Below are 56999 nucleotides of genomic sequence, written 5' to 3'. Positions count from 1 at the left end.
GGATGCCTACTCCTTCCATCTGAACGCGGAATCCCTGGATGAAACCTACAAGGTCATGCACCAGACCTACTGCAACATTTTCGACCGTCTGGGGCTCGACTATCGTCCGGTACAGGCGGACTCCGGTTCCATCGGTGGCAGTTCATCCCATGAATTCCACGTCCTGGCCTCGTCTGGTGAAGACGCCATCGTGTTCAGCACCAGCGGTGACTACGCCGCCAACATCGAAAAAGCCGAAGCAGTGGCACCGGCCGGTGAGCGCCCTGCCCCCGGCGAAAAACTGAAAGAAGTTCATACCCCGGGACAACGCACCATCGACGCCGTTTCCCAGTTCCTCGGCATGCCGGCTGAGCGCAGCGTAAAAACGCTGCTGGTGAAAGCAGAGGCGGATGAGAATGGTGAATCCGGCCTGGTGGCCCTGATTCTGCGTGGCGATCACACCTTGAACGAGATCAAGGCCGAGAACCTTCCCGGCATTGCCGAGCCGCTGACCATGGCAACCGACGAGGAAATCGAAAAAGCCATCGGCTGCAAGCCAGGCTCCATCGGCCCGGTCAAGCTGCCGGTGCCGGTTATCGTGGATCGCAGCGCAGCACACCTGGCAGATTTTGTCTGCGGCGCCAACAAGGATGATTATCACCTGACTGGCGTAAACTGGGAACGCGATGCCGAAATCAGCCGTGTGGAAGATCTTCGCAATGTGGTCGAGGGCGATGCCAGCCCGGATGGGAACGGCACACTGGAGATCCGTCGCGGTATTGAAGTTGGCCACATTTTCAAGCTGGGCAATAAGTACAGCAAGGCCATGAACGCCTCGGTTCTGGATGAACACGGCAAGACTTCGATTATGGAAATGGGCTGTTATGGTATTGGCGTTTCCCGCATCGTCGCGGCATCCATCGAGCAGAACCACGACGAGAAGGGCATCATCTGGCCGGATGCCATCGCACCGTTCGAGGTGGCCATTGTTACCCTGAATGGTCACAAATCTCCGGTGGTGGCCGAGGCTGGCGACAAGCTTTACGAACAGCTTCGCCTAGCTGGCTACGATGTTCTGCTGGATGACCGCAACGAACGCCCGGGTGTGAAATTCGCAGATATGGAGCTGATTGGCATCCCCCACCGCTTCGTGGTCTCAGAACGCGGCCTGAGCGCCGGAACCCTGGAATACAAGGGTCGGCGGGACGAGGAAAAACAGGACATTCCTGTGGATGAGGCTCTGTCGTTCCTGGTGAAGGCATCGCCCAAAGGCGGCTTGTAACCCTGAACCATACACACCGGAAGGCTGCCCCCAGCCTTCCGATGTGTTAACGACGTCTCCGCAGATCAGGCGTTGCCCACAATCCCCGGCTCCATCTCCAGCTCAACGCCGAATTTCTCAAGCACAGACTGGCGCACGTCATCAGCCAGGGACAGTACATCCTGGCCAGTTCCACCGGAATGATTGATCAGCACCAGCGCCTGGCGGTTGTGAACCCCTACCCGGCTGTTACGAAACCCCTTCCATCCCGCCTGGTCAATAAGCCATGCAGCCGCCAGTTTGACCTGACTATCCGCGGGATAGGACACAACATCCGGAAACCGGCCCTGAAGCTCCCGAAACTGAGCCAATCCTATAACCGGGTTTTTGAAGAAACTGCCTACATTCGGCAATACCGCAGGGTCCGGCAGTTTGCGATGGCGGACAGCCATCACGCCCTCGGCCACCGCCAGGGGGGTTAACTCCGCCTGATCAATATCGCCAAAGTAGTCCTGAAGATCCCGATAGCCGATATTCAAAGGCGCGTTCCGGGACAACCGAAGCCGGATTTCAACAATGATGTAACAGCCCGGCCGGTGCTTGAACAGGCTGTCGCGATAGCCGAATTCGCAGGCACTTGCAGGCAGGGTTTCAACCTCCAGAGTCTGGCGGTTCAGTACCGTGACACTCTCCAGACAGTCACACAACTCGGTGCCATAGGCCCCGATGTTCTGTACCGGGGCGGCACCGGCCGTGCCCGGGATCAACGCCAGATTCTCGATCCCGCGATAACCCGAACGGGCGGCATAAAGTACAGCTTCGTGCCAGTTCTCGCCGGCTTTCAACACCAGTACTGCGCCGTGGTCGTCTACCTGCTCCCAACTGCGACCGCGCAGTGTCATCCGGATAACAAGGCCGGGATAATCGCCGGCAAACACCAGATTACTGCCGCCGCCGAGCACCAGAACAGACTGCTCATGGTCATCTGCCCAGCAAAGCGCCTGTTTGAGCTGCGCCGCGCTTTCAACTTCCACCAGGTACCGGGCCGTTGCTGGCACAGCCAGGGTATTCAACCCCTGAAGGCTGGCCCGCTCCTGAATGTCCAGAGCCTGACTCAAGCCAGCCGCCCCCGGATTTCGTCCAGAAGGCCGGCACTGGCGTCATGAATCAGATCAAGCACGTGCTCAAATCCATCCTCTCCGCCGTAGTAAGGATCGGGCACCTCGGCCAACCGGGAGTCACCGTAATCCAGAAACAAGCGCGGCTCCGTGCCCCCATTCTGGTGCCAGACCTCTCGAACATCCGCGAGATTAGACCGATCCATCACCAGCACATAGTCAAATTGATCCAGATCTTCTGCACGGAACTGGCGGGCACGAAGGTCGCTGATGTCGATACCACGGCGCGCCGCGGCGGCAGTTGCCCGCTCGTCCGGAGATTTACCGATATGCCAGTTGCCGGTGCCGCAGGAATCAATATGCAGTCTGCCGAACAGGCCTTGTTCCCGGGCGAGGTGGCGAAAAACGCCCTCAGCACTGGGAGAACGACAGATATTGCCCAGGCAGACAAACAGCACGCTTACACGATCAGCCACGGGCACCCCCTTTTTCCATCAGCGCCCGCAGACGGGCCAGATCCTCTTCGGTATCTACCCCCGGAGCCGGCGGTCGGTCCGCCACATCCACATGAATAAGAGCGCCGTTATAGAGTGCCCGCAACTGTTCCAGGGATTCCACCCGTTCGGTGGGGGCCGGCAGCCAGGTAACAAACTCACTGAGCACACTGGCACGATAACCATAGATGCCAATGTGCCTGAAATAGCCGATGCCATCCGGAAGGTCCACGTCCTGGGTAGCAGCCCCCGCTGGCCAGAAGTCCCTGGCCCAGGGAATCGGTGCCCGACTGAAATAATGAGCCATGCCCCGGGCATCGAACACCACTTTCACAACATTGGGGTTGAACACCTGGCGGGCATCGTGAATCCGCTCGCACAGTGTTGCGATGGCGGCCTCCTGGTACTGTTCAAGGTTATCGGCAACCTGATTGATCAGTTCAGGCGGTATCAGAGGCTCGTCCCCCTGAACGTTGACCACGCGATGATCCGGATCCAGCTGCAGCTTCCTCGCCACTTCTTCAAGGCGGTCTGTGCCACTGGCATGATGGGGCGAGGTCATGATGACTTCGGCACCAAAACCGCGACACGCCTCCTCGATACGGGCATCGTCGGTCGCGACCACCACGCGGCTGGCGCGGCTCTCATTCGCCCGCTCGCAGACATGCTGGATCATCGGCTTGCCGGCAATCATGGCCAGAGGTTTGCCGGGCAAACGACTGGAAGCGTATCGAGCGGGAATGACAACGGTAAATGACATGGTTGCGTCCTGCGGGTGACTCAGTGTTTGTCGAGGCGCTCGTCCGTGCTGAGGGTGCGGGCTTCAACCGCCAGCATAACCGGAATCCCCTCACGAATGGGGAACGCCATGGCATCCTGGTAGCAAATCAACTCGGTGCGGGCGTCGTTGAGCTTGAGCTCGCCCTTGCACACCGGGCAGGCCAGCATGGCCAGCAGTTTCTTATCCATGGTTCGATTCCTCGCTGATATCAGTTTGCAACTGGCCAGAGCTGGCTCTGAGCCGTTCCAGAAAATGCTGTTCAAAAGGTTCCGACAACCGGGCCTGAACCGTCAAGACCCAGGCGTTGTCCGGCGCAAAGCCATGGCACTTCACCGCATCCTTGGCCGTCATCACCAACCATTCAAGAGCACCGGATGCCAGGTCTTCGGGGCGAAAATGATGATGGTCGGGAAAGGGAACTTCATTCACGTGGGCGCCAAGGTTCCGGAGGGTTTCGAAAAATCGACCGGGATTACCAATACCCGCTACTGCCCGTACCGGCTTGCCTTTGAGCTGCTCCGGAGACAGGGTCTCACCGGAATTCAGGTTCACCAGAGCCGAAGGCACCAGCGCCATGGCATGAATCTCCGGATGATCAACGCCGGCAAAACTCTCTATGGTCTCTCCGGCCTCCGGAAACTCAGCTCCGTTAAGAACGACAAAGTCGACACCGTTCAAGCGCTCAACCGGTTCCCTCAGCGGGCCTACCGGAATGATGGCACCATTTCCGGTACCGCGCCGGGCATCGAATACAGCCAGTTCGATATCCCGGGGCAGGCGGTAGTGTTGCAGGCCATCATCACAGATCAACACATCGCCCAGTCCATTCTCCAGCGCCCAACGGGCCCCTCGACAGCGATCCGGATCCACTACAACGGGGCATCCGGTGGCCCGGGCCAGCATCAGAGGTTCATCACCACAGACACCCGCCGGGGTCCCGTCAGCGACCAGCAAGGGATACTGAGAACTCTTACCACCGTAGCCACGGCTGAGAATCACCGGTTTCCAGCCGTGTTGATTCATGCACTGAACCAGACTGGCAGTAAGAGGCGACTTGCCGGTCCCGCCAGCGGTGATATTGCCCACCACCACAACCGGCACCGGCAGCGATTCATTGCGCGCATGCCAGGCCTTTCGGCGTCTGGACTCAGACACCGCCCGATACAGCCAGGCCAGTGGTGTGAGCAGGGCAAGAGGTCTGCCCTGCCCGTACCAAAGCCGGTCAACCAGGCTGGTGCTCATGCGTGCTCGCTGAACTGAATCTGATGCAGCTGGGCGTAGGCACCCCCCGCAGCCAGCAGCTCACCATGACTGCCGGATTCGACAATGCGGCCATTGTCCATGACCAGAATCCGGTCGGCCTTCTCGATGGTGGATAGCCTGTGTGCGATCACCAGCGTGGTACGGCCCTGCATAACCGTTTCCAGCGCTTCCTGAATATGGCGTTCGGATTCCGTATCCAGCGCCGATGTCGCCTCATCCAGAATGAGAATTGGGGCGTCCTTGAGGATGGCCCGCGCAATCGCAAGACGCTGGCGCTGGCCACCGGAAAGCATCACACCATTGTCGCCAATCATGGTGTCGAGCCCTTCCGGCATGCGGTTGATAAACTCGAGCGCGTGGGCCTTTTCAGCCGCTTCCATAATTTCTTCCCGGCTGCAGTCGCGCAGGGAACCGTAGGCAATGTTGGCGGCGATGGTGTCGTTGAACAGCACCACGTTCTGGTTCACCAGAGCAATCTGGGCACGCAGGGACTGAAGCGAAAACTCCTTCAGTTCATGGTCATCAATGCGGATAGCTCCCCCGGTGTACTCGTAGAAACGGGGTAACAGGCTGACCATGGTCGACTTACCACTGCCTGATCGACCAACAAGCGCAACACTCTGGCCTGCCGGAATATCGACGGTTATTCCCTCAAGCACATTGTCGAGCTGATCCCGGTAACGGAAAGACACCTGGTCAAAAGTGATGTCGCCTTTGACCCGCTGGGGCTTGTAGGAGCCCAAATCATCTTCCGGTTTTTCGTCCATGGTCTCGAACACGTCAAACGCAGCAGCAACACCCTTCTGTATCTTGGCGTGCACGGACGTAACCTGACGAATGGGCTTGGCCATGGTCGTCGCCGCGGTAATGAACGCAATCAGCTGACCAGTCGACATCTCACCCCGAATCTCCGGCGCAAGCATGGTCCACACCAGCGCGGCGATAGCAAAAGCCACCAGCACCTGAATGACCGGGACACTGATCGCCTGAGTAGAAGCCATTTTCAGGCTCTGTTTCAGGTTACGGGCACTGACCTCACGAAACCGCTCCCGTTCATAATCTTCGCCTCCGAAGGTGCGCACCACCCGGTATCCGGTGATCGACTCGGAGGCCACATGGGTGATATCGCCCATGGAACCCTGAATACGCTTGCTGATTCGACGAAACCGTTTGCTGGCATAATTCACGACCAGACCAATGACCGGACCGGCCGTAAGAAAAATCAGGGTCAACTTCCAGTTGGTGTAAAGCATGAAGCCGAGCAGACCCACTATGGTCAGCCCTTCGCGAAGGGTGATAGTCACCGCATTGGTCGCAGCATCCGCGACCTGCTCAACGTTAAAGGTGAGCTTCGAGACCAGACGCCCGGATGCGTTTTCATCGTAGTACCGGGACGGTAAAGACATCAGTCGATCAAACACATCGTTGCGTAAGGCGTTGATCACGTTACGCCCAACGTAGCTGATAAAATACTGGCTGAAAAACGTACCAACGCCTCTGAAGGCAAATACACCCACGATCAGCCCGGTCAGCAACATCCGGTTCTGGTCGGACGGATTCTCGATCGCCGTGATCACATATTCCATCGCCGCGGCCATCCCGGTGGATGCAGCGGCGTAAATGATGTTTCCGAACACGGCGAGGGAGAACGCAAACCAGAAGGGCTTGACGTACTTGAGCAGGCGTTTGTAGGTGGTCCAGCTACCGGCAGGTGGCGTCTTGAGCGGCTCCGGCCTTGTCTGCATCACTGGCTTTCAGCCTCCCGCTCTGTGGTTATGCTCAGCTTGGCAAACCCCAGGCGACCGGCAACATCCATGGCCCGCACCACAAATTCGTGGGGTGTTCGGGCATCTGCAGTGATAATGAACGGCAGGCTGTTGTCGCCTTCGGCCAACTCACTGACACCACGCTCCAGAGTTTCCCGGCGATTGTTGACCAGCGGTCGGTCATTCAGAAAGTACTGGCCTTCGGCATTGATCACCACATCAATCTGCCGTAACTCAGAAGGTGCTGCCGGCTCTGCACTGGCTTCCGGAAGCTCCACCTGCAGGTGACTCTCCCGGGTAAACGTGGTCGACACCATGAAGAAAATCAGCAGCAGGAACACCACATCAATCAGTGGTGTCAGATCGACCCCGACTTCCTGGCTTCGTTGGCGCTTGAACTTCACGGCGTTCAGGCTCCTTCAACGTCGATTTCGCGGTCTCCGTGGACCACTTCCACCAGTTTGATGGCTTCCTGTTCCATGTTGACGACCAACTCATCCACGCGACGGATGAAATAGCGGTGACAGATCAGAGCAGGAATGGCGACACTCAGGCCAGCCGCAGTAGTAATCAGCGCCTCGGAAATGCCTCCGGCCAGGTTACCGGCATTGCCGACGCCGGCCAGCTGGATCTCGGCAAACACTTTGATCATGCCGATAACGGTACCCAAAAGGCCCAACAGCGGCGTGATTGTGGCGATAGTACCCAGGGGGTTCAGAAAACGCTCCAGCTCATGGATAACCTGGCTGGCTTCGTGTTCGATGCTTTCTTTCATGATCTCGCGACCATGCTTGGCGTTGATCAGGCCACCAGCCAGTATCCGGCCAAGGGGCGACGATGCCTGCAGGGCTTTCAGCTTGCGACCGTTAAGCTCTTTTTTCTTGATCCAGCGCCAAAGTTCGTTAATAGACTGCGGGGGCGCGACCCGAGAGGCCCGCAAGGTCCAGATTCGTTCCAGAATGATGGCAAGTGCCAGGATGGAACAGGCAACAATGGGCACCATCAGGATGCCACCGGCTTTCAACAGCTCGAACACGCTTGATCTCCCTGATTAGTTACAAGCCGCGCTACTTTAGCATAGCTGTCGGTGCAGGCCACACCCGGATTGTCACGGTATTTTACATTCACTCCTGGCAAGCCCCGGAGACGCTATCCAGAAAGGCTGAGTCTCCCAGAGTTGCCTTGTAAGTAACCCTGAATCTGTAAACGTGAGCATGATCTGGCCAGAGCAGGCCGTATTCAATGCCATTGTGCCCGCCTCCCGGTATCGACCGGTTACCTCCGGATGCGGATGCCGAAAATGATGCCGGTAGCCCGCCGTATAGATCACCAGATCCGGCGCCACAGCCTGTATCCAGCGAATTGAAGATGAGGTTTTACTGCCGTGGTGTGGCGCCAGCACCACCCGGTGCACAACGCGATTCTCTATCCAGTCTGGTCCACCGGCACCCAGCATGAGCTCTTCAACCTTCCGGCTGATATCCCCGGTCAATACGAGATCACTGTTACCTGGCGGATGGTACAGGCGTATCACGCACGAAGCGTCATTCCCGTCCGCAGGCAACGGATTTTGCCACAGCGACATCACCAGACCCGGCCACCGGATATTCCCCTGGCGACAACCTTCCACCGTCACCGGCACCCGCCCGGTAATAAGAGCAGGCTCTCCGGAAACCACCCTTTTGATCGCGAAGTGCTCAGACAACGTCTCGAGACCGCCGGCGTGGTCATTATCCGCATGGCTCAAGACCAGCAGATCAATAACCTCGACGCCCATTGCCCGGAGATTCGGAACCAGCACCGAATCCACAGCAGAGTAGACGCCCGCAACTTCCGGCCCGGTGTCGTATACCATCACTTTGCCACCGGCGCGAACAACAACCGACAGCCCTTGCCCCACATCCAGCACACGCACTTCAGGCGACTGTACGACGGAATTGCCTCCTCCTGCACCTGGCCAGGGAACACTGAGCAGCAGAAAGGCACACCCCAGCAACGCCCGCCATCGCCAGTCGCTCCAGCGAATTGCCCAAAGCGCCAGCAACGCCAAAGCTACTGCCAATGGTGCGGGCAAGGGCTGCATCTGTCCTGCCGGGATCCGGGCCACCAATTCCAGCCACCACCAAAGCGTTCCCAGGACCAGGTCAAACCCGGCCGATACCCAGGGCAGGAGCCACCCTCCGGAAAGGAGCGCGATGATAGCCCCCAGGAACAGCACCGGCATGACGGCAAACGACACCCAGGGCACCGCCAACAGGTTGGCCGCGAAGCCTGCAAGGGGCTGGCCCTGATGCACCAGCATCAACATTGGCCACAACCCGACAAAGACCGCCAACTGGGCTATCAACAAAGCCGATAACCAACCCGACGAACCCAGACGCCCTGAAAATACCGCCAGCAGCACCCCGACAGCGCCAAAAGACAACCAGAAACCCTGGTCCAGAGGCGCAAACGGATCCATCAGAAGCACCACTGCCAGAGCCAGCACAAAGGGCCGCCAGCCGCTCTGTTGTCTTGCCTTCAGCAGATACCAGCCGCCGGCAACCACCATCACCAGGGCCCGCCGGGTTGGTACGGTAAAACCGGCCAACAGCGAATAGACAAGGCAGCTGAGCACAACCACCAGAAAAACCAGAGAACGCCGGCCCTGCTCACTCAGACAACCAACCGGCAGCAACAGCAAGCCCCAGCGCGCCAACAGACCAACTCCGACCGCCACCAGACCCAGATGCAAACCAGAAATAGCCACCAGATGAATGGTGCCGGTCGACTTGAGTACCTGCCAGTGATGATCTTCCAGAGAACCCCGGTTACCCATTAGCAGAGACGCAATCAGGGGGTAGTATTCCGCTTCACCAAACCAATGCTGCAACTTCTTTGATGCTCGCCAGTGCCAGGCGTGGTACTGACATTGCAGTGCGCATACCAGCTCCGGTGCAGCAGATACCCGTTTGACGGAACCGGTCGCCCGATAACCGTGGCGGAACAACCAGTCTTCGTAGCGAAACCCTACTGGATTGAGGTTACCGTGAGGTCGCTTGAGAGAGACCTCCAGTGTCAGGCGATGGTCGGGTAGCCTGCGCCCCTCCCTGCCGTACCAGGATAGTCGGAGGACGCGGGGCAAGTTGTCATCTACCGACACGCCAGGTGTCTGCCAGTTCAAGACACAGAATCCGAATCTCAGACTGTCAAAGCTTCCCGGCATCGGCAAATCACAGAGATAGCCGGAAACCACAATGCGCTTGGCTTCCCACTCCGAAGGCAGGCGTTCGGCCAGTCTCATATCGGCATTCCAGCCGGCCCAGACCAGCCCCAGCATCGCAGCAACCACCACGGGGCCGAGCCTCTGTATGCACTGGCATCGACAGGCCATAGCCAGCAACATTAACCCAACGAGCACAAACAGCCATGGATATGGTGGCAAGGTTGCGAGCCGATACAGTAAGATAACGCCGCAAGAGAAGGCGAGAATGCTGGCGAGTCCAACACCGAGCCTGCGGACCCGGTTGGAAACTGGGTTTTCGGACAATCCTTGTCCTCCGATTTTCGATAGCGCTGGCAGCCTCTGGGTGCCAGTGATTACTCAAAGCCAGGAAACAGGCCGAACTTCCTATGCCGAAGAAGTTCATGAAACGGTATTTGCCCACCCCTGAAAAGGTGCAGTCGATGCAATCGCTGCGTTTTCTGGGCGATATCCTCCATGAACCCAACCTGTGGCACATCAACCGGCACTGTGTTGCCAGGGCCTTCCTGGTGGGCGTCTGGTTCTGTTTTATTCCGATGCCTTTCCAGATGCTGGCAGCCGCATTCTGCGCCATCTGGTTTAACGCCAACCTGCCTTTATCCGTGGTTCTGGTCTGGATCAGCAATCCGCTGACCATGCCCCCGATGTTCTACTTCAATTACAAGGTGGGGGCCTGGATACTCAATCGGCCCGTTCTGGCGTTCGAATTCGAGCTTTCCTGGGACTGGATCAGCCACCGGTTGATCGATATCGGCGTGCCGTTGTACCTGGGTTCTCTGGTTCTGGCCACGGTGACCGCCTGCGTCGCTTACCTGATCATCCAGTATCTATGGCGCCGCAAGATCCGCACTGAATGGCAATTACGGCGTCGCCAGCGCAACAAGCGAACGCCCGCGAGCAATCAGGCCTCCTGAACCAATCGCCCCTGCTCCAGTCGCAGCACCCTTCCCAGGCTCCGGGCCATGGTCATGTCGTGGGTAACCATGATGAATGACGTCCCGGAATTATCACGCAGGTCGCCGATCAGGGCACGGATACCCTCCCCTGTGTGCTCATCCAGATTGCCGGTAGGCTCATCCATTAACACACACTCCGGGCTGTTAACCAGCGCTCTGGCTATCGCTACCCGCTGACGCTCACCACCGGACAACTCGCCGGGTTTGTGCCTGAGCCGCTCACCCAGCCCCACCCGTTGCAGCAGTTGCTCCGCCTTCGGGCGGGCCTGCCTGGGTGCCATGCCACCCAGCGCGCAGGGCAACATGACGTTCTCAAGTGCGGTAAATTCCGGCAGCAGATGATGGAACTGATACACAAACCCCAGGTGCTGATTCCGGAACCGCGCCCGGCCTGCTTCCGATAGCTGATGAATATCCTTGCCACAAATCCGGATATGCCCGGAGGAAGGGCGATCCAGGCCACCCAGCAGGTTCAGCAAGGTGGTTTTCCCTGCCCCGCTACTGCCCACAATGGCAACCGTCTCGCCGGCCTTAACCTGAAGTGAGATGTCCGAGAAAATCGTCAGTGTTTCCGGCCCTTCACTGTAGGTGCGGGTAACCTTCTGACAATCAATCACCAGAGATGTCGTCTGCCCGTCACTCATAACGCAATGCCTCCGCCGGTTCGACCCGCGACGCACGCCAGGCCGGATAAATAGTTGCCAGCAGGCTCATGGCAAGGCCCGCACCGCTGATAATCAGTACATCCTGCAACTGGAGCTGCGACGGCAGGTAGCTGATGAAATAAACATCAGCGCTGAGAAACTGATGTCCCAGTGCGGATTCGAGCCAGGAAATGAAGCCGCTGATGTTCAGGGCGCCAAAGATCCCCAATGCAGTACCTGTGAGCGTGCCAAACACACCAATCACGGCACCCTGGATAATAAAGATCCTCATAATGCGCCCGGGCGTGGCGCCCATGGTTCGCAGGATGGCGATATCCGCAGTCTTGTCGGTCACCACCATGACCAGCGTTGACACAATATTGAAGGCCGCCACAGCCACAATGAACATCAACAGCAACCCGATCATGGTTTTTTCCATGCGAATTGCCTGAAACAGGTTGCCGTGGGTGCGGGTCCAGTCCGATACGTAATAGCGGCCTCCCAGGGTCCGGGCAACCTCATTGACAACTTTGGGCGCCGCAAACAGGTCATCCATTAAAAGCCGGATACCCTCCGCGCGGCCACCGGTACGCATCAAACGCGCCGCATCATCCATATGAATCAGCGCGTAGTTCCCATCAAGCTCAGCACCAACGCTGAAAATACCCTTGACGGTAAAGCGCTTGAGCCTGGGTAACACGCCGGCCGGCGTTACCGAAGCTTCCGGCAATACCACCGTGAGTTTATCGCCTACCCCCAGTCGAAGGCTGTTAGCCATCAACCGGCCAATGATGATTCCGAATTCCCCGGACCGAAGTTCCTCAAGGCTGCCTTCGATGAAATGGTTCTCGATAATAGAAACGCTGGCCTCCTGCTCCGGCAGGACACCGTTGAGCATCACGCCCCGGACGTTACCACCACCGGTTACCATGCCCTGCCCCTGGATAAAGGGAGCGGCCGCCAGCACCCGCGGGTAGGCTTCGACCCTCTGGTCAATCTCCTGCCAGTTCTCCAAGGGACCGGAAGCCCCCTGAATCGTGGCATGAGGCACCATCCCAAGAATGCGCTGCTTGAGTTCGCGATCGAACCCGTTCATGACCGATAGCACGATGATCAGTACCGCAACGCCCAGCATCAGGCCAATCATTGAGGTCAGGGAGATAAAGGAGATGAAGTGATTGCGTCGTTTGGCGGCGGTATATCGCAGGCCAATATAAAACGATAAGGGTCTGAACATGTAGGGGTGCCTGTCGCTACCTTGCGGTCCGTCGATTATTGAATCCCCGCTGGCCTTTATCATTACCTGGCCCGGAGATTTGCCAGGCCTCTTACCAGCCGTCGGGAAACTGCTAAACTGTTCTATAATCAATAAAAACCCGTCCGGAGACAGGATGCCAAGCCAGAATAAAACGCCACCGAGCGGAGACTGCCAGCGGGAGCGCCGGGAGTTCTTCCGGATAGACGACCGTATCGGGCTTGAGGTACGCCGCCTGGACGACGCCCATCCCGGCGACGATCCGTTCAATAATTCTCCACTGGAAGCCCTGAAAGCCGAGTTCCGGAGGCTGGACCAGGACGTACGTGCACACCTGGCAAGCCTGGCTGAGCGCGACCGCCTGCTGGCCGGGCTGGTCAAATCCCTGAACAGCAAGGTCGATACGCTGGCGCGCATTATCGCCTTTGAGCAAAATCCGTTGCAACCGGAGGACTGGCAGGATGTAACCCTGAGTGAGGGCGGGCTCTCGTTCCGCTGGCCGACAGCAACCTTTGTCGCGGGTGACCGACTGGCCATTCGAATGACTCTACCACCAGAGCTATACCAGCCAAGAGCCATTGCTGAAGTACTGGATACCGAGCACGACAACCAAGGCGGCACACGGGTTCACACGCTGTTTGTTGAACTGGATGACAGCGACCGTCAGCAAATTGCCCGGCATGTGATGCGTTGGCAGATTCGGCAACGACAAAAAGAGTAAGATACTGAAAAAGTGCTGACTTTTGCTAAGCTTTTCGGGATATTACGTTTTATTCATCTGCCGCAGACAGTGCGCAGTAATCATGCATTATTGGAGACTCCTCTATGACAAACTACCGCAATGTGATGGCTGCCGCCGTTCTGGCTACGGCTGTATTCGCTGGTTCAGCGCCACTGGCCCTTGCCGAGGAACTGAGGGTGCCGGTCGGCAGCCAGGCAGATAGAAGCCAGATCAGCCTGCCCGCGAACGGCATGAGTGAAGACTCCGTCCGTAATCGCTGGGGCACCCCCCAGGACATCAAGGGCCCGGTCGGAGAACCCCCCATCAGTCAGTGGCATTATCAGGATTTTGTCGTCTATTTCGAAGGTAACCGCGTAATACATGCTGTGGTAAAGCAACACAAAGACTGATCGACACCCGCTTCATCAAACAGTAAGGGCATCCGGCCAGGGAATGACAATGCACGGGCTGCATTGCTCAGATAGAATGGCGGCTTTTGCAAATCAAGGTGACTTATACAGTGACTTCCAGACGCACGTTGCCTGCGGAGTGGGCTCCCCAAAGCGCAGTCATGTTGACCTGGCCTCATCCCGGAACCGACTGGGCAAAGCGCATGGCCGACGTAGAGCCCGTATTCGAGGCCATTGCCAAAGCGGTCCTCCGTTTTGAACACCTGGTGATCAGCTGCGAGTTCGTGGCACGTCTCCAGCAACTTGGCCAGCAGCTGAACGCTTATGCCGAAGGCAATGGGTTACCAGGCCGCGTGATCACTGTGCCAGCCCCGGCCAACGACACCTGGGCCAGGGACCACGGCCCCATCACCGTGGATACCACCGACGGCACGACACTGCTGGACTTCCGATTCAATGCCTGGGGAGACAAATTTCCCTGGGAAAAAGACGATGCCCTCAACCGGCACCTGGCGAACGCGGGCGTTTTCGGCAAACACCCACTGCAGCCAGTGGATTTTGTCCTGGAAGGTGGCTCGATAGAATCCGATGGCGCCGGCACCTTGCTCACTACCAGCGAGTGCCTTCTGACTCCGTCCAGAAACCCATCCATGGATCGGACCGCTATCGAGCAATTGCTGGAGGAGGTCCTTGGGGTCGATCGTATTCTCTGGCTCAACCACGGTTATCTGGCGGGCGACGATACCGACAGCCACATCGATACCCTGGCACGGTTCTGCGCGCCTGATCATATCTGCTATGTGACTTGCCCGGATGTTGCGGACGAGCACTACAGTGCACTGGCGGCCATGGAAGAAGAACTGCAGGAATTCCGTCAGGCGGACGGCAGCCCCTATCGCCTGACCACCCTGCCCTGGCCCGACCCGATTTACGATGAGGACGGCGAACGGTTGCCAGCGACCTACGCCAACTTCCTGATCATCAACGGCGCAGTTCTGCTGCCAGTCTACGATGTGCCGCAGGACGAAGAAGCAGTTCGCATCATGGCGGGCATCTTCCCAGACCGGGAGATTATTCCAATTGACTGCCGCCCGCTCATTTACCAGCACGGCAGTCTGCACTGCGTAACCATGCAAATTCCTGCGGGGGTGGTAACGGTATGACCAGCACGAACACCAGCTCCAACCTGAAGGTCGCCGCCATTCAGCAAACCTGCAGTCCCGACAAGAACCGGAGTCTCGCGACATCCGAACGCCTGATACGGCAGGCTGCGGTGGATGGCGCGCAGTTGATTGTCCTGCAGGAGCTGCACGCCACCCAGTATTTCTGCCAGACCGAAGACACCGCCATTTTTGAGCTTGCAGAGCCCATTCCCGGGCCCACCAGCAACTATCTGTCTGGTCTCGCAAAAGAATTAGGCGTTGTGCTTGTGGGTTCTATTTTTGAAAGGCGCATGAATGGCGTTTACCACAACACATCTGTGGTGTTCGACACCGATGGCAGCCTGGCCGGGCTGTACCGGAAAATGCACATCCCGGACGACCCGGGCTTTTATGAGAAATTCTACTTTACTCCCGGTGATGCCACCTTCAATGACGGCAGCAGCGGGTTTACCCCCATCCAGACTTCCGTTGGTAAGCTGGGGGTCCTTGTGTGCTGGGACCAGTGGTACCCGGAAGCGGCCCGACTGATGGCACTGGCCGGCGCGGAAATACTGATCTACCCGACCGCCATTGGCTGGGATGTGACCGACGATCCAGACGAACAGGCCCGGCAACTGGACGCCTGGGTGACCGTTCAGCGTGGCCATGCGGTAGCCAACAACCTTCCGGTTATCGCCCCGAATCGCGTTGGGACCGAGCCAGATCCTTCCGGCCAAAGCGATGGCATCCGGTTCTGGGGGAACAGTTTCATCTGTGGCCCTCAGGGCGAGTTTCTGGCCCGCGGCAACGAGACTGACGAGTGTATCCTGTCGGTAACCCTGAACCGCCAGCGCACCGAATCCATCCGGAGAATCTGGCCGTACCTCAGGGACAGGCGCATCGATGCCTACGGCGACATTCTGAAACGGGTGAGGGACTGAAACCGGCATGAAACAGAAAATGGACACTGTCGTCAGCGCCCTTAACAAGGTACTGCTGGGCAAGGAGAATCAGGTTCGTCTGGCGCTCTGCGGCCTGCTTGCCCGCGGCCACCTGTTGATTGAAGATATTCCGGGCATGGGCAAGACCACCCTCTCCCATGCGCTGGCAAAAATCATGGGGTTAAGCTATCAGCGAATCCAGTTCACCAATGACCTGCTGCCTGCAGACGTCCTCGGCTACTCCATGTATGACAAGCAGGCCGGCGGGCTCGTGTTTCACCCCGGCCCCATCTTCGCCCAGGTGGTTCTGGCAGACGAAATCAACCGCGCGTCACCGCGCACCCAAAGCGCCCTGCTGGAAGCCATGGAAGAAAGGCAGGTATCCATTGAGGGGGAAACCCGACCACTACCTACCCCGTTCTTTGTGATCGCAACCCAGAACCCCATAGAGCAAGGCGGCACCTTTCCCCTGCCTGAATCTCAGCTTGACCGGTTTCTGATGCGCCTTCGGTTGGGCTACCCCGACCCGAAAGCGGAACGGGAGCTGCTGGAGGGCGAAGACCGCAAACACCTTACCGATCGTTTGCAGGCCATACTCCCGCACGATGAGCTGGTGGCCTTGCAGCAGGCCGTGGAAAAGGTATCCGCCAGCCCGGCTTTGCTGGATTACCTGCAACGCCTTCTTGAGCAGAGCCGGCGCATGCCCGGATTGCTTTACGGCTTGTCCCCGAGGGCGGGCCTCGGCCTGCTGAGAGCCGCCAAAGCATGGGCACTGATGGAAGGTCGTAATCACGTACTGCCCGACGACGTGCAGGCCGTCTTCCCCGCCGTAGCCGAACATCGCCTGGAACAGGGAGAATCCGGTAAAGCCCGGGAGCGGGTGCGCCAGCTGTTAACGACCGTATCGGTGCTTGAATAATCCGGGTCTGACCACATAGCAACGTTTTATAAGCCGCATTGGCGTAAACGAATGGCAGCCCGGTCATTTCATGTTAGCCTTTTGCCAGATTTCAGATGAGCGGCTCCCGTTCTGCCCTCCGAAGGGACAGAGGAGAGCCGTCGAATACGCATACTTCATTTCAGTGAGACACAGATGAGCGAAACCCGACATTCCCGACTGATCATTCTTGGCTCCGGCCCGGCCGGCTACACCGCTGCAGTCTATGCCGCGCGCGCCAACCTGAACCCGACCCTGATCACCGGTATCGAAGTGGGCGGCCAGCTGACCACCACCACTGACGTAGACAACTGGCCGGGCGACAATGACGGCGTTCAGGGCCCCGAGCTAATGCAGCGCATGCAGAAGCACGCCGAGCGTTTTGAAACCAGCATCGTGTACGACACCATCAACGAAGCTGATCTGAACAACCGCCCGTTCCGGCTCAAAGGCGACAACGGCGAATACACCTGTGACGCTCTGATCATTGCCACTGGCGCTTCTGCCATGTATCTGGGGCTTGAATCCGAAGAGAAGTTCAAGGGTCAGGGCGTGTCGGCCTGCGCCACCTGTGACGGCTTCTTCTACCGCAAGCAGAAAGTCGCGGTTATCGGCGGCGGCAATACTGCTGTGGAAGAGGCTCTGTATCTCTCGAACATCGCTGATGAAGTGACCCTGGTTCATCGCCGTGACAAGCTTCGGGCCGAGAAGATCCTTCAGGACAAACTCTTCGAGAAAGCAGAAAACGGCAACGTCAACATCATCTGGGACCACACCCTGGACGAAGTGCTCGGCGATGGCACCGGCGTTACCGGCATGCGCATCAAGAGCACCAAAGATGGCAGCACTCAGGATCTCGAGCTGGCCGGCGTATTTATCGCGATTGGCCACAAGCCGAATACCAGCCTGTTTGAAGGCCAGCTGGATATGACCAACGGTTACATCCGGATTCGCTCTGGCCTGGAGGGCATGGCCACCCAAACCAGCATTCCGGGCGTGTTCGCCGCGGGCGACGTAGCTGACCACGTCTATCGGCAGGCTGTGACGTCCGCCGGTTTCGGGTGCATGGCTGCGCTGGACGCCGAGAAGTTTCTTGACCAACAGGGCTGACAGCTCAGAAGCAGAATGACGTCGCTACCCTGGCTGGATCCTGATCAACTCTGGTTTCCTCCCGCAGAAGAAGCGCTGGAGGATCCCGATGGACTGCTTGCCCTGGGTGGCGACCTGTCTCCGGAACGCCTGATTCTGGCCTATCGGAATGGCATTTTCCCCTGGTTCAGTGACGACCAGCCCATTCTCTGGTGGTCACCCAACCCTCGTTGCGTGCTGTTTCCCTCTGACATCCACATCTCCCGGAGCCTGCGCCGGACACTGAACCAGCGCCGATTTCGTATCACCACCGATCACTGTTTCGGCCGCATCATCCGACTCTGCGCAAACACCCGCGCTGAGGGCACCTGGATAACCGACGAAATGATGGCAGCGTATACAGAACTTCATAGACGTGGCATCGCCCACTCCATTGAAGTCTGGAATCGCAACAATGAGCTCGCAGGCGGCATGTACGGACTGGCTATCGGCCGCTGCTTCTTCGGCGAATCCATGTTTTCACTGGAAACCAACGCCTCCAAGGTTCTGATGGTGCACCTGGCACATCAGTTGGGTGAATGGGGCTATCAGTTCATGGATTGTCAGGTGGAGAGCGACCATCTGCTGACGATGGGTGCGAGCAGTATTCCTAGGGCCGAGTTTTTATCTATACTCAGGGCATGTGTCGATCGGAAACCGGACCAGCCAGACTGGAACTTCAGCTGGCAATGGCCCTGCCCGGAGGTGAAATGAGTAATCTCAGAACGCTCGTTTTCTTTGCCACCCCTCCTCACGATTGCAGTTACCTGCCAGACCGTGAAGCGACCACCATGTTTGTGGACCCTCGCGCCCACATCGACAAAAAGCTATACAGCCAGTTAACCGCACTGGGCTTCCGTCGCAGCGGCTCACATTACTACCGTCCGCACTGCGAAAGCTGCAACGCCTGTGTTCCGGTGCGCCTGCAGGTTGGCCAATTCGAGCCAGACCGGAATCAACGCCGGGTGCTTCGCAAAAATGCCGACCTCGACTGCAAGCTGGTGCCAGCAGCATTCAGTGAACGCTATTACCGGCTGTATGCCCACTATATAGAGGAGCGTCATCGCGACGGTGACATGTATCCACCTTCAAGAGAACAATTTACCTCGTTCCTCGTGGAGGGGGCTACCGACTCCTGGTTCCTCGAAATGTCTCTTGATGGTGACCTGGTGGGACTGGCAGCCGTCGACCTGCTGGATGATGGCCTCTCGGCCATCTACACCGTCTTCGCGCCGGAACTGGAGCACCGGAGCCTGGGCACTTTCGCAGTGCTCTGGCAGATTGAGGAAGCCAAACGGCGGGAACTGCCACATCTGTATCTGGGCTACTGGATCAAAGAATGCCGGAAAATGAACTATAAAACCCGCTTTCAGCCTATCGAGGCCTTGCGGGATGGCCACTGGCGCAAGATGTCGCCCGACTGAATTTTGCCAAACGTGGAGAATTCAGGCAGAATTGCGCAATTTAAAATCACCGAAAAGTATTCCGAACGAGGTTTCTACTGAATGGCGAAATCAGATGTCATTGAAATGGAAGGCGTTATTGTCGATACCCTTCCCAACACCATGTTCCGCGTTGAGCTGTCCAACGGCCACGTTGTGACCGCACACATCTCCGGAAAAATGCGCAAGAACTATATCCGCATTCTGACTGGTGACAAGGTCAAGGTTGAGCTGACTCCCTACGACCTCAGCAAGGGCCGCATCGTTTACCGTGCCCGTTAATGGTCCGAGCTGACATCTGAAAAGCCCCGCAAGTGCGGGGCTTTTTTGTATCACACGGCTTCAGCCGGTTCGTCCTCATAATCAAAGGTCAGCTCGTCGTCCTTGAGCTGAATGAACACATCACCACCGTGCTCCGATAGCCGGCCGAACAGGATCTGCTCCGCCAGCGGACGCTTGATCTTGTCCTGAATCAGGCGCGCCATCGGCCGGGCCCCCATGGTCACGTCATAGCCTTTTTCCGCCAGCCAGAGCTTGGCCGCATCGTCAACGTGAAGCACCACATGCTTCTCATCCAGCTGGGCCTGAAGCTCGGTGAGGAACTTGTCTACCACGTGCGTGATGGTGTCCTTCTGCAGATCGGCAAACTGGATAATGCCATCCAGCCGGTTCCGGAACTCCGGCGTGAAGGTTTTGCTGATCACCTCCATACCGTCGGTACTGTGATCCTGCTCATTGAAGCCAATGGAGCGGCGGGCCATGCTTTCAGCGCCCGCATTGGTGGTCATCACCAGAATCACGTGACGGAAATCTGCCTTACGGCCATTGTTATCCGTCAGGGTACCGTGGTCCATCACCTGCAGCAGCAGGTTGAAGACTTCAGGGTGCGCCTTCTCGATCTCATCCAGCAGCAACACGCAGTGCGGGTGCTTGTTGACCGCTTCGGTCAGCAGGCCGCCCTGGTCATAACCGACATAGCCGGGAGGTGCACCAATCAACCGCGACACGGTATGGCGCTCCATGTACTCTGACATATCGAAGCGAACAAGCTCGATGCCCAGCACCTTCGCCAGTTGCTTGGTGACTTCCGTTTTACCGACACCGGTCGGCCCAGCAAACAGGAAGGCACCTTCCGGCTTCTCAGGCGCTTTCAGGCCTGCCCGCGCCAGCTTGATGGCGGTTGACAGGGATTCGATCGCCGGATCCTGACCGAACACCACCATTTTCAGATCGCGTTCAAGATTGCGCAGCAGATCCTTGTCGCTGGTGGAAACATTCTTCGGCGGAATTCGCGCAATATTGGCGACCACGTCTTCGATGTCGGTCACGTCAATGGTCTTCTTGCGCTTGTCTTCCGGCTGCAGCCGCTGCCGTGCACCGGCTTCGTCGATCACGTCGATGGCCTTGTCCGGCAGGTGCCGGTCGGTGATGTACCGGTCTGCCAGCTCTGCGGCTACCCGCAACGCCTTGTCGGTGTACTTGAGATCGTGATGTTTCTCGAAGTTTGGCTTGAGACCCTTGAGGATCTGGTAGGTGTCCTCAACGCTCGGCTCGTTGACATCAATTTTCTGGAAGCGACGCGCCAGGGCGCTGTCTTTCTCGAAAATACCGCGGAACTCCTGAAACGTGGTCGAACCAATGCAACGGAGTTCGCCTGAACTGAGCATAGGCTTAAGCAGGTTGGAGGCATCCATCACGCCGCCCGACGCAGATCCGGCACCGATGATGGTGTGGATCTCATCGATGAACAGAATGGCATGATTCTGCTTCTTCAGGTCACTCAAAAGGCCCTTGAGGCGTTTTTCAAAATCGCCACGATACTTGGTACCGGCCAGTAACGCTCCCATATCCAGTGAGTAGACGACGGCATCCGAGATAATCTCCGGCACCTGCCCGTCCACAATCCTCTTGGCCAGACCCTCGGCAATGGCTGTCTTGCCAACGCCGGCCTCGCCCACCAGCAAGGGGTTGTTCTTGCGGCGGCGAACCAGAATCTGTACCACCCGCTCAACCTCATGCTCACGGCCAATCAGCGGATCAATACGACCCTGCCGTGCCTGTTCGTTGAGGTTAGTGGCGTAGCTCTCCAGCGGACGGGAATGACCGCCCTCTTCCGCTGCTTCGTCCTGGGCAGCGTGATCCGCGCCTTCCTGGTCCTCTGCTCCCTGAACCCGGGAGATACCATGGGAGACGAAATTAACCACGTCAATCCGGGCGATATTCTGCTTTTTCAGCACATAAACCGCCTGACTTTCCTGCTCACTGAAGATGGCTACCAGTACGTTTGCTCCGGTTACCTCCTTCTTGCCAGACGACTGCACATGGAATACCGCTCTCTGCAGTACCCGCTGGAACCCCAATGTGGGTTGGGTTTCGCGCTCACTGTCGGAGCTAGGGATCAGGGGGGTGGTGGAGTCCACAAACTCTACCAACTCTTCCTCAAGGCGCTTCAGGTCTGCACCACAGGCTTTCAGGACACCCACTGCCGATTCATTGTCGAGAAGGGCCAGCAACAAATGCTCGACGGTCATGAATTCATGACGCTTGTCCCTCGCATTTTTGAAGGCCGTATTCAGCGTAATTTCCAGATCTTTACTCAGCATGGGCCACCCCAACGTCTGTCAGTCCGCACGTTCAATCTCACAAAGGAGCGGATGTTCGCATTCCGAGGAATACTGGTTCACCTGTGCTGCCTTTGTTTCCGCGATGTCTCGGGTATATACCCCACATACGGCTTTTCCCTGCGTATGGACGAGCAGCATCACCTGCGTCGCCTTTTCTTCGTTCATGGCGAAGAACTTCATCAGTACGTCCACCACAAAATCCATGGGTGTGTAATCATCATTCAGGAGCACAACCCGGTAACGCGCCGGGCGCTTCAGGGCAGGCTTCTCCGGCGCAACACTGACCCCCTCATGGCGACCGGGTTGTTCATCCTCCCCCTGATTGAATACTAGTAGAGAATTCTCAATTGTCCGCATGGTTCCATATACCGGTTATTCGGTTCCTGACTTAAATGTGGATGCGTGGCAGCGTGTTTTCAAGCCAACACTGCCCACAAGCGTGCGTTGTTTATCAATACGAACATGATACCGCTTCCAGACCTGCCAGAACCACCTGTTCCGCAGTATCCGGCACTTGACTCAGGCGCCGGTTTGGCCGACAGTTAATGTGCATTGTTAAAGAATGTAAACTCATGCTTCATCGTGTAACCGGAAACCACAGCCAATACCGGTTTCACGTTGTTGGCAACAGTTCAGGCGCCACCAGGGCGCTGTGAATTCAACACACAAGACCAATAATAAGGGAGCACCTGCCGAGCCTCTGGAACTTGCCCGCCATACACGGGCACCAAGTACAGAGGAACAGTCAGCGCCTCCCAAAGTGACAGCAAAGGAACAGGGGAGTTCATCATGCCAAGAGGCAAAGTCAAATGGTTCAATAATGCCAAGGGATACGGCTTCATCATTGAAGATGGCTGCAGCGATGACCTGTTTGCCCATTTCTCCTCAGTCCAGATGGATGGCTACAAAACCCTCAAGGCCGGTCAGACGGTAACGTTCGACAAGAAGCCCAGTGACAAGGGCGTCCACGCCATTAACATTGTTCCGGACGAGGTTCCGGCCAGAGAGTCCGGGGCGAAAACGGCATCGGATTCGTCGGATCAGGCGGCTCAATCCAGCAACAGCAACGAGAGCTACACGCCCCGTGCTGTAAACGGCTGATGCCAGGCGTTGCCTGAAGCCCTCAGCCAACGCCGGCAGCCTGCCATTTCTTTCCTTTTCCCACCGGTTCTGCCGGTGGGCTGGCTTCGTGCTTTTTAATCAACGGTGATTGCAGTAGTCTTGGCGCTTTCGCGCATTTCCGGCACAGGACTTCACCCATGGCGAAGCTGATTCTCTTCAACAAACCGTTTCACGTATTGAGTCAGTTTACCGACGAGCGCGCCAGCCATCCCAGAGCTACCCTAGCCGACTGGATTGATCAACCCGGCGTTTATCCGGCCGGTCGACTCGATTACGATTCCGAAGGGCTTATACTGCTCACCGACGAGGGCGCAGTACAGCATCGTATCGCATCGCCCACCAACAAAATGCCCAAGACTTATTGGGTTCAGGTCGAAGGTGAGCTCACAGACGAGGCCCTGCAAAAACTTCGCAAAGGCGTAGTGTTGAAAGACGGGATCACGCGGCCGGCCAGAGCGGATCGACTTGAAACACCCGAACTGTGGCCCCGCAACCCGCCGGTGAGATTTCGACAGAATGTGCCTACCACTTGGCTGGCGCTGACGATTACCGAAGGCAAAAACCGGCAGGTACGCAGAATGACGGCGGCGGTAGGCTACCCTACCCTGAGACTGATCCGGGTCCGCATCGGGGACTGGACCCTGGATAACCTGAAGCCCGGCGAATACCGAACTGTTACGGTCAATCTGCCCGATACACCCCCGAACACATCCGCCAGGCCTAAAAGGAGGCGCCGCCGATCATGACCTGGAAACCCCATGCCACCGTGGCGGTGGTTGTTGAAGACGATCAGGGCCGGTTTCTTCTGGTCGAGGAAGTCAGTAGCGGAAAGGTGGTTTTTAACCAGCCCGCCGGCCATATCGAGGAAAACGAGGCCATCCTGGATGCCGTACGCCGGGAAACCCTGGAAGAGACCGGGTGGGAGATAGAGCCGGTTTATTTCCTGGGCGTCTACACCTACAAGGCTCCAGCCAATGGTGTCACCTATTACCGCTTCTGTTATGCCGCCAAAGCCATCCGGCATGCCACCGACGAGCTGGATACCGGCATCATCGGCCCACACTGGCTGACACCGGAGGAAATCCGGGAACTCGGTGACCAGCTTCGAAGCCCGCTGGTCCTCCAGTGCATCGAGGATTACCGAAACGGACGCAAATTCCCCCTTGATGTGGTTGTTGATGGACAGACGTAGTCGCCGGATGATGTTAAAATTCGCGCTTTTGACCGGTTCCCAGATGAAATGACCCAGAATTCCGAACCCAAATCCCCCCAGCACACCCGCGTGATCGTCGGCATGTCCGGCGGCGTGGATTCCTCCGTTGCGGCCTGGCTCCTGAAAGATCAGGGGTACCAGGTGGAAGGCCTGTTTATGAAAAACTGGGACGAGGACGACGGGACCGAATACTGTACTGCAATGACCGATCTGGCAGATGCCCAGGCAGTTGCCGACGCCATCGGCATCAAACTGCACACCGCCAGCTTCGCTGCGGAGTACTGGGACCGGGTATTCGAGCATTTTCTGTCGGAATACAGTGCCGGCCGAACCCCCAACCCGGACATCCTCTGCAACAAGGAAGTAAAATTCCGGGCGTTTCTGGATTACGCCGTTACTCTGGGCGCCGACTATATCGCGACCGGCCATTACACACGCCAGCGCCCGCTCAACGATGGTAGCGGCAAGGCCCAGTTGCTCAAGGGACTGGACCCCAACAAAGACCAGAGCTACTTTCTCCATGCCGTCTCCGGCGAGCGCATCGCCCGCACCCTGTTTCCGGTGGGCGAACTGGAAAAGCCGGAGGTTCGCCGGATTGCTGAAGAGCAGGGGTTCGTTACTCACGATAAAAAAGATTCGACAGGAATCTGTTTTATCGGGGAACGGAAGTTTACCGATTTTCTGAAACAGTACCTGCCGGCCCAACCCGGCAGCATTGAAACGCCCGACGGCAAGGTGATTGGCAAACATCAAGGCCTGATGTATCACACCATCGGGCAACGCCAGGGCCTGGGCATTGGCGGTCTTGCGGAGTTTGGCGACGAGCCCTGGTATGTGGCAGAAAAAGACCTCAAGCGGAATGTATTGATTGCCGTCCAGGGCAAGCATCACCCGCTGTTATTTTCGCGGGGACTGGTCTCGGGCCCTGTTGACTGGGTGGCCGGCGAACCTCCGGCACAGAAGTTCCGCTGCAAGGCGAAAACCCGATATCGCCAACCGGATCAGGATTGCGAGGTTACCGTCATAGATGGTGGCGTGAAGGTCGTCTTCGACGACGCCCAGCGTGCCGTAACTCCCGGCCAGTCCGTGGTTTTCTATCAGGGTGAGGTGTGCCTGGGCGGCGGCGTTATTGAACAGACCTGGCGCGATAACGAAGCCTTACCGGCAAGACTTGAGCACCAGGCAAGTGAAGGATCTGACACATGAGCCGCTCCCTGCATGACCAGACCCTGGCGCTGGCCGGCCTGTGTCAGGCTGCGACCCTGGTGCAGCAGATTGCCCATAACGGCAACTGCAATGAAGACAGCCTGGAAACCTGTATTCGCTCATTGTTTGCCACCAACCCGGCCTCAACGCTGGATGTCTACGGCGGCGAATTGTCTGACATACGGGAAGGATTGACGGTACTTTCAACGGTACTGGCCCAGCACGGCCAACCTCAGGACGTAGAAATCCTGCGGTACGTGTTCAACCTGATCCAGCTTGAAGCCAAACTCAAACGCTCCCCAGACATGCTGGACGTTATCGGCAACAGGATCGAGCAGGCCCGGCATACCGCCAGCCATTTCGGTTACAGTCACAGCAACCTTCTGGGCAATCTGGCCTCAATCTATGCCGACACCATCAGCACCTTCCGTTTGCGCATTCAGGTAACCGGCAACCCGCAGATACTCCAGCGTAATGAAAATGCAGACAAGGTACGGGCCCTGTTGCTGGCCGGCATCCGATCTGCCGTGCTGTGGAGGCAAAGTGGCGGCCACCGCTGGCAACTCATTTTCACCCGCAAGAAGGTCATCAGCCATGCCCGGGAGTTGCTGCGCTGATTCAGCGAGCCGGCTGGTGTATCATTAGCGTCTTCATTTTCCTGTCCCGCTTTTTCTTTGATGAACTGAGAGGTTTTCGATGGAACTCACCGCCCTGACCGCTATTTCTCCGGTCGATGGCCGCTACGGCAGCAAAGTCAGTGTATTTCGCAGCATCTTCAGTGAATACGGCCTGATCCGGAACCGGGTAACCGTCGAAATCCGCTGGTTGCAGAAACTGGCTGCCCACCCCGCGATTACCGAAGTGCCCGCGTTCTCCGCCGAAGCCAATGCCTTCCTGGACAAGCTGGTCAGCGAGTTCAGCCTGGCCGATGCTGAGCGCATCAAGGAAATCGAGCGGACCACCAACCACGACGTCAAAGCGGTTGAGTACCTGATCAAAGAAAAAATTGCCGACGTGCCTGAGCTGCACGCCGTAACCGAGTTTGTTCACTTTGCCTGCACCTCCGAGGACATCAACAACCTGTCCCACGGCTTGATGCTGCGCGAAGGCCTGGATCACGGCCTGCTGCCGGCCATGGACAACCTGGTCGAAAAGCTGGCCGAGCTGGCCCGGGAGCACGCTGAACAGCCCATGCTATCCCGCACCCACGGTCAGACCGCCTCCCCGACCACGGTCGGCAAGGAACTGGCCAACGTGGTCTATCGCCTGCGCCGCCAGCTGATGCAGATCCGTGAAGTGGAAATCATGGGCAAGATCAACGGTGCGGTGGGTAACTACAACGCCCACCTGTCTGCCTACCCGGACGTGGACTGGGCTGCCAACGCCGAAGAATTCATCGAGAGCCTGGGCCTCGACTGGAACCCGTACACGACCCAGATCGAACCCCACGACTACATCGCCGAGCTTTACGATGCCATTGCCCGCTTCAACACCATTCTGATCGATCTGGACAGGGATATCTGGGGCTATATCTCGCTGGGCTACTTCAAGCAGAAGACCGTGGCCGGTGAAATCGGATCCTCCACCATGCCCCACAAGGTGAACCCGATCGACTTCGAGAATTCCGAAGGCAATCTCGGCATCGCCAATGCCCTCTTCGGCCACTTGTCAGCCAAGCTACCGATTTCGCGCTGGCAACGTGACCTGACCGACTCCACCGTATTGCGAAACCTGGGCGTTGGCTTTGCTCACAGCCTGATTGCCTACGAAGCGACCCTCAAAGGTCTGGGCAAGCTGGAAATCAACCCGGCCCGTCTGAACGAAGACCTGAACAACGCCTGGGAAGTACTGGCGGAGCCGATCCAGACTGTGATGCGCCGTTACAACATCGAGAAACCCTACGAAAAGCTCAAGGACTTGACCCGCGGCAAGGCTATGACACCCGAAGTCATCAAGAATTTCGTGGAAACCCTGGAGATCCCGGAACAGGCGAAGGCCGAACTGCGCGCCCTGACCCCGGACAACTACATCGGTAACGCGATCGACCAGGCCAAAGACATCTAGGCAGGAGCAACACCATGGATATGCTTGGCGGGCTGACAGCCACTGAATTTCTGCGCGACTACTGGCAGAAAAAGCCACTGGTTATCCGCCAGGCGTTTCCCGGTTTTCAGTGCCCGGTCAGCCAGGATGAGCTGGCCGGACTGGCCTGCGAGGAAGCCGTTGAATCCCGCATCGTCATCGAGAACGATGCCGGAAAACCCTGGCAGCTTCACAATGGCCCGTTCACTCCCGATCGTTTCAGCGAGCTGCCGGAGCAGGACTGGACCCTGCTGGTCCAGGGCCTGGACCACTGGGTACCGGAAATCGCTGATCTGCTCGACAACTTCCGGTTCATCCCCAACTGGCGGCTGGACGACATCATGGCCAGCTACGCACCGACAGGCGGTAGCGTTGGGCCCCACTACGATATGTATGACGTGTTTCTGCTGCAGGCCCAGGGCCACCGACGCTGGACCTTCGGCGGACACTGTGACCACAGATCGCCCCGGGTAGAGGGTACACCCTTACGGATTCTGAGCAGTTGGGACGGTGAAGAAACCGTGACCCTGGCGCCGGGTGACATGCTCTACCTGCCACCGGGCGTTGGCCATCATGGGGTGGCGGAAGACGACTGCATTACCCTGTCTGTGGGTTTTCGGGCACCTACCGTCGACGACGTACTGACCAGCTTTACCGACTACCTGAGCCAGAAGGAAAAAGCGGCTGAACATCTGGATGACCCGGATCTTCAGGTTCAGGAGAACCCCGGAACCATCGGCGCCGATGTAGTCGACCGTCTCGACGCTGTGATTCGGGAGCAACTCGGTGATCGCCGCAATCTGGCCCTTTGGTTCGGGCAGTTCGCCACCGCCCCCAAAAGCATGGACATAGTCGTTCCTGCCGACGAGCCGGCTGAGCCTGATGATCTGGCCGAAGCCATCCGGGCCGGCGAACAGCTGCGGTGGAACGAAGGCTCCCGCTTCGCTTACCATGAGCTGAATGATGAGACCGCCCTGTTTGTTGATGGCGAACAGTTTCTGCTCAAGGGCGATGCCCGTCCGCTGGCCCCCCTGCTCTGTGCCCGCTCCCGCATTGATATGGCGACACTGGCGGAATTTGCCGGCGACGAAGCCTTGCTGGGGCTGTTAACTAACCTCTACAACCAGGGCTCGATCTATTTCGAGTAAGCCATGGATCTGAGATTTCGAAAATACAGCTGGCAACTGGCACCCGGGTCGGTTCGCGAGATTCGCCAGCGGGTGTTTATCGATGGGCAGAAGGTGCCGCCAGAGCTTGAGTGGGATGACACCGACGAGATTGCTGATCATTATCTTGCCGTCGATGCGTCCAACCAACCCGTGGCCACCGCCCGCCTGTTTTCCGCCCTGGAAGAAACCGGCTACATCGGCCGCATGGCCGTGTTACCGGAAGCCCGGGGCAAAGGTGTTGGAGAAGCCCTGCTCAGGCACCTGATCGCCGAGTCTGCCGGCCGTTACCAGGAACTCCGGCTCTCAGCCCAGGAACATGCCACTGGTTTTTACCAACGATGCGGCTTCCACATCTGTTCGCTTACCCCCTATGAGGATGCCGGCATTCCGCACCTCGACATGCGCTGTCTGGCACCGGATCTCGCCCATCGGGCCGGTGCAGGACGCAGCAACCCGTTAATCCTGGGAGCCGATGAGGAATCCTGGCTGTTTGACCAGCCCTCATCCTTCATGAACCTGATGGATTCCCTGGTTGGCCAGGCTGGCCAGCGCCTATGGCTTTACGACCGGATTCTGGACCATGAATTCTACGACAGGCATCGCCTGCGGGAATTGGTCTCTGCCCTCGCCCGTCGCCATCGACTGAGCGAGGTCCGTTTGTTGATTCACGACGACAAGCCATTAGTGCAACGACGACACCAACTGGTAGAACTGATGCGCCGGCTCACCAGCCGCATTGAGCTCCGGCTGGTGAACGAGGACTACCCCATGGAGGATCAGCCCTTCCTGCTGGTCGACCGCCAGGGCGTGTTGTACCGACACAGCTTTGACAAGACCGAGGGCTTTGCCGATTTTTCCGCCGGCCGGCGGGTCCGGCTGATGGAAGAGGCGTTCCAGAAAATGTGGGACGCCGCGCGCCCCTCTCTGGAGTTACGCGAACTACCGCTCTGAGTGGGACACCTGAACCGCCTGAGGTGACTCGAAACTGGCCCCGAATGGCGCAAATTCCTCATCCACTTCTTCCGCCACTTCCACAATCAGTTTGCGCAGCCACTGATGGTCCGAGTTGTGCTGCAGCAGCGGGCTCCAGGCCATCTTGAGTTCAAAGGGCGGAATCTCAAAAGGCGGCACCTTGACCACCAGATTTGGATTATCTTTTTGCAGCCAGGCTGCTCTCGATGGCAGCGTGGCGATCAGATCGTGTTGTTCCGCCAGCAGCATCGCCACCTGATAATGGCGCGTAAACACGGAAATCTGGCGCTTGCGCCCCATTCTGCCCAGTGCCTCGTCCACCCAGCCCAGGCGTTGAACATCCTTCGGATTCACCCCCACCCCGACACCAAAACCGGTCTTGCTGACCCAGATATGACTGGCGTCCAGATAGGTATCCAGTGTAAACGGCTCTTTCAGGATCGGGTTCCGGGCGTTCATCAGGCACGCAAAGTATTCCGTCCAGAGGGTTTTCTGATGAAATGACTGGGGAATCTTGTCGAAACGGTTAATCGCCATGTCCAGGCGACCCTGCTCCACATCCAGAAAACTGACATCACTGGGCGTCAGAACATCCAGCGTGACATGCGGTGCTTCCTGTCGGATACGGCGCAACACCCGTGGCATCAGGCAGGATTCCGCGTAATCACTGGCCATGATCCGGAACACCCGCTGGCTCTCACCGGCCGCAAACGGTGTTTTTTCCTGCACCGCCTGCTCGATATCCGATAGAATCCCGCGAACCAGTGGCTGCAATTCCCTGGCCCGCTCGGTGGCCGTCATGCCTTCACTGGTTCGCACCAGCAGGGGATCGCCAAACAGATCCCGCAGCCTCCGCAAACCGTTACTCATGGCCGGCTGAGTGATGCCAAGGTGATTGGCCGCTTTGGTTACATTGCGCTCCCGCAACAGCACATCCAGGTACACAAGCAGGTTCAGATCAACGCGGGAAATGTCCATAGGCAGCCAGACCTCACCGTCAGCAGCAGGGTGTATTATTCATTTCCGCAATATACAGGAATCTGAAAATTCACGTAATAAATGAACCTACTACCCTGATTACAACCTGAAAAGGACGGAATAGCATATTTCTGCTAGGCTTTCAGGGCGTTACCGAATAATATCAAAACCAATAAAACAAGCCCTCGGGCCAGACGTTCATTCAATCCGGAGCCTAACCCCACACCATGGATACCACTACCATTGTGCTGCTGCTCGCCGCGATCGTCACCGTTTCCCTGGTTATTATCGTTTTCAGCCAGATGCGGGAAAAAGCGAGGATCGAACGCGTTCGCAAAATGACGGCTCAGGAAGATGCCTACAACAAGGCCTACCGCCTGCTTACCGAGATTCCCGGCCAATACCTCACGCCAGACCTTAAACTGCTGCTACTCAAGCGCATGGAAGACGCCTGCCAGGAACTGACCGCGCTGAAGAGTGATCAGCCGGTAAAACAGTGGCTGGAGAACATTGCGCAAACCAAAAAGCAGATTCTGGAAAAAAACGACCAGCGCCCACCCGTAAAAGTCGACTCTCCGGAAAAGTCCACCTACATCAAAGAACTGCTCCAGGCCTTGTTCAAGCTGATTGAGGCTATGCATAAAGCCGGCCGGATAGACTCTGCCACCGCCAAGAAGAATCTGAAGTATGTTCTGTTTCTGGTGCACAAAACCCACGCCGACCTGCACGTATTCCAGGCCCGGGATTTCATTCGCCAGAACCAGATCCGCAAGGCCATTCACGCTTATCACCTTGCCAGTACTGAGATGGGCAAATCCCGGGACAACCCTCTTGCCATGAAAGCGGTGAAGAGCTTCCGTACCCGCATCAAGGAACTTGAGGAAATGAGCACAGAAGGCAAGATGAATGAGGAAAACCATTCCAAGCTGGACAAGGAATGGGACAACTTTCTGCAGGACGACGACACCTGGAAGAAAAAAGCGGATTACGACGACTGAACGCGGCTTCGTAAACGCCCATATCTCAAGGATGACGCAACATCGTGTTTAACAGAATCAGGCAACGGCTCTCCTATCGCCTCACCCGGGACACGGTCCTGGTCGCCATGGTGCTGGGCCTTGTACTGAACCTGATCCAGATCACCCTGGACTACTTCACCGCCCGGGAATCGATGGACCGCGAAGTTCGCGCCCTGATTGAAATCAGCCAGAGCCCGGCCTCCCAGATTGCCTATAACATTGATGTCCGGCTCGCGGAGGAGCTGCTCGACGGCCTCTTGCAACACCCCGCCACCATAGACGCCCGAATTATTGACAGCGATGGCCAGACCATGGCTGCAGCCAGCCAGAGCAGCCCGGTTTCCCGCTATCGCTGGATCAGCGATCTGCTGTTTGGCGCCAGCCGCGTGTTCAATGAGGAACTGCAGGTGCCGCAATTGGCGGATCTGCCTCTGGGCCAGCTTGTTGTAACCATCGACACCTATCATTACGGCATACAGTTTCTCACCCGGGCGACCAATACCCTGATTATCGGGCTGCTGAAAAGCCTTGCGCTCTCCGGTGTACTGCTCGCCATTTTCTATTTTGTGTTGACCCGGCCCATGATGAACGTCATCAACGCCCTCAGTCAGGTGCGGGCAAGTTCTCCGGAGAAAGTCCGGCTTCCGATTCCGGAAAACCACAAAGGTGATGAAATCGGCACCATGGTGGGCATCATCAACCAGCACCTGGAAAACATGGAAGTGAGCGTGGCCAAGCTGCGATCCGCCGAAAGCGCCATGAAAAACTATTCCAGCCAGCTGGAACGGGAAGTGGAGGACCGGACCCGGGAGATTTCGGAAAAAAATGAAGCTTTGCTGCGCGGTAACCGGGCGCTGGTCCGCGCCAAAGAAGACGCTGTTCGCAGAGCTCGCGCCCGGGCCAACTTTCTGGCAAGCATGAGTCACGAAATCCGCACACCACTCAACGGTGTTCTGGGCATGTTGGGTCTGGCACTGGAAAGCGAGAAAGACGCAGGTCAACGCAATCGCCTGGAAATCGCTCTGAATGCCGGTGAGAGCTTACTCGGCCTGCTCAACGACATTCTCGACATCTCCAAGGTAGAGGCTGGCAAACTCTCCCTGGAAAGCATTCCTTTCAGCATGAGAAAACTGATTGAAGAATGCGCAACCCTGCACGCTCAACAAGCCCGGCGCAAAGGCATTAACCTGGTTAACGAGACCGCGCCGGATTTGCCAGAGCATTTTCTGGGGGACCCCACCCGTACCCGTCAGATTCTGAACAATCTGCTCAGCAATGCCATCAAATTCACCGATGCAGGCACCGTAAAGATTCGCACCAGCTGGTCCGGGGGCAGCTTGCGACTGGAAGTCATCGACACCGGGATCGGTATGTCGAGAGAAGGCCTGCACCGGATATTCTCACCGTTTTCCCAGGCCGATACTGACACCACCCGCCTCTACGGCGGAACCGGGCTTGGGCTGACACTCTGCCGGCAACTGGTGGAGCGAATGCATGGCCAGATTCTGGTGGATTCCAAGGAAGGCGCCGGAACCCACTTTACCGTGACCCTGCCGCTTCCGGTACACCAGGGCGATGAGCCGGCGATCGAAGCAGGCGTGCTACGACGCCTGAGCGATATTGGTATTGCCATGGCCCTGCCCCAGAGCAACCCTCACAGACTGGCCATTGAGTCCCAGTTGCGCTCCTGGAACATACCGGTGCGCAGTGCCAGTCGGCATCCGGAAGGAATCCTGCTGATTGATGCTGCAAATTCGCCCCGGGAAAGCCTTGCCTTTGCCAATGACTGGCGCGGAGAAGGGGTGATTCTGGCCGATCAGTCCGGAACCGCAACCAGCAATCACCCCAGACACTGCGTCGTGGCACTGCCGCTGCGCAGGGACGACCTGTTCCGATGCCTCTGCGCTGCCGGCGGACTGGATTCGGGTGGGCAATCAACACGCCCGGATCGGTCGCTTGGCACAGGCCAGCCACCGATACCGGCTCTCAACATCCTGTTGGTGGAAGACAATCAGGTCAACCAGTTGGTGGCCAGCAGCCTGTTGAAGAAACTGGGGCACCGGGTAGATCACGCGGAGAACGGGCGCAGAGCCCTTGAGGCACTCCAAAACAAAACTTACGACCTGGTGCTGATGGACTGCCAGATGCCGGTTATGGATGGTTACGAAGCAACCCGTGCTATCCGCCAGAACCCCCAATGGCAGACGCTACCCGTCATTGCGGTAACCGCCAATGTGATGCAGGGCGACCGGGAGGATTGCCTGGCATCGGGCATGAATGACTACATCACCAAGCCCTACAATCGTGACGAACTCAGGGCGGTTATCGCTCGCTGGGCTCCACTGCCTCCAGAATCTCCAACAGACTCCTGAGCTCCTGTCGCAGTGACAGCAATCGCTCCGGATCAATATCCAGACCACATATAAGTCGGCCAGGCACGTTCGCCGCCTTGGCCCGCAGCGCCCGTCCGGCATTGGTCAGCCTCAGCCGAACCACCCGCTCATCCTCGGCGAGCCGAGCCCGTTGCAACAGATCCCGCTGCTCCAGGCGTTTAAGCAGCGGCGTCAACGTTCCCGAGTCCAGTCTTAATCTGGCCCCCAGGTCGCTGACCCGCGGCTTGATTCCCTCACGGTCCGCTTCCCACATCACCAGCATGACCAGGTACTGGGGATAGGTCAGCCCCAGCTCCTCAAGTATCGGCCGGTATCTGGCAGTCACCGCCCGGTTCGCTGCATACAGTGCAAAACAGATCTGGTTATCAAGCGCCAGTATCTGATCGTTATCTGTCATGGTCAGAGCAATTTCTCGATATCGGCGCGGATGTCGGCCGGCTTGGCCGTTGGCGCATAGCGCCGCACAACCTGACCTTCCCGATTGACCAGAAACTTGGTGAAATTCCACTTCACTTTCTCAGAACCCATCAGGCCTTTGGCCTCACGTTTCAGGAACCGAAACAGCGGATGTGTGCCGTCACCATTCACCTCAATCTTGGCGAACATGGGGAAACTGACACCGTAGTTCAGGGAGCAGAACTGGCTGATGGCATCGTCGTTACCAGGATCCTGATTCATGAACTGGTTACAAGGGAAACCCAGTACCTCAAAGCCACGCTCTCCCAGTTCATCATGGAGCGACTGCAGCCCCTCAAATTGAGGCGTAAAACCGCATTTGGAGGCCGTATTCACAATGAGCAGAACCTTGCCCCGATAATCGTCCATTGATACTTCCTGCCCTTTAATATCTTTGGCACTGAAGCTGTAGATGGTTTCGCTCGTCATGAAATGTCTCTCCTGTATTGGCCGGCTATGGCCGGTTTGTATGAACGGCTCACTTACATTGTGCACAATATAATTTTCCGCAACAAGACAAGGAACTGTCACTTAGGGTCAGCCTGGTGACACATCACTTCAAAGACGTTCCGTAAACTATCCTGTTTTGGCCACAATTCCACACAATTGCCCCTGTTACCCCGAGGCATCCCTCCGCTAGAATAAGACTTTCGTTCAGAACCTTAGCGAAGGACCCAGGCTCCCATGCAGAACTATTTCAAATCCGCCAAACTCGACAATGTCTGTTATGAAATTCGTGGCGTGGTTCTGCGTGAAGCCCGCAGGCTCGAAGAAGAAGGGCACCGGGTTCTGAAGCTGAACATCGGCAACCCGGCAGCCTTTGAGCTCAACGTACCGGAAGAAATCCAGCAAGACGTCATCTACAACATGCATCAGGCCCAGGGCTACGTGGAATCCAAGGGGCTGTTTTCGGCCCGAAAGGCCGTGATGCACTACTGCCAGCAGAGGGGCATTGCCAAAGTCGATATTGATGACATCTACCTGGGCAATGGCGTCAGCGAGCTGATTGTGATGTCCATGCAGGCATTGCTGAACACCGGCGACGAAGTACTCATTCCGGCCCCGGACTACCCGCTCTGGACCGCCGCCGTCACGCTGTCCAGCGGCAAACCGGTGCATTACCGCTGCGACGAACAACAGGACTGGTTCCCGGACATCGACGATATCCGCAAAAAGATCACCCGCCGGACCCGGGCTATTGTGCTGATCAACCCGAATAACCCGACCGGTGCCGTGTATTCTGAGGAATTACTCCAGCAAGTACTGGAGCTGGCCCGGGAACACAATCTGATCATCCTGTCGGACGAGATCTACGACAAGATCCTGTACGACGGCACCCAGCACACATCCATTGCCTCGATGGCAGACGATGTGCTGTTTTTCACCTACAACGGCCTGTCCAAAAACTACCGGGCGGCCGGTTATCGTTCCGGCTGGATGATCATCAGCGGAGCCAAACACAAGGCCCGGGACCTGATCGAAGGCATCGACATGCTGTCGAACATGCGCTTGTGCGCCAACGTCCCGGCCCAGCTGGCAATCCAGACCTCTCTGGGCGGCTATCAGTCCATCAACGATCTGGTGGCACCGGGAGGTCGTCTGTACGAGCAGCGTGAGACCGCCTGGCGCATGCTCAACGACATTCCCGGCGTCAGCTGCGTCAAGCCCAAAGGGGCGCTTTACCTGTTCCCGAGGCTCGATCCCAAGCACTTCCCGGTGGTGAATGACGAGAAGCTGGTTCTGGATCTGCTGCTCCAGGAGAAAATACTTCTGGTTCAGGGCTCGGCCTTCAACATTGATGACAAGCAGCATCTCCGGGTTGTTTTCCTGCCCAGAGCGGACACCCTGGCCGATGCCATGGGCCGTCTGGGCAACTTCCTTGAACACTATCGCCAGTAATTCGGAGTCAACATGGCAGACATTCATGTCGAGGAATTCTACAAGGACGTTGCAATTGCCCTGGTTCAGCTCTACATGGCATTTCCCCGGCGGGTAAACCTGTTCGTGGAGGATATCGCCGGGCCAGACGAACCCGATGAGTTCGGCCTGCACAGCAAGCGCCACATGGCCTGTTTCGGTGCCCTGCTCTGGCTTTCCGAAGAAGGCCTGCTCCGTTACGTGGACACTATCCGCCAGGAAGCTCTCGACCAGGCAGTGCTGACCCGAGAGGCGTTTGTGCGGCTCAGTGCCCCGGCCCCGCAGGCGCTTCTGAGGGAACTGTCGGCGGCTTCAAACGAACCCGAATTGCCGCCTTCCGTTCAGAAGGACTTGTCCACCTATATTCATCTGCTGCGCTCCGCCCTGAAAAGCGGCAGTTCCAGCCGCATCAGTCTGGCGGTGCAATCAACCTTCTTTAACGATTCAGGCCTGCAACCCGTTCATTAAATGGCGTTAAGGTTCTTGAACCGCTGAACCGGAACCACATATATCGGTCAGAAAGGCAACACGTTTCCCGGTAAGCTGATACAGGAAAAAACCATGCGTATTCTGTTGTTTCTGGCCACCAACCTGGCCGTTATTCTGGTTGCCAGTTTCACCCTGCGACTGCTGGGGGTCGATAGTTATCTGGCACAACAAGGCATCGACTACGGCTCGCTACTGGCGTTTGCGGCGGTGTTCGGCTTCGCTGGTGCGTTTATCTCGCTGTTCCTATCCAAGCCCATGGCGAAGTGGAGCACCAAAGCCCGGGTGATCGACTCACCTCGCACGCCGGCGGAGCGCTGGCTGGTTGAAACCGTCGCGGAGCTGGCAAAGAAAGCCGGTATCGGCATGCCCGAAGTGGCCATCTTCCCTGCTCAGCAATCCAATGCCTTTGCCACTGGATGGAATAAAAACGATTCTCTGGTGGCGGTCAGTGAGGGGTTATTGAGCCGCTTTGACAAGGACGAAATCCGCGCAGTACTGGGCCATGAGATTGGCCATGTGGCCAATGGCGACATGGTGACCCTGACGCTGATCCAGGGCGTGGTGAACACCTTTGTTATCTTCGCCTCGCGGGTGATCGGCTCGTTCGTGGACCGGGTCATCTTCAAGAATGAGAACGGCCATGGAATCGGCTTTTTCGTGGTCAGCATTGTGGCGGAAATTGTGCTCGGCATCCTGGCCAGCACCATCGTGTTCTGGTTCTCCCGTCGGCGGGAATACCGTGCCGACATTGCCGGTGCCCAACTGGCAGGGCGAGGCGCCATGATCAGCGCCCTGGCACACCTGAAAAAGGAAAGTGAGGTTCCGGATCAGATGCCGGACACCCTGCAGGCATTCGGCATCAACCGGGGAGCCCGCGAAGGCCTGGCAGCGATGTTCATGACCCACCCGCCGCTGGAAGACCGGATTGCGGCGCTGCAGAACGCCAAACTGTAATCACACGGAAAAGGGCGCCACTCAGGCGCCCTTCTCTTTTGACGAGTTCGGACATCCAGGGTGTCAGATCTTCAGTTTGAACCCGATGGCCCTGAAGCTGTCCTGAATCGACTTGCTGCTACCCTTCAACTGCACTTTCAGACTCGAGCATTCCCGGCGAACCGGATAGTCCCTGCGCAACTGATCAAAAGCCTGCGCCCGTTCCTCAGGATTACCGCACATCGTCAGGCGCAGGCGGGCATCGTCCCGGCGAGGGTCGTAACAGGCACGCAAGGCAATCTGAACGGCCTCATCCTCATCAGCGCTGCTGGTAAAAGAGACTTTACTGAGCGCCGGCTCCGGCAGAAATTGCCCGGCCTTCTTGCGCACGGGCAGCCCCAGATACCGGCACAGGGCCTGGTAGATCATTTCCGTGCCCTGCATCTTGCCTTCAAGACTGTAGCCGGCAATGTGGGGCGTGGCCAGCCACACCCTGTCTACCAGATCCGGATTGATTCTGGGCTCATGCTCCCAGACATCCAGCACCACCGTGGGTGCGTCCGCCTGCTGAAGCCGGGCAAGCAATGCCTCACCGTCTATCACCTCGCCCCGGCCGGCGTTGATCAGCAACTGATCCTGCCCAAGCAGCGCCAGCTCGCTGCCCCCGATCATCCGGTTGGTGGGGTGGGCGCCGGTTCGCGTCAACGGCGTGTGCAAGGTCACAACGTCACAATCCAGAGCCTCGGCCAATGGCACAAACTCCTCAGCGTGATCTTCTTCAGCTTCCTGCCTGGGCGGGTCACAGAGCTTTACCGTGAAATCCAGCCGCTCCAGCATTCGGGCCAACTCACCACCGACATTGCCCACCCCGACAATCCCGACCGTCAGGGATGACCAGTCTTCAATGCCGCGCTTTTCTGCGTACAACGACAGCACCGAGAGCACATACTCAGCCACACTGACAGCATTGCAGCCTGGTGCAGCGGCGAAACCAATGCCTTGCTCCTGCAGCCAGGCCTGATCGATATGGTCCGTTCCAATCGTGGCCGTGCCAACGAACCGCACCCGCGTGCCCTCCAGCAACTGCCGGTCTACCCGGGTTACCGAACGTACCAGCAGGATGTCGGCATCCTTTACCTGATCCGGAGTGAGCGTCCGGCCATTCACCCGGCGAATCTCTCCGATGTCGCCAAAAAAAGAATCCAGTAAGGGGATGTTTTCGTCCGCAACAATCAGCATAACAGTAGTCTCACCAGTGACTATCAATGACGACGTGGTCTGGGTCCGCGACCACTGTTGCCCTGCGGCCGGCGACCACCCCGCTTGCGGGTAATCGGCGGGTTATCCATGGCGGCTGTCAGATTCTCATCTGGCACCGCCGTCTTCAGCTTCTGGCTGATGTATTTTTCAATCTCCGGCAGGGCAAACGCGTCCTCTTCACCAGCGAAGCTCACCGATACGCCGGTTTTACCGGCACGGCCAGTACGACCAATGCGGTGAACGTAATCTTCGGCATTGTCTGGCAAATTGTAGTTGAATACATGGGTCACGCCGTTTACGTGGATGCCACGGCCCGCCACATCGGTAGCAACCAGCACCTGGATCTGCCCCTTCTTGAACTGGTCAAGCGTTTTCAGCCGCTTGTTCTGGGCAATCTCGCCAGACATCAACGCCACTTTCACACCCTGGTTTTTAAGATCCTCTTCAAGATCACGGCACTGGTCACGACGGTTGGCAAAAACAATCGCTTTCTCTACTTCCGGCCGCTTCAGGTAATTCACCAGCACCGGCAGCTTTTCGTTATCGGACACCAGGAAAACGGTCTGTTCAACTCGTTCTGCAGTCTTCTGTTCCGGCTCGATTTCGACAAACTCGGCATTGCGGGTCCACATGGATGCCAGGTTGAGGACATCCTGGTTGAAGGTGGCACTGAACAGCAGGGTCTGGCGCTCATCCTTGGGGGTACACTTGCGGATGATGCGCTTGACGTCCGGGATAAAGCCCATATCGAGCATCCGGTCCGCCTCATCCAGAATCAGGATGTCGAGCTGATCCAGAAAAACATCCTGTGAGCCCAGGAAATCGATCAATCGGCCCGGGGTAGCCACCAGGATGTCGACAATTTCGTTCTGCAACTGCTCCCGCTGCTTGTCGTAGTTCATCCCGCCAACCACAGTAACCACATTGTGGCCAGTGTAATGACACAGCTGTTCGGCGTCCTTGGCAATCTGCATGGCCAGTTCGCGGGTGGGCGCCAGCGCCAGAACACGGGGCTCGGAGGCAAAACGCTCTTTCTCGTCGATCGGAGTTTCCAGCAAAGACTGAATCGCGGTAATCAGAAAGGCTGCAGTCTTGCCGGTGCCCGTCTGAGCCTGGCCAATGAGGTCTTCACAGGCCAAGGTCCAGGGCAGCGTTTCTGCCTGAATGGGCGTGCAGTACTCGAAGCCAATTTTGGAAATAGCATCCAGCAGTCGCTTGTCCAGATTGAGGTCGCTGAAGCGTAAATCGCCGGTATGCTTTGGTTCTGATGTCATAGGGGTTCAGGTATCCTTGATTGATCGTATTCCTGCTCTGCAGTTAACAGACGGGTCTTCACTCGAGCCCAGGTTTCATCTATCCGGGCACCAGTGCTGTAAAACTGCAAGAGCGAATCGTAGAACTGCTGTGCACGGCGGGGTAATCCACAGGCAAGGTACTCGCTCGCCTGGTTGAGCACATTCAGGCGGAATGCCTCTCCATCGGCAGCGCCTCCGCCGGCGAGGTTGTCGACACTGATGTGAAAGCGGAAGCCGGCCGCCAGGGAAAACAGACACTCTATGGCCTGAGGTTTCACCTCCACCTGCTCAAACGCTTGCTGCTGTTCAGGTGTTCGTCCATCCGGACAGTACCAGTATCCGTAATCGTACATTGTGCGCCGATGCTCACCGGCAATGCACCAGTGGGCAATCTCGTGCAGGGCACTGGCAAAAAAACCATGGGCAAAGACTACCCTGGCAAGACCCTCGGGCTCGCTCACAGGGAGATATTCCGGTTCGTCGCTGCCCCTGACCAGAATCGTCCGGTATGATTCCCGGAACAGGTCATTGAACAGCATGATAAGATCGTCTGGATTGTGATTCATCGGTTGGCTATTGTGCGACTTTAACGCGGCCAATACCAGTGGGAACTTTCGCCACAGCATGGTGTCCACTGGCTTCGAACCGACTTCATGCATACCAGAATCAGGAAATGACCGTATCCATGTCAGCAGTCCAGGCCTTCAGTGCTTCTACGCGAAATCTGTCCTACCATCTCCTGCTTGTGTTGGCAGTGGGTCTGTCGCTGGCGTCTCCCGGAGCCAAGGCTCTGGGGTCCGGCAATGGCAGCCTGTTTGGTAACAGCGAATTTCTGCCGGTAGATGAAGCACTACCCTTTGATTACACCACTGATAACGGGGCTGTGGTGCTGGCCTGGAATATCACCCCCGGCCATTACCTCTATAAGAGCCGCATACAGATCAATGCCGTAACTGATAGTGTACAGGTTGGCGAACCCGGCTTTTCTTTGCCGGGCACGCTGACTGAAGACGAATTCTTTGGTGAGATCACCGTTTTTTTTGATCCGGTCCAGGCCAGGGTACCCATCACCCTGCCCGACGGTGTCCGGGAAGCGGAACTACAGGTGACCTACCAGGGTTGTGCTGAGGCGGGTCTGTGCTATCCCCCGCAGACCCGGGACGTACTCTATTATCCCGGCGGCGACAATGCCGGCAACGCCGCTAACATAGCGCCCCCGGATTCCGGAAATGCGGCGCCCGCAGACACGTCGACCGCCACTGGCCTCGCCGGTTTCCTGTCCAGCCAGTCGATCTGGATGATCGCCGGCGTATTCTTTTTACTGGGCCTGGGGCTGACCTTTACGCCCTGCGTACTGCCCATGGTGCCAATCATCTCCTCCATGGTCTCAGGGCGAAACACAAGAACCACAAGCCATGCATTACTGCTGTCGGGTAGCTATGTGCTGGGCATGGCATTGACCTACGCCGCAGCGGGTGTGATTACCGGCCTGTTGGGCGCCAGCTTCAATCTTCAGGCACAGCTACAGTCGCCCTGGGTACTGAGTGTTTTCGCGGTCATGTTCGTAATCTTTGCGTTATCGATGTTCGACCTGTTCGAGATTCAGTTGCCGCGTTTTATCCGGGAACCCCTCAACGATGCCAGCCATCGCCTGACCGGTAGTCGCGTCTTCAGTATCTTCGGCATCGGCGCACTTTCAGCACTTATTGTCTCGCCCTGTGTGTCGGCGCCATTGGCCGGCAGCTTGCTGTACATTTCCACGACCCAGGATGCCGTGATCGGTGGCGTGGCGCTGCTGGCACTGGGCCTTGGCATGGGTGTGCCCCTGATACTGGTTGCCGTTGGCGGCCGGAAACTGCTGCCAAGCTCGGGCCACTGGATGACCACGGTAAAGCATTTCTACGGCGTCATGCTGCTGGCCGTGGCCATCTGGCTGGTTGAACGCCTGGTTCCAGTCTGGCTCAGCCTGACCATGTGGGGGCTGCTGATCGCCATTACGGGCGTGCAGCTGGGGGCATTCGATGCCGCCAAGGCCGGTTGGCAGCGCACCCGCAAGGGTTTGGGACTGGTTATGTTTGCCTATGGTCTGGCTCTGCTGGCGGGAGCCGTCAGCGGTGCCAACGACCCGCTCAGGCCCCTGGCCCCCTTTGTCGCGTCCGCGGCGCCGGGCACTGTGGCGGGGGAGGTATCACACGCCAGTTTCCAGCGTGTTGAGGAGCCCGGCCAGCTCCGCGCTTTGCTGGCCAATGCCAGTGACCGCGGGCAGCCTGTCATGCTGGACTTCTATGCGGACTGGTGCATTTCCTGCAAAGTCATGGAACGCAATGTGTTCAGCGATCCACAGGTCATCCAGGCACTGTCGCCCTACACCCTGCTGCAGATTGACATGACGGACAATACGCCCGCCCAACAGGCCCTGCTTGATGAGCTCGGCCTGTTCGGCCCCCCGGCAATACTGTTCTATCAGGCGAGTGGGTCAGAGCTCAGCGATGCCCGCGTGCTGGGGGAAATGGATCGGGAGCAGTTTCTGGAGCACGTGGCCAACGTTGGTCAGAAACTCTGAGTCAGGCGTCCTGACAGCGGCGGATCAGGAACAGGAATTCGCCGCCGGATTCCCGCTGGCTGAGCAGTTCATGCCCGAGGAACTGGCAGAACCGCGGGATATCCCGAGTGGTTGAAGGATCGGTAGCCACAACCCGCAGCACCTGCCCAACCCCAACATCGTGGATGCGATTGTGCAACATCATGACCGGCTCGGGACAGAACAACCCCCGTGCATCCAGCTCTGCGTGATAATCATGATCGGACAAGCGTGACCTCCTGCCTGTAGCGTGATTTTTCTGAATCCGGTGCTAAATTATTGTTTATAGCAGCGAAAATAAAGGGAGAGTGTCATGATTCGGGTACTCATTGAACGCCATATTGCCGAAACTCTGGAGTCAGCCTACGAAGACAGGGCCAGAAAAGTGTTACAGCAGGCCGTCAGCGCCCCGGGCTTTATCTCCGGTGAGACCCTGGTCGACTGCCGCGACCCCAACCATCGCATGACACTGGCAAACTGGCGCTCAGAGGCAGACTGGGATCGCTGGTACCGCTCTCCTGAACGCCAGGAGTTAATGGCCGAGCTTACCCCGATGAATGGACCGCGATGAAGCAATCACCGTGCTACAGCACAGCGATATGCCCTGAGGGGCATCAATCCAGACGTTCAATAAAACAGGTGATTTCCTCACGGTCGTGGTAGAGGTGGCGAGCCCGGAGCCTGCAGTTGAGCTCGGCCTCTGCCAGCCCCTCCAGCAGTATCTCCCGGCAGATCAGCCATTCCTCGTAACGCTTCTTCATGGGTAGTTTGAGATTGAACACGGTATAGCGACACAGCTTGCCTCCGACCCAGTCTAGCGCCAGACGCGCGGTTTTGCGGGGCTTGTCGACAATATCGCAGACCATCCAGTCCACCGCCCGCTTCGGGCGCCAGGCGTAGCCATCCGCCCGGACATGCTCGACATGGCCTGAAGCCATCAGCTCCGGATTCATGGGGCCATTATCGACCGCCGTCACCATCATGCCCTGCTGTACCAGCTGCCAGGTCCATCCACCCGGAGCGGCGCCCAGATCCACCGCTTTCCGGCCCCCACCCAGATAGTCCAGATAGCGATCTTCAGGAATAAAGACCTTCCACGCCTCTTCGAGTTTGAGTGCAGACCGGCTTGGCGCTGAGGCCGGCAAACGTAAACGCGGGATACCTTGCGGGAAAGGTGATCGATTATTGGCCAGGCTCAGCCCGACAACGGCCGTTTCAAAATCCAGCAACAGCAGCTCCAGGCGGTCACCGTTGGCACTGGCCGAATCCTGCGCCAGCAGGCCCGCCTCCCTGAGACCGCGGGACAGGGGCGCGACCCATTTTCGGGCAAAGTTGCCCAGATCCCGATCTTCATTGGTTTCCATGAGCCGGGTCTCCAGTCGTGATACCCGGCTCTCTTGCCAATCGCAGCTCCGGAGGAATTCAATAACAGCTCCCACCCGGTCTCTGGTGGGTAACGGGCAATCGCCAATCACCAGAAACCAGTCCCGGACAAAGACCAGATGATCCAACGGAATCTTTTGCATCAATTCAATGGCGGATTCGGGCCCGCCAAGGGTAAACCGCACCAGCCCCGCGTTCCTGACTGGCTGAAAGTAGCCGAACAAGCCACAAGCGGCAGCTGAATCCATCACTTCCTGACCCGCCTCGGTCTCAAACCCCGGGCGGCACATCAGCATTATCTGTTGCATTCCATAACCTTGTTGGTGACCACTGTCAGGATTCTGACGCACTGACAGCGATAAAACTTGAACGTGTTTAACGGCAGCACTTGTTCACGCTGGCTACACTTTCTGCCTCCCAACGTACCGCCTGGTGGAAGATGCTCCGACTCTGGAACCTGCTTACGGCCTGTTTTCTGACCACGGCTGGCCTGCTGTTCAGCGGCCAGCTTGCGGCTATGGAACCGTGTCCCGCTCTTGATGCCGCCAGCCCGGACGCCCGAAGTGCAATCAACCACCACATCTGTTTTTACTCAGCCCGCCCGGGTGAACCGGCCCATGCTGCAACAGCACCTGAGGATCTGCCGGCCGAGTTGGCGTGGAGACCAGCCCGGGGCCATGACCTGGTATTCAGCCACACCGATTCCGTGTACTGGATCCAACTTAATGTCCGCAACAGCAGCGCTGAATCCGGTCTCTGGTACCTGAAGCTTCATTACCCGCTGCTGGACGAGGTGACGTTCTGGCAAAAAAGCCGCTACCAAAGCGGTTACAGCCCTGAAGACGCCCGACCTCCGCTGGCGACCGGCGACCTGTTCCCGTTTGCCACAAGGGGCATAGATTACCGTTATTTCCTGCTCCCCGTCACACTGGATGCCGGCGAAAACCGCTCCATCCTCATCCGGGTGCATAGCAGCGGCGCGCTGAATGTGCCCCTGGGCCTGATGACACCGGGCGAGGTCATTGCGGAAAGCAACCATCTCACCCTCATACACGGCCTGTTTTACGGCGCCCTGCTGATACTGGCGGCGTTCAACTTGCTATTGTTCATCAGTGCGGGCACCCGCTATTACTTCTACAACGCCTTTTATATAATCTCGATCGGGATGTTCCTGTTCGCCATGGGTGGATTTGCCAACCAATACTTCTGGCCGGAGAGCTCAGAACTGGCGAACCTCTCCATTCCGTTAACCCTGGCCGTTTGCGCGCTGGCGATGACTCTATTTGGCTGGTCTTTCCTGGAAGTCGGCCCCGACACTCTTTCTGTCAAGGCGCTGAAATCACTGGCCACAGTTGCCGTTGGCGCAGTAGCACTGACGCTCCTGATCCCGTATACCAAGTCCATCCTGATCAATACCGCCCTGGCCTTGACAGTCATTGTGGCGCTACAGGTTATTGCCTACGTTCGCTGGCGCCAGGGATACAGGCCCGCATTCTGGTATCTGGCGGCCTGGATGGTAATGGTTGCCGGGGCACTGATCTATGCCATGGCTGCGTTCGGGTATCTTGGCGATTATCAGGCCCGGGAAGTGATGATGCAGGCGGTTCTCGGAGGCCAGGTGGTCCTGCTGAATTACGCACTGGTGCAGCGCTGGCGCCTGCTTAACCAGAAACTGCTGGATGTGGAACACCAGGCTCGGACCGAACTGGAACTGAAGGTCCATGAACGCACCGCCCAGCTCCGCAACACCATGCGGGAACTGGAACAGGCAAATCGGAAACTGGCATCTTTAAGCCTCAACGATGCGCTCACTGGCCTGTACAACCGGCGCCACATGGATAATCTTCTGCCTGAACTCTGCAGGGAGGCCCGTCGGACCGGGAACCCATTAACTCTGGCCCTGATTGATGCCGATCATTTCAAACGCGTAAACGATACCTGGGGCCACGATTTCGGAGACCAATGCCTGAAACAGATCGCGGGCATTCTGGATGAGCACGTCAAAAGGCCAAGGGACGTAGCCATCCGTTTTGGTGGCGAGGAATTTGCCCTGCTACTCCCCGGAAACAATCTGGAAGGCGCGCGCACGCTCTGTCTCAGCATACTCAAGGCCATGCGGGAAACCGCCCTTATCGCTCCGGACAAAAAGCCTTTCCATCTGACACTCAGCGCCGGGATTGCCGAACTGGGTACGGGGGAGGAGCCATCTGACCTGTTCCGAAAAGCCGATGAAGCACTCTATCAGGCCAAGGGCGCAGGGCGAGATCAGATCGTACTCGCCAATCGCGCGTCAGCGCCTGGTCACAGCACGGCATCGTCGGCAAACTGACGCGTCAAAAGAGCAGCCTGCGCAATCAGGTCTGACTGTTGCTCTGGCTGCCGCGCCAGCGGCTGAAAATCGTGATTTCCGCCGTCCAGCCAGCACAGCCGGGTAAGGCCGGGGATCTGACCCTGCGCCTTCAGTTCATCCGGTTTACCGAATGGGTCCCGGGTACCCTGCACCACCAGTAGAGGAACCGCGACCTTATCCAGATGGTCAGTCCGCCAACGATCCAGCTTCCCCGGCGGGTGAAACGGATAGCCATAACAGGCAACGCCATCAATATCCCTGAACTTCCCGGCAGCCAGAAGCGTGGCCATCCGCCCTCCCATTGATTTTCCCCCCACCAGCAGCGGTACCTGACTTCCGAGCTCCTCTCTGGCCAGGGACACCTGATCTTCAAATGCCGCCAGCAAAGCCGGCTGCCGATCGGGCGGTCGCTTTCTGCCATCCTCGCGACGCTTCACCATATAGGGAAACTCGAACCGCACACTTTCGATGCCCTGCCCTGCGAGAGCCTCCGCCAACAACTCCATGAACAATGAATCCATGGGCGCGCCAGCACCGTGGGCCAGTATCATTACGGCTTTGGCATCTTTTCCGTAGCCTTTGGTCTTAATTCTTTTCACCAATTTTCTCTCTCTCGCTCCTGTTGCGGATCAAACCCGATGACAGAATGGATCTGGCAAGCCATTAAAGCGTCATTAAAAACATATTGGATAGACTTGCAACTTACTGGCCAGCCTACTGATTCCGGCGGATTTGACGGATGTCATAACTTGATCTTGATCATTGCAAAGGAATAATCGTTTCTCCATACTTGCCCCCGCATAATTCCCCATCCTGAACCCATTGGTAAGGCTATGAGCACAGTAAATGCAAACCTGACATACAACTATAAGGTGGTGAGACAATTCGCCATCATGACAGTGGTATGGGGTATTGTAGGTATGGCTCTGGGTGTGCTGATTGCAGCACAGCTGGTTTGGCCATCCCTCAACCTCGACCTGCCCTTTACTCACTTCGGTCGCTTGCGGCCGCTGCATACCAACGCCGTAATCTTCGGCTTTGGCGGAAGTGCCCTTTTTGCAACGTCCTACTACGTCGTTCAGCGAACCTGCCAGGCTCGCCTGATGTCTGACGGGTTGGCGGCGTTCACCTTCTGGGGCTGGCAAGCGATCATCGTGGCTGCTGCCATCACCCTTCCGATGGGCCTGACAACGTCCAAGGAATACGCCGAGCTGGAATGGCCGATTGACATCGCGATTGCGGTTGTCTGGGTCAGCTACGCCCTGGTGTTCTTCGGAACCGTGATGAAGCGTAGCACTCCGCACATCTACGTTGCCAACTGGTTCTACGGCGCGTTCATCATTACCGTTGCTGTACTGCATATCGGTAACAACATGGCGCTGCCGGCCACCGCCTTCAAGTCGTACTCCGCCTATGCGGGTGTTACCGATGCGATGATGCAGTGGTGGTACGGTCACAACGCGGTGGGCTTCTTCCTGACTGCTGGCTTCCTGGGCATGATGTACTACTTCGTTCCCAAGCAGGCCAACCGTCCGGTTTACTCCTATCGCCTGTCTATCGTGCACTTCTGGGCACTGATCGCCACCTACGTATGGGCCGGTGGTCACCACCTGCATTACTCCGCTCTGCCTGACTGGGCACAGACCGCAGGCATGGTCATGTCCCTGATTCTGCTGGCGCCGTCCTGGGGCGGTATGATCAACGGCATGATGACCCTGTCCGGTGCCTGGCACAAACTGCGCACTGACCCTATCCTGCGTTTCCTGGTGGTTTCTCTGTCCTTCTACGGTATGTCTACCTTCGAAGGCCCGATGATGTCTATCAAGACCGTCAACGCTCTGTCCCACAACACTGACTGGACCATCGGCCACGTGCACTCCGGCGCCCTGGGCTGGGTTGCTATGATCAGTATCGGTGCGGTTTACCACCTGATCCCGAAACTGTGGGGCATCCAGGCCATGTACAGCACTGCCCTGATCAACACTCACTTCTGGCTGGCTACCGTAGGCACCGTGCTTTACATCGCCGCCATGTGGGTGAATGGCATCATGCAAGGTCTGATGTGGCGTGCAGTAAACGAAGACGGCACCCTGACCTACAGCTTCGTGGAAGCGCTTGAAGCTTCCTACCCGGGCTACTTTGTACGCTTCATCGGTGGCGCGATCTTCCTGACCGGCATGCTGATCATGGCCTACAACGTGTACATGACCGTACGCCAGAAAGACGCCGTTGCAGAAGATAATGCTGCGGTTCAGGCGGCGTAAGGGAGAGAGACCAGATGAGACACGAAATAGTCGAAAAGAACCTTGGTCTGATGATCGTGCTGATCGTGCTGACCATCAGTGGCGGTTTCCTGGCGGAAGTGGTGCCCCTGTTCTTCCACAAAGAGGTTAACGAGCCGGTCGAAGGCCTGGAGCCTCTGTCAGCCCTGGAACTGGAAGGCCGGGACATTTACATCCGTGAAGGCTGCCACGTGTGCCATACCCAGCAGATCCGTCCGTTCCGGGCTGAGACTGAGCGTTATGGCCACTACTCCGTTGCGGGCGAGTTCGTTTATGACCGTCCGTTCCTGTGGGGTTCCAAGCGTACCGGGCCGGATCTGGCTCGTGTAGGCGGTCGTTACTCGGATGCCTGGCAGCGCCAGCATCTGTACGATCCGCGCAGCGTGGTACCCGAATCCAACATGCCTGCCTTCCCGTGGCTGTTCGAGAATCGTGTTGATCACGGTTCCATTGAGTCCCGGATGAAGACGCTGCAGACGCTTGGCGTGCCATACAGCGACGAGCAGATTGCCAACGCAGCGAGTGAGATCGAAGGCAAATTTGAAATCGAAGCGCTGGTCGCATACCTGCAGCAGCTGGGTACTGTGATTTCAGAGAAGCGGTGATCCCATGGATATTAATGAGTTACGCGGCATTCACACGCTGCTGGTAATGGCAGCGTTCTTCGGAATCGTCTGGTGGGCGTACAGCGCCCACCGCAAGAAGGCCAACGACGAGGCAGCACACCTCCCCTTCGATGACGACGAAGTCGAAAAGCGTACTCTCGAACAGGAAAAAACGGAGAAGAAACAATGAGTACCTTCTGGAGCATCTGGGTCAGTGTGATCGTGCTCGGTACCGTTTTCGGCTGCTGGTGGCTCCTCTGGGCCACCCGCAAGAGCCAGACAACCGATACTGAAACCGACCGGACAATGGGCCATTCCTTTGATGGCATTGAGGAATACGATAACCCTCTGCCGAAATGGTGGTTCTACCTGTTCGTAGCAACCTGCATCTTCGCCCTTGGCTACCTGGCTCTGTACCCGGGCCTGGGCAACTTCAAGGGTCTGCTGGGATGGACATCCACCAACCAGTGGGAAGCGGAAGTGGCAGCTGCCGAAGAGAAATATGGCGAAATCTATGCCCAGTTCGGCGACACTGCCATTCCTGAACTGGCGCAGAACGATGACGCCATGAAGATCGGCCAGCGCCTGTTTGCCAACAACTGTTCGGTCTGTCACGGCACCGCCGCTCGCGGCCAGGTGGGCTTCCCCAACCTGACCGACGAAGACTGGCTGTGGGGCGGTCAACCAGACCAGATCCTGCACAGTATTGCTCAGGGTCGTAACGGCAACATGCCTGCAAAGGGCGTTATGCCGAATATGACCAACGAGCAGGTCGACCAGGTGGTTAACTACGTGCTGAGCTTCAGTGGACGCGAAGAAGATGCCGAGGCGGCCAAAGCTGGCGCCCAGGTATTCGCACAGGCCTGCGTTGCCTGTCACGGCCCGGAAGGCAAAGGTATGGAAGCCATGGGTGCGCCCAACCTGACCGATAATGTCTGGCTCTATGGCTCCACTTATGAGTGGATCAAGGAGACCGTGATGAACGGTCGCCAGAACCAGATGCCTGCACAAGAAGGTCGTCTGACCGACGACCAGATTCAGATCCTGGCAGCCTACGTTTACAGCCTGTCTAACTGAATCCGACCCGGCCAGGCTCGCCCTGGCCCGGTCTTCTCAACCCTGTATCTGCGCCCGCGGGTACAGGCTTGAGAAGATCAGCTGACCCTCCGAGGCCCGCTCCCAGCTTTACCACTCACCGGGAGGTACCCATGAGCAACGAGATTCCGGTCAAACAGGTTGACCCGAACGGCGATTCCTCCAATAACAAAAAAAAGCCAGAAACCGTCGACCTGTACGCCAGTCGACAGAAAATCTACGTCAAGGAAGTCAAAGGCTTTTTTCAGCGAATCCGGAATGTCAGTCTAACCCTGCTAATGGGCATGTACTTTCTGTTCGTTTGGCTGACTCTGGACGGGCAACCCCTGATTCACTTCGACCTGCCTGCCCGGGAATTCCATCTTTACGGCATTACCTTCTTCCCCAAAGATTTCTTCCTGTTATCCGGCATGCTGATCATTTCAGCCTTTGGCCTGTTTTTCATCACCACACTGTTCGGCCGGGTATGGTGCGGCTATACCTGCCCCCAGACAGTCTGGACCTTTATCTTCATGTGGATCGAGGAAAAAGTTGAGGGCAGCCGCAACAAGCGGATGAAACTGGACAAAGCCCCCAACTCTGCGGAGAAGCTCACCAAAAAATCGATCAAGCACGCACTCTGGCTGTTCGTCGCGCTGGCGACTGGCGTCACCTTCGTTGGCTACTTCTACCCCATTCGTGAGCTGATCGTTGACCTGTTCACCTTGCAGGCCAACGGCTGGGCCTATTTCTGGGTGGCCTTCTTTACCGTCGCCACCTACCTGAACGCCGGCTGGATGCGGGAACAGGTATGCCTGTATATGTGCCCGTATGCCCGGTTCCAATCCGTGATGTTCGATCCCAACACCCGCGTTGTCTCCTACGATCCCAACCGGGGCGAGCCACGTGGCAGCCGCAAGAAAGGCGTCGAACCCGCCGAAGTCGGTCTGGGCGACTGTATTGATTGCGGCCAGTGTGTTCAGGTTTGCCCCACCGGGATCGATATCCGTGATGGCCTCCAGTACGAGTGTATCGGCTGCGCCCTGTGTATCGACGCCTGCGATGAAGTTATGGAGAAGATGAACTATCCCAAGGGGCTGATTCGCTACACCACTGAGAATGAACTGGAGGGTAAAACCTCCAAACTGCTGCGGCCGCGTACCTTTGGTTATGGCGCAGTGCTCATACTGATGATCAGCGCGGTGATCTTCACCATTGCCACCCGGGTTCCGGCCAAGATGGATGTGCTGCGGGACCGTGGTGCACTGTTCAGTTTCAACGGCGAAGGGCGGGTGGAAAACTCGTATACCGTGAAGATCCAGAACATGTCAGAAGTACCACAAACCTTCAGCCTGACTGTGGACGGTCTTGAAGGTATGCGCATTCTGACAGACACCACGGTGACGGTGAGCAGCGGCGAGAATCTCTCCTTGCCCACGGTTGTTGACGTGCCACCGGAAGTGCTGGTGGACACCAATAACGATATTCGTTTCTATGCGGAGTCCCAACCGGATTCCTTGATTAAACTTGAAACTGAAAGCCGGTTTGTTGGTCCAAGGCCCCGCTAACAAGAGGGCCCGACAACCGGCTCTGAAGCCATAAACCGAGACAAGACCGTAATGACTGATAACGCAACACCTGCCCCCTGGTATCGCCAGCCGTGGTTCTGGTTCCTGACCATTTTCCCTTTGGCGTCGATCATGTGGGGGATTACCGCCCTGACAGTATCGTCCAGCATGGACAATTCGCTGGTGACCGACGACTATTCCAAACAGGGGCGTGGCATCAATATGTCCATTGCCCGGGATGAAAAGGCGGCAGATCTCCAGATGAAAGGCTCACTGAGCCTGAATGGTCGTTCTGCAACACTGGATCTGAGCACCGTGAATGGTGCCGCCGACTACCCGTATCTGGTGTTCAACCTGTATCACCCGACATTGTCTGGTCAGGATAAAACCGTCCAGTTTACCCGGGTCGCTCCCGGTCAGTACCGGGGCCAGCTCCTTGAGGATGTCAGTGGTCGCTGGTACTACGACCTCCAGGGGCCAGATAACGACTGGCGGGTAAAGGGTGAGGTAAGGCTTCCTTCCTCTACCCCCATTCGCATTAACGCAGAAGGCGACGCCCAAGGGTGACCACCCTGAACTGCTTCCATTGCGGAGAACCAGCGGATGGCGAACCCCCGATTACCCTGGAACTGCAGGGACAGCAAAGGCATTTTTGTTGCCAGGGTTGCAAGGCTGTGTGTCAGACCATCCACCAGGAGGGTCTGACCGGTTTCTATGAGTTTCGCACCGAACCCGCTGTTACACCAAGAGAACTGACCCGGTCAGAACTCGATCGTATCCGGGAGCTGGATCACCCCCTGGTTCAACAAGCCTTTGTGGCACCGGTCAAGGCTGGCCAGGAGGCACAGCTGCTGATCGGCGGTATTACCTGCGCCGCCTGCATCTGGCTGCTTGAGAATCACATGAAACAGCAGCCAGGCGTGCAGAGCTTTACCGTAAACCACACCACACAGCGGGCTCGCCTGGTCTGGGCATCGGACAAGGCACGTCTCAGCGACCTTCTGATTGCCATCCACGAACTTGGCTACACCGCCCGCCCGTATCAGGCCGACGAAGCCGAACAGGCGCTCAAGGCAGAGCACCGCTCGATGCTCATTCGTCTGGCGGTGGCCGGGATCGGTTCCTTCCAGAGCATGATGCTGGCTTTTCCCCTGTACTTTGAACTTGTCAGTGATCTTTCCACGGATTTTGTGGATTTTTTCCGCTGGTTCAGTCTGCTGGTTGCCACGCCGGTGGTGTTCTACAGCGCTCGCCCATTCTTTACCAATGCCCGCCGGGACCTGCTCTCCCGTCATCTGACCATGGACGTACCGGTGGCCATCGCCATCGGGCTTGCCTACAGCGCAAGCGCCTGGGTAACGGTGGTCGGGGGCGACGAAGTGTATTTTGAATCCGTGTGCATGTTTACCTTTTTCCTGCTGCTGGGCCGATACATTGAAGTTCAGGCCCGCTATCGCGCCGGGCTGAGCGGCAATGCCCTTGCGGGCTTCCAGCCCTCTGTTGCCGCACGGGTCCTGAACGGTGAGGCAGAGATCATCGCCATTCACCAGGTACAACCGGGTGATGTGATCCGGGTTCGACCAGGGGAAACGCTACCTGTGGATGGCGAAATCGTCTCGGGGGAGTCTACCCTGAACGAAGCCGCCCTCACCGGTGAATACCTGCCAGAAACCCGTAAGCCGGGCGACACCGTTCATGCCGGCAGCGTAAATGGGGAAAATCCGCTCGACATCCGCGTCACCCATGCCGGGGCCCAGACCCGGCTGTCCGGCATCTTGCGAGTTCTGGATCGCGTACAGTCCGAAAAGCCGCCGGTGGCCCGAATGGCCGATCGCATTGCGGGCAAGTTCGTCGGCCGTGTGCTGATACTGGCACCAGTGGTCTGGGTAGGCTGGTGGCTGGCCGGGGCCGACAACGCCTTCGATATCACGCTTTCCGTACTGGTGGTTACCTGTCCCTGCGCCCTCTCGCTGGCTACGCCAACGGCGATCACATCTGCCACAGTGCGCCTGAGAAGGCTTGGTTTCCTGCCTACTCGCGGTCACACCCTGGAATCCATGAACACCATCGATACCGTGGTGTTTGATAAAACCGGGACTCTGACCCGGGGAGAGCTTAGTCTGACCGGGCAAGCGGTGTTCGGTAGCCTGGATCAGGACACCTGCATTCGGATTGCCGCGGGGCTTGAAAAACATTCAGAGCACCCGATTGCCAGGGTATTCCACGAGCAGCCTTCGGTCACCGTCAGTCAGGTGAGTAACCACCTGGGCGGTGGCTTGTCCGGACACTACCATGGACGGGCGGTCTACATCGGGCACAAAGCCTTTGTCTCCGAGCACACGTCGGCAATTGCGCCAGAAGGTGAAGACGCCCAAGGCATGGAAATCTGGCTCGCGACAGACAAGGAATGGCTGGCACGCTTCCGGCTGGATGACAAGATACGGGACGACGCGTCACAGGCCTTGCAGGCGTTACGGAAATCCGGAATCGAGACCTTGCTCCTTAGTGGGGATCGCTCCGGCCACGTACAACAGGTAGCCCATGCACTGGGCATTGACCGAGCCATTGGTGAAGCCTCACCGGAGCAGAAACTGGAAGTGCTGGAACAGCTTCGAGCGGACGGGCACCGGGTGATGATGGTGGGTGACGGACTGAATGACCTGCCCTCCATGGCCGGAGCCGGTATTTCAGTGGCTATGGGTACAGCGGCAGACCTGACTCAACTGAAAGCCGACGCGGTACTGCTGAATGGCCAGTTGAATTCCCTGGTCGCCGCGATTGAAACCAGCAAGCAAACCCGGAAAATCATCCGTCAGAATATGATCTGGGCGTTCGGCTACAATGTCTGCGCCCTGCCCCTGGCCGCAGCCGGCCTTGTGGCCCCCTGGCTTGCTGCCATCGGCATGTCCCTGAGCTCACTGATCGTTGTGCTGAACGCCTTACGACTCAGCCGGTCCAACAAGGGCACACCGCCCCCGGAGGCCACCCTTGGCGCACCAGAAGCAGCCTGATACTTTGGGCCATACACTTATGAACAGGAGGTTATCGTGCAGATTGTCATGATACTGGTTCCGCTTATGCTCATCCTGGTGGCGCTGGGCGTCCTTCTGTTTTCCTGGGCCGTCAAGAACGGGCAGTACGATGACATGGACGGCCCCGCTCATCGCATTCTCTACGACGATGACAAGGATATGATTCCCAGGGAAGCCCGCCGTAACAAGTCGAAACCTGACGGCCAGAAAGACGACGCGGAGCAAACCGATACCGATACCGACAAGGGCTGACAGGATAGCGGATGCAGCCTGAACTCTATCTGAGCTACCCCAGTGCCTTCCTGATAGGACTGCTCGGTAGTACCCATTGTCTGGGCATGTGTGGCGGCATCAGCGCCTCGCTGTCCATGGCATTGCCGGTAGGCCGGGGCTTCCGCTTTCGGCAGACCCTGCTCTTGCTGGCATTCAATTTTGGCAGGATTGCCAGCTACGCCCTGATCGCAACCCTGATTGCCCTGCTCAGCACCAGTGCCGCCAGCCAGTGGCATGGTGCCGGATTGGCTCTGATGACCCTGGCGGGATTGCTGCTGATCATGATGGGGTTATCCATGGGGCAATGGTGGCAGGGTATTCGCTACATTGAGCGGGTCGGGGCGCCGGCATGGCGCTTCCTGTCGCCGCTTACCCGCAAGTTCCTGCCGGTTCACAATGGCGGCCAGGCCCTTGCTCTCGGTGCCTTGTGGGGATGGCTGCCCTGCGGCCTTGTTTACAGCACACTGGGATGGGCGGCGCTTCAACCAACCGTCAGCAGCGCAGCTCTCACGATGATGTTCTTCGGACTGGGAACCCTGCCGTCGATGTTGGCGACGGGCTTCGCCGCCAACTGGATAAGAGGCCTGAAAAGCAACCAGAGCTTCCGCAAGCTCAGTGGCCTGCTGTTAATCCTGTTTGGCCTCTGGACGCTGCCTTTCCAGGCCCTGCTGAATCACTGACGATCAGAGATTCAGTACATCTAGCCGGCCAAAATCCTGCTGGGGCTCCGCGGTTTGAACGGCCTGACGCTTGCCGCCAAGACGCCGCCCTTCCCTGAAGTCATATAATTCCGGATCGGCCAGGTGCGACGGCTCGACATTGCAAAGGGCCCGGAACATGGTTTCCAGACGGCCAGGATGCTGTTTGTCCCAGGTCTGGAACATTTCCTTGATGACCTGTCGCTGAAGGTTTTCCTGGGAGCCGCATAAATTGCAGGGAATGATCGGAAATTCCCGAAGTGACGCGTAGCGGGCAATATCCTTCTCCCTGGCATAGGCCAGAGGACGAATAACCGTATTGCGGCCATCGTCGCTGTGGAGCACCGGTGGCATGGATTTGAGTTTGCCGCCGTAGAACATGTTGAGGAACAGGGTTTCCAGCAAATCATCCCGGTGATGGCCCAGGGCAATCTTGGTTACACCATGCTCCTCGGCGAAATTGTAGAGAATGCCCCGTCTCAGGCGTGAACACAGTCCGCAAGTGGTCTTCCCTTCAGGCACTTTTTCCTTAACAATACTGTA

The 56999-nt window shown here is 57.5% G+C and carries 58 protein-coding genes and 1 pseudogene (2 of these 59 only partly in view); 36 read left to right on the top strand and 23 right to left on the bottom strand.

Annotated elements, in window-relative coordinates; translation table 11 throughout:
• A protein-coding gene (locus tag ARC85_RS04030; RefSeq protein ID WP_286714330.1) for a proline--tRNA ligase crosses the window boundary here: on the top strand, positions 1-1261 show its 3' portion. Its footprint begins 473 nt before the window's first position; the window shows 1261 of its 1734 coding nt (coding positions 474-1734); the start codon falls outside the window, past its left edge; its stop codon occupies positions 1259-1261.
• A gap of 65 nt (positions 1262-1326) precedes the next feature.
• Here ARC85_RS04030 and murB read toward each other — a convergent pair whose 3' ends face one another.
• The 9 genes from murB to ARC85_RS03985 all read right to left on the bottom strand — a co-directional run bounded on the left by murB (position 1327) and on the right by ARC85_RS03985 (position 10191).
• A complete protein-coding gene (gene murB / locus ARC85_RS04025) occupies positions 1327-2358 on the bottom strand; it encodes a UDP-N-acetylmuramate dehydrogenase (RefSeq protein WP_286714329.1) in 1032 nt (343 codons plus the stop codon).
• Positions 2355-2834 (bottom strand): low molecular weight protein-tyrosine-phosphatase, encoded by a 480-nt coding sequence (locus tag ARC85_RS04020; protein ID WP_286714328.1) that lies wholly within the window; start codon positions 2832-2834, stop codon positions 2355-2357. Before ARC85_RS04020 ends, murB begins: the two co-directional genes overlap by 4 nt.
• Positions 2827-3612: a 3-deoxy-manno-octulosonate cytidylyltransferase gene (kdsB, locus tag ARC85_RS04015; protein ID WP_286714327.1), complete on the bottom strand. Its 786-nt coding sequence runs from the start codon at positions 3610-3612 to the stop codon at positions 2827-2829. Before kdsB ends, ARC85_RS04020 begins: the two co-directional genes overlap by 8 nt.
• Before the next feature lie 20 nt (positions 3613-3632).
• Entirely contained in the window at positions 3633-3821 is a 189-nt protein-coding gene (locus ARC85_RS04010) for a Trm112 family protein (protein ID WP_011785222.1), read from the bottom strand.
• Positions 3814-4875, bottom strand: coding sequence for a tetraacyldisaccharide 4'-kinase (lpxK, locus tag ARC85_RS04005; protein ID WP_286714326.1), 1062 nt, complete (start codon positions 4873-4875; stop codon positions 3814-3816). The genes ARC85_RS04010 and lpxK overlap by 8 nt, the downstream gene beginning before the upstream one ends.
• Positions 4872-6641, bottom strand: a complete 1770-nt coding sequence (gene msbA / locus ARC85_RS04000; RefSeq protein WP_286714367.1) for a lipid A export permease/ATP-binding protein MsbA — start codon at positions 6639-6641, stop codon at positions 4872-4874. The genes lpxK and msbA overlap by 4 nt, the downstream gene beginning before the upstream one ends.
• Positions 6641-7066, bottom strand: coding sequence for an ExbD/TolR family protein (locus ARC85_RS03995; RefSeq protein ID WP_286714325.1), 426 nt, complete (start codon positions 7064-7066; stop codon positions 6641-6643). Before ARC85_RS03995 ends, msbA begins: the two co-directional genes overlap by 1 nt.
• A gap of 5 nt (positions 7067-7071) precedes the next feature.
• Positions 7072-7698 carry a flagellar polar localization protein PocA gene (gene pocA / locus ARC85_RS03990; RefSeq protein ID WP_014421239.1) on the bottom strand — a complete coding sequence of 209 codons (627 nt, stop codon included), beginning with the start codon at positions 7696-7698 and terminating at the stop codon, positions 7072-7074.
• A gap of 72 nt (positions 7699-7770) precedes the next feature.
• Positions 7771-10191 (bottom strand): DNA internalization-related competence protein ComEC/Rec2, encoded by a 2421-nt coding sequence (locus ARC85_RS03985; RefSeq protein WP_286714324.1) that lies wholly within the window; start codon positions 10189-10191, stop codon positions 7771-7773.
• An 83-nt stretch (positions 10192-10274) separates the two neighbouring features.
• Here ARC85_RS03985 and ARC85_RS03980 point away from each other — a divergent pair, with 83 nt between their 5' ends.
• Positions 10275-10820, top strand: coding sequence for a DUF2062 domain-containing protein (locus ARC85_RS03980; RefSeq protein WP_022991069.1), 546 nt, complete (start codon positions 10275-10277; stop codon positions 10818-10820).
• Here the strand turns inward: ARC85_RS03980 and ARC85_RS03975 are convergent.
• A complete protein-coding gene (locus ARC85_RS03975) occupies positions 10808-11506 on the bottom strand; it encodes an ABC transporter ATP-binding protein (RefSeq protein WP_023010004.1) in 699 nt (232 codons plus the stop codon). The two genes, ARC85_RS03980 and ARC85_RS03975, sit on opposite strands and share 13 nt — an antisense overlap.
• The gene (locus ARC85_RS03970; RefSeq protein WP_153740031.1) at positions 11499-12743 is read right to left on the bottom strand and encodes a lipoprotein-releasing ABC transporter permease subunit; all 1245 of its coding nucleotides are present in this window, start codon (positions 12741-12743) and stop codon (positions 11499-11501) included. Before ARC85_RS03970 ends, ARC85_RS03975 begins: the two co-directional genes overlap by 8 nt.
• Positions 12744-12897: 154 nt before the next feature.
• Here ARC85_RS03970 and ARC85_RS03965 point away from each other — a divergent pair, with 154 nt between their 5' ends.
• From ARC85_RS03965 to infA, 9 genes are all read left to right on the top strand, one after another.
• Positions 12898-13482, top strand: a complete 585-nt coding sequence (locus tag ARC85_RS03965) for a PilZ domain-containing protein (RefSeq protein ID WP_286714323.1) — start codon at positions 12898-12900, stop codon at positions 13480-13482.
• 104 nt (positions 13483-13586) lie between these two features.
• Complete coding sequence (locus ARC85_RS03960) at positions 13587-13892, top strand: hypothetical protein (RefSeq protein WP_114433967.1); 306 nt, start codon at positions 13587-13589, stop codon at positions 13890-13892.
• A gap of 110 nt (positions 13893-14002) precedes the next feature.
• A complete protein-coding gene (locus ARC85_RS03955; protein ID WP_286714322.1) occupies positions 14003-15055 on the top strand; it encodes an agmatine deiminase family protein in 1053 nt (350 codons plus the stop codon).
• Complete coding sequence (locus ARC85_RS03950) at positions 15052-15975, top strand: carbon-nitrogen hydrolase (RefSeq protein ID WP_153740033.1); 924 nt, start codon at positions 15052-15054, stop codon at positions 15973-15975. Before ARC85_RS03955 ends, ARC85_RS03950 begins: the two co-directional genes overlap by 4 nt.
• A 7-nt stretch (positions 15976-15982) precedes the next feature.
• Positions 15983-16894, top strand: a complete 912-nt coding sequence (locus ARC85_RS03945) for an AAA family ATPase (RefSeq protein ID WP_022991062.1) — start codon at positions 15983-15985, stop codon at positions 16892-16894.
• A gap of 174 nt (positions 16895-17068) precedes the next feature.
• Positions 17069-18022, top strand: coding sequence for a thioredoxin-disulfide reductase (trxB, locus tag ARC85_RS03940; protein ID WP_153740034.1), 954 nt, complete (start codon positions 17069-17071; stop codon positions 18020-18022).
• A gap of 15 nt (positions 18023-18037) precedes the next feature.
• The gene (aat, locus tag ARC85_RS03935) at positions 18038-18754 is read left to right on the top strand and encodes a leucyl/phenylalanyl-tRNA--protein transferase (protein ID WP_153740035.1); all 717 of its coding nucleotides are present in this window, start codon (positions 18038-18040) and stop codon (positions 18752-18754) included.
• Complete coding sequence (locus ARC85_RS03930) at positions 18751-19464, top strand: arginyltransferase (protein ID WP_273030177.1); 714 nt, start codon at positions 18751-18753, stop codon at positions 19462-19464. The genes aat and ARC85_RS03930 overlap by 4 nt, the downstream gene beginning before the upstream one ends.
• Before the next feature lie 81 nt (positions 19465-19545).
• Positions 19546-19764: a translation initiation factor IF-1 gene (gene infA, locus ARC85_RS03925; RefSeq protein WP_008938619.1), complete on the top strand. Its 219-nt coding sequence runs from the start codon at positions 19546-19548 to the stop codon at positions 19762-19764.
• A 50-nt stretch (positions 19765-19814) separates the two neighbouring features.
• On the opposite strand, the gene clpA is transcribed toward infA, so the two are convergent.
• Together clpA and clpS are read right to left on the bottom strand one after the other, a co-directional pair.
• Positions 19815-22085 carry an ATP-dependent Clp protease ATP-binding subunit ClpA gene (gene clpA, locus ARC85_RS03920; RefSeq protein WP_022991058.1) on the bottom strand — a complete coding sequence of 757 codons (2271 nt, stop codon included), beginning with the start codon at positions 22083-22085 and terminating at the stop codon, positions 19815-19817.
• An 18-nt stretch (positions 22086-22103) separates the two neighbouring features.
• On the bottom strand, positions 22104-22463 hold the full coding sequence (gene clpS / locus ARC85_RS03915; RefSeq protein WP_011785238.1) for an ATP-dependent Clp protease adapter ClpS: 360 nt from the start codon (positions 22461-22463) through the stop codon (positions 22104-22106).
• Positions 22464-22895: 432 nt separating this feature from the next.
• On the opposite strand from clpS, the gene ARC85_RS03910 reads away from it, so the two are divergent.
• The 8 genes from ARC85_RS03910 (at position 22896) to ARC85_RS03875 (ending at position 29849) form a co-directional block, all read left to right on the top strand.
• On the top strand, positions 22896-23207 hold the full coding sequence (locus ARC85_RS03910) for a cold shock domain-containing protein (RefSeq protein ID WP_011785239.1): 312 nt from the start codon (positions 22896-22898) through the stop codon (positions 23205-23207).
• Between the two features lie 158 nt (positions 23208-23365).
• Complete coding sequence (locus tag ARC85_RS03905; RefSeq protein ID WP_286714321.1) at positions 23366-23974, top strand: pseudouridine synthase; 609 nt, start codon at positions 23366-23368, stop codon at positions 23972-23974.
• Positions 23971-24420 (top strand): NUDIX hydrolase, encoded by a 450-nt coding sequence (locus ARC85_RS03900; RefSeq protein ID WP_286714320.1) that lies wholly within the window; start codon positions 23971-23973, stop codon positions 24418-24420. Before ARC85_RS03905 ends, ARC85_RS03900 begins: the two co-directional genes overlap by 4 nt.
• Positions 24421-24468: 48 nt before the next feature.
• Positions 24469-25647 carry a tRNA 2-thiouridine(34) synthase MnmA gene (gene mnmA / locus ARC85_RS03895; RefSeq protein ID WP_286714319.1) on the top strand — a complete coding sequence of 393 codons (1179 nt, stop codon included), beginning with the start codon at positions 24469-24471 and terminating at the stop codon, positions 25645-25647.
• Positions 25644-26264: a high frequency lysogenization protein HflD gene (hflD, locus tag ARC85_RS03890; RefSeq protein ID WP_023009997.1), complete on the top strand. Its 621-nt coding sequence runs from the start codon at positions 25644-25646 to the stop codon at positions 26262-26264. The genes mnmA and hflD overlap by 4 nt, the downstream gene beginning before the upstream one ends.
• A gap of 79 nt (positions 26265-26343) precedes the next feature.
• Complete coding sequence (gene purB, locus ARC85_RS03885) at positions 26344-27711, top strand: adenylosuccinate lyase (RefSeq protein ID WP_153741393.1); 1368 nt, start codon at positions 26344-26346, stop codon at positions 27709-27711.
• Between the two features lie 14 nt (positions 27712-27725).
• Positions 27726-28877 carry a ribosomal protein uL16 3-hydroxylase gene (locus ARC85_RS03880; RefSeq protein ID WP_153741394.1) on the top strand — a complete coding sequence of 384 codons (1152 nt, stop codon included), beginning with the start codon at positions 27726-27728 and terminating at the stop codon, positions 28875-28877.
• Positions 28878-28880: 3 nt separating this feature from the next.
• On the top strand, positions 28881-29849 hold the full coding sequence (locus tag ARC85_RS03875; RefSeq protein WP_153741395.1) for a GNAT family N-acetyltransferase: 969 nt from the start codon (positions 28881-28883) through the stop codon (positions 29847-29849).
• On the opposite strand, the gene ARC85_RS03870 is transcribed toward ARC85_RS03875, so the two are convergent.
• Positions 29838-30848, bottom strand: a complete 1011-nt coding sequence (locus ARC85_RS03870; protein ID WP_011785247.1) for a LysR family transcriptional regulator — start codon at positions 30846-30848, stop codon at positions 29838-29840. The genes ARC85_RS03875 and ARC85_RS03870 overlap by 12 nt on opposite strands.
• Positions 30849-31075: 227 nt before the next feature.
• Between ARC85_RS03870 and ARC85_RS03865 the strand changes: the two genes are divergently transcribed.
• Complete coding sequence (locus ARC85_RS03865) at positions 31076-31846, top strand: hypothetical protein (RefSeq protein WP_273030188.1); 771 nt, start codon at positions 31076-31078, stop codon at positions 31844-31846.
• A gap of 44 nt (positions 31847-31890) precedes the next feature.
• Entirely contained in the window at positions 31891-34239 is a 2349-nt protein-coding gene (locus ARC85_RS03860) for a hybrid sensor histidine kinase/response regulator (protein WP_206851755.1), read from the top strand.
• Here ARC85_RS03860 and ARC85_RS03855 read toward each other — a convergent pair.
• A complete protein-coding gene (locus ARC85_RS03855; RefSeq protein ID WP_206851753.1) occupies positions 34190-34657 on the bottom strand; it encodes a MarR family winged helix-turn-helix transcriptional regulator in 468 nt (155 codons plus the stop codon). The two genes, ARC85_RS03860 and ARC85_RS03855, sit on opposite strands and share 50 nt — an antisense overlap.
• Positions 34658-34659: 2 nt before the next feature.
• Positions 34660-35145: a glutathione peroxidase gene (locus ARC85_RS03850; protein WP_286714318.1), complete on the bottom strand. Its 486-nt coding sequence runs from the start codon at positions 35143-35145 to the stop codon at positions 34660-34662.
• 255 nt (positions 35146-35400) lie between these two features.
• On the opposite strand from ARC85_RS03850, the gene ARC85_RS03845 reads away from it, so the two are divergent.
• The 3 genes from ARC85_RS03845 to htpX all read left to right on the top strand — a co-directional run bounded on the left by ARC85_RS03845 (position 35401) and on the right by htpX (position 38076).
• Entirely contained in the window at positions 35401-36615 is a 1215-nt protein-coding gene (locus ARC85_RS03845) for a pyridoxal phosphate-dependent aminotransferase (protein WP_286714317.1), read from the top strand.
• 12 nt (positions 36616-36627) lie between these two features.
• Entirely contained in the window at positions 36628-37101 is a 474-nt protein-coding gene (locus ARC85_RS03840; protein ID WP_286714316.1) for a hypothetical protein, read from the top strand.
• Positions 37102-37194: 93 nt separating this feature from the next.
• A complete protein-coding gene (htpX, locus tag ARC85_RS03835; RefSeq protein ID WP_014421209.1) occupies positions 37195-38076 on the top strand; it encodes a protease HtpX in 882 nt (293 codons plus the stop codon).
• Positions 38077-38139: 63 nt separating this feature from the next.
• Here the strand turns inward: htpX and pdxB are convergent, their stop codons facing one another.
• The 3 genes from pdxB to ARC85_RS03820 are packed head-to-tail and all read right to left on the bottom strand — an operon-like array spanning position 38140 to position 41149.
• Positions 38140-39294 (bottom strand): 4-phosphoerythronate dehydrogenase PdxB, encoded by a 1155-nt coding sequence (gene pdxB, locus ARC85_RS03830; protein WP_286714315.1) that lies wholly within the window; start codon positions 39292-39294, stop codon positions 38140-38142.
• 23 nt (positions 39295-39317) lie between these two features.
• Positions 39318-40589, bottom strand: coding sequence for a DEAD/DEAH box helicase (locus ARC85_RS03825; protein WP_014421207.1), 1272 nt, complete (start codon positions 40587-40589; stop codon positions 39318-39320).
• Positions 40586-41149, bottom strand: a complete 564-nt coding sequence (locus ARC85_RS03820) for an elongation factor P hydroxylase (RefSeq protein WP_286714314.1) — start codon at positions 41147-41149, stop codon at positions 40586-40588. Before ARC85_RS03820 ends, ARC85_RS03825 begins: the two co-directional genes overlap by 4 nt.
• Before the next feature lie 146 nt (positions 41150-41295).
• Between ARC85_RS03820 and dsbD the strand changes: the two genes are divergently transcribed.
• Positions 41296-43173 carry a protein-disulfide reductase DsbD gene (gene dsbD / locus ARC85_RS03815; protein WP_286714313.1) on the top strand — a complete coding sequence of 626 codons (1878 nt, stop codon included), beginning with the start codon at positions 41296-41298 and terminating at the stop codon, positions 43171-43173.
• Between the two features lies 1 nt (position 43174).
• On the opposite strand, the gene tusA is transcribed toward dsbD, so the two are convergent.
• Entirely contained in the window at positions 43175-43420 is a 246-nt protein-coding gene (gene tusA / locus ARC85_RS03810; protein ID WP_286714312.1) for a sulfurtransferase TusA, read from the bottom strand.
• An 84-nt stretch (positions 43421-43504) separates the two neighbouring features.
• On the opposite strand from tusA, the pseudogene ARC85_RS03805 reads away from it, so the two are divergent.
• Positions 43505-43799 (top strand): annotated as a pseudogene (locus ARC85_RS03805) (antibiotic biosynthesis monooxygenase family protein).
• Positions 43800-43805: 6 nt separating this feature from the next.
• Here the strand turns inward: ARC85_RS03805 and rlmM are convergent.
• Entirely contained in the window at positions 43806-44882 is a 1077-nt protein-coding gene (gene rlmM / locus ARC85_RS03800) for a 23S rRNA (cytidine(2498)-2'-O)-methyltransferase RlmM (RefSeq protein ID WP_286714311.1), read from the bottom strand.
• Positions 44883-45013: 131 nt separating this feature from the next.
• Between rlmM and ARC85_RS03795 the strand changes: the two genes are divergently transcribed.
• Positions 45014-46903: a sensor domain-containing diguanylate cyclase gene (locus tag ARC85_RS03795; protein WP_278350912.1), complete on the top strand. Its 1890-nt coding sequence runs from the start codon at positions 45014-45016 to the stop codon at positions 46901-46903.
• Here ARC85_RS03795 and ARC85_RS03790 read toward each other — a convergent pair.
• Positions 46876-47523 (bottom strand): alpha/beta family hydrolase, encoded by a 648-nt coding sequence (locus tag ARC85_RS03790; RefSeq protein WP_278350913.1) that lies wholly within the window; start codon positions 47521-47523, stop codon positions 46876-46878. The two genes, ARC85_RS03795 and ARC85_RS03790, sit on opposite strands and share 28 nt — an antisense overlap.
• A gap of 234 nt (positions 47524-47757) precedes the next feature.
• Here ARC85_RS03790 and ccoN point away from each other — a divergent pair, with 234 nt between their 5' ends.
• From ccoN to ARC85_RS03745, 9 genes are all read left to right on the top strand, one after another.
• A complete protein-coding gene (gene ccoN / locus ARC85_RS03785; RefSeq protein WP_023009983.1) occupies positions 47758-49188 on the top strand; it encodes a cytochrome-c oxidase, cbb3-type subunit I in 1431 nt (476 codons plus the stop codon).
• Between the two features lie 14 nt (positions 49189-49202).
• On the top strand, positions 49203-49811 hold the full coding sequence (gene ccoO / locus ARC85_RS03780) for a cytochrome-c oxidase, cbb3-type subunit II (RefSeq protein ID WP_153741404.1): 609 nt from the start codon (positions 49203-49205) through the stop codon (positions 49809-49811).
• 4 nt (positions 49812-49815) lie between these two features.
• Positions 49816-50001, top strand: coding sequence for a CcoQ/FixQ family Cbb3-type cytochrome c oxidase assembly chaperone (locus tag ARC85_RS03775; RefSeq protein WP_011785266.1), 186 nt, complete (start codon positions 49816-49818; stop codon positions 49999-50001).
• A complete protein-coding gene (ccoP, locus tag ARC85_RS03770) occupies positions 49998-50888 on the top strand; it encodes a cytochrome-c oxidase, cbb3-type subunit III (RefSeq protein WP_153741405.1) in 891 nt (296 codons plus the stop codon). Before ARC85_RS03775 ends, ccoP begins: the two co-directional genes overlap by 4 nt.
• Before the next feature lie 131 nt (positions 50889-51019).
• The gene (gene ccoG / locus ARC85_RS03765; protein WP_153741406.1) at positions 51020-52453 is read left to right on the top strand and encodes a cytochrome c oxidase accessory protein CcoG; all 1434 of its coding nucleotides are present in this window, start codon (positions 51020-51022) and stop codon (positions 52451-52453) included.
• A gap of 51 nt (positions 52454-52504) precedes the next feature.
• Positions 52505-53020 carry a FixH family protein gene (locus tag ARC85_RS03760; RefSeq protein WP_153741407.1) on the top strand — a complete coding sequence of 172 codons (516 nt, stop codon included), beginning with the start codon at positions 52505-52507 and terminating at the stop codon, positions 53018-53020.
• A complete protein-coding gene (locus ARC85_RS03755; protein WP_153741408.1) occupies positions 53017-55464 on the top strand; it encodes a heavy metal translocating P-type ATPase in 2448 nt (815 codons plus the stop codon). Before ARC85_RS03760 ends, ARC85_RS03755 begins: the two co-directional genes overlap by 4 nt.
• A gap of 36 nt (positions 55465-55500) precedes the next feature.
• Positions 55501-55737, top strand: a complete 237-nt coding sequence (gene ccoS, locus ARC85_RS03750) for a cbb3-type cytochrome oxidase assembly protein CcoS (RefSeq protein ID WP_153741409.1) — start codon at positions 55501-55503, stop codon at positions 55735-55737.
• An 11-nt stretch (positions 55738-55748) separates the two neighbouring features.
• Positions 55749-56438, top strand: coding sequence for a sulfite exporter TauE/SafE family protein (locus ARC85_RS03745; RefSeq protein ID WP_011785272.1), 690 nt, complete (start codon positions 55749-55751; stop codon positions 56436-56438).
• A 3-nt stretch (positions 56439-56441) separates the two neighbouring features.
• Here ARC85_RS03745 and ttcA read toward each other — a convergent pair whose 3' ends face one another.
• Positions 56442-56999: the 3' portion of a tRNA 2-thiocytidine(32) synthetase TtcA gene (gene ttcA, locus ARC85_RS03740; RefSeq protein ID WP_011785273.1), read on the bottom strand. Its footprint extends 351 nt past the window's final position; the window shows 558 of its 909 coding nt (coding positions 352-909); the start codon falls outside the window, past its right edge; its stop codon occupies positions 56442-56444.

Origin of the sequence: Marinobacter sp. tcs-11 (genome assembly GCF_002049515.1) — a bacterium.
In the GTDB taxonomy this organism is placed as follows: Bacteria; Pseudomonadota; Gammaproteobacteria; order Pseudomonadales; family Oleiphilaceae; genus Marinobacter; species Marinobacter nauticus.
The sequence above is the reverse complement of the archived record's forward strand: the minus strand, read 5'-3'. Positions and strand labels throughout refer to the sequence as shown.

Coding starts and splice junctions, on each gene's coding strand:
- ARC85_RS03970 (WP_153740031.1), bottom strand. CDS start 12,743: ATGTTCAGACCCTTATCGTTTTATATTGGCCTGCGATATACCGCCGCC.
- lpxK (WP_286714326.1), bottom strand. CDS start 4,875: ATGAGCACCAGCCTGGTTGACCGGCTTTGGTACGGGCAGGGCAGACCT.
- clpA (WP_022991058.1), bottom strand. CDS start 22,085: ATGCTGAGTAAAGATCTGGAAATTACGCTGAATACGGCCTTCAAAAAT.
- ARC85_RS03975 (WP_023010004.1), bottom strand. CDS start 11,506: ATGAGTGACGGGCAGACGACATCTCTGGTGATTGATTGTCAGAAGGTT.
- ARC85_RS03840 (WP_286714316.1), top strand. CDS start 36,628: ATGGCAGACATTCATGTCGAGGAATTCTACAAGGACGTTGCAATTGCC.
- ARC85_RS03965 (WP_286714323.1), top strand. CDS start 12,898: ATGCCAAGCCAGAATAAAACGCCACCGAGCGGAGACTGCCAGCGGGAG.
- ARC85_RS03930 (WP_273030177.1), top strand. CDS start 18,751: ATGAGTAATCTCAGAACGCTCGTTTTCTTTGCCACCCCTCCTCACGAT.
- hflD (WP_023009997.1), top strand. CDS start 25,644: ATGAGCCGCTCCCTGCATGACCAGACCCTGGCGCTGGCCGGCCTGTGT.
- rlmM (WP_286714311.1), bottom strand. CDS start 44,882: ATGCAACAGATAATGCTGATGTGCCGCCCGGGGTTTGAGACCGAGGCG.
- ARC85_RS03945 (WP_022991062.1), top strand. CDS start 15,983: ATGAAACAGAAAATGGACACTGTCGTCAGCGCCCTTAACAAGGTACTG.
- ccoN (WP_023009983.1), top strand. CDS start 47,758: ATGAGCACAGTAAATGCAAACCTGACATACAACTATAAGGTGGTGAGA.
- ARC85_RS03865 (WP_273030188.1), top strand. CDS start 31,076: ATGGATACCACTACCATTGTGCTGCTGCTCGCCGCGATCGTCACCGTT.
- trxB (WP_153740034.1), top strand. CDS start 17,069: ATGAGCGAAACCCGACATTCCCGACTGATCATTCTTGGCTCCGGCCCG.
- purB (WP_153741393.1), top strand. CDS start 26,344: ATGGAACTCACCGCCCTGACCGCTATTTCTCCGGTCGATGGCCGCTAC.
- ARC85_RS03980 (WP_022991069.1), top strand. CDS start 10,275: ATGCCGAAGAAGTTCATGAAACGGTATTTGCCCACCCCTGAAAAGGTG.
- ARC85_RS03870 (WP_011785247.1), bottom strand. CDS start 30,848: ATGGACATTTCCCGCGTTGATCTGAACCTGCTTGTGTACCTGGATGTG.
- ccoO (WP_153741404.1), top strand. CDS start 49,203: ATGAGACACGAAATAGTCGAAAAGAACCTTGGTCTGATGATCGTGCTG.
- ARC85_RS03845 (WP_286714317.1), top strand. CDS start 35,401: ATGCAGAACTATTTCAAATCCGCCAAACTCGACAATGTCTGTTATGAA.
- ARC85_RS03905 (WP_286714321.1), top strand. CDS start 23,366: ATGGCGAAGCTGATTCTCTTCAACAAACCGTTTCACGTATTGAGTCAG.
- ARC85_RS03850 (WP_286714318.1), bottom strand. CDS start 35,145: ATGACGAGCGAAACCATCTACAGCTTCAGTGCCAAAGATATTAAAGGG.
- ARC85_RS03825 (WP_014421207.1), bottom strand. CDS start 40,589: ATGACATCAGAACCAAAGCATACCGGCGATTTACGCTTCAGCGACCTC.
- clpS (WP_011785238.1), bottom strand. CDS start 22,463: ATGCGGACAATTGAGAATTCTCTACTAGTATTCAATCAGGGGGAGGAT.
- ARC85_RS03910 (WP_011785239.1), top strand. CDS start 22,896: ATGCCAAGAGGCAAAGTCAAATGGTTCAATAATGCCAAGGGATACGGC.
- ARC85_RS03960 (WP_114433967.1), top strand. CDS start 13,587: ATGACAAACTACCGCAATGTGATGGCTGCCGCCGTTCTGGCTACGGCT.
- ARC85_RS03900 (WP_286714320.1), top strand. CDS start 23,971: ATGACCTGGAAACCCCATGCCACCGTGGCGGTGGTTGTTGAAGACGAT.
- kdsB (WP_286714327.1), bottom strand. CDS start 3,612: ATGTCATTTACCGTTGTCATTCCCGCTCGATACGCTTCCAGTCGTTTG.
- ARC85_RS03880 (WP_153741394.1), top strand. CDS start 27,726: ATGGATATGCTTGGCGGGCTGACAGCCACTGAATTTCTGCGCGACTAC.
- ARC85_RS04010 (WP_011785222.1), bottom strand. CDS start 3,821: ATGGATAAGAAACTGCTGGCCATGCTGGCCTGCCCGGTGTGCAAGGGC.
- htpX (WP_014421209.1), top strand. CDS start 37,195: ATGCGTATTCTGTTGTTTCTGGCCACCAACCTGGCCGTTATTCTGGTT.
- aat (WP_153740035.1), top strand. CDS start 18,038: ATGACGTCGCTACCCTGGCTGGATCCTGATCAACTCTGGTTTCCTCCC.
- msbA (WP_286714367.1), bottom strand. CDS start 6,641: ATGCAGACAAGGCCGGAGCCGCTCAAGACGCCACCTGCCGGTAGCTGG.
- ccoG (WP_153741406.1), top strand. CDS start 51,020: ATGAGCAACGAGATTCCGGTCAAACAGGTTGACCCGAACGGCGATTCC.
- pdxB (WP_286714315.1), bottom strand. CDS start 39,294: ATGCTGATTGTTGCGGACGAAAACATCCCCTTACTGGATTCTTTTTTT.
- ARC85_RS03760 (WP_153741407.1), top strand. CDS start 52,505: ATGACTGATAACGCAACACCTGCCCCCTGGTATCGCCAGCCGTGGTTC.
- ARC85_RS03795 (WP_278350912.1), top strand. CDS start 45,014: ATGCTCCGACTCTGGAACCTGCTTACGGCCTGTTTTCTGACCACGGCT.
- ARC85_RS03820 (WP_286714314.1), bottom strand. CDS start 41,149: ATGCTGTTCAATGACCTGTTCCGGGAATCATACCGGACGATTCTGGTC.
- ARC85_RS03950 (WP_153740033.1), top strand. CDS start 15,052: ATGACCAGCACGAACACCAGCTCCAACCTGAAGGTCGCCGCCATTCAG.
- dsbD (WP_286714313.1), top strand. CDS start 41,296: ATGTCAGCAGTCCAGGCCTTCAGTGCTTCTACGCGAAATCTGTCCTAC.
- infA (WP_008938619.1), top strand. CDS start 19,546: ATGGCGAAATCAGATGTCATTGAAATGGAAGGCGTTATTGTCGATACC.
- ARC85_RS03875 (WP_153741395.1), top strand. CDS start 28,881: ATGGATCTGAGATTTCGAAAATACAGCTGGCAACTGGCACCCGGGTCG.
- mnmA (WP_286714319.1), top strand. CDS start 24,469: ATGACCCAGAATTCCGAACCCAAATCCCCCCAGCACACCCGCGTGATC.
- ARC85_RS03775 (WP_011785266.1), top strand. CDS start 49,816: ATGGATATTAATGAGTTACGCGGCATTCACACGCTGCTGGTAATGGCA.
- ccoP (WP_153741405.1), top strand. CDS start 49,998: ATGAGTACCTTCTGGAGCATCTGGGTCAGTGTGATCGTGCTCGGTACC.
- ARC85_RS03855 (WP_206851753.1), bottom strand. CDS start 34,657: ATGACAGATAACGATCAGATACTGGCGCTTGATAACCAGATCTGTTTT.
- ARC85_RS03745 (WP_011785272.1), top strand. CDS start 55,749: ATGCAGCCTGAACTCTATCTGAGCTACCCCAGTGCCTTCCTGATAGGA.